The sequence below is a fragment of the Amycolatopsis sp. WAC 01375 genome (assembly GCF_003947325.1).
Taxonomy (GTDB): Bacteria; Actinomycetota; Actinomycetes; order Mycobacteriales; family Pseudonocardiaceae; genus Amycolatopsis.
Genome location: NZ_QHHW01000027.1, coordinates 56,065 through 112,535, shown reverse-complemented (window position 1 = coordinate 112,535; position 56,471 = coordinate 56,065). Strand labels below are relative to the sequence as shown.

Here is a 56,471-nt window from a genome sequence, read left to right as displayed (position 1 = left end):
CACCTGGTCGCGGATGTCGTCGGTGTCCAGGCGCAGCATCGGTTTCTGGTCCGGCACCGCCGCCGCGGCGCGGATCTGTTCCGCGGGCACGGAGCTCGCCCCGACGACGTCGACCTGCCGCACGCCCAGCATCGAGCTGAACCACAGCAGGTACACGAGGGCGGCGACGGTCAGCACCGAAAGCAGCGCGACCCAGCGCCGTCGCATCTCCTTGTGCCTGGCCGGTCGGGTGGTGCGGCGGCGGTCGTACACGGACCGCCTGCCGCGCCGGGCCTTGACGCGTCGAGCGTGTTCGGTGCGCGGACGCCGACCGGGTTCGGCCGGGCGGCGGCGTTCCCCGGTCTGCGTCATGGCTAGCCTGCCCGCCGGTCCAGTTCGGCCAGGATCTCCGGGCCGAGCTGCGTGACGTCGCCGGCGCCCATGGTCACCAGCAGGTCGCCAGGTTCGACCAGATCCGCCGCGAGTTTCGCCGCGACGTCGAACGCGGGCTGGTAGTGCACGGGGACACCGGAGATCTGGTCGGCGATGAGCGCGCCGCTCACGCCGGGCTCCGGCTTCTCACGCGCCCCGAAGACGTCCAGCACGACGACCTCGTCGGCCAGGGACAGCGCGGCCGCGAACTCCTTCGAGAACGTCTTCGTGCGCGAGTACAGGTGTGGCTGGAAGACCACGACGACCCGGCCCGAACCGGCGGCCGTCCGCACCGCGCGCAACTGCGCGTCGACCTCGGTCGGGTGGTGCGCGTAGTCGTCGTACACGCGGACGTCGCCGGAGCGGCCCTTGAACTCGAACCGTCGCCGGACGCCACCGAACGCGGCGAGCCCTTCGGCGAGCCCTTCGACCGGCGCGCCGAGTTCGATCCCGGCCAGCAGCGCGGCGATCGCGTTCAGCGCCATGTGCTCGCCCGGCACCGCGACCCGCAGGACGATTTCCTCGCCCCGCAAGGAGATCCGGACGACGCCGCCGTCGGGGGCGGGCGCGTAGTCCAGCACCTTGGCGTCGTCGGCGCCGGTGACGGAACGCCCGTATCGGCGGACACGGATGCCCTGCGCCGACGCCCGCGCGCCCAGCTCCGAGGCGCCCTCGTCGTCACCGCAGACGATGAGCAGCCCGTCCGGCACGATCCGGCCGAGGAACTCGGTGAACACCGAGACGTAGGCCTCGGCCGTGCCGTGGTGGTCCAGGTGGTCCGGCTCGACGTTGGTCACCACGGCGACCGAAGGCGAGTAGGCCAGGAACGACCCGTCGCTCTCGTCGGCCTCGGCGACGAAGACGCCGCCCTCGCCGTGGTGCGCGTTGGCGCCCGACTCGTTGAGGTCGCCGCCGATGGCGAACGACGGGTCGAGCCGGCACTGCTGCAGCGCGACGGTCAGCATCGACGTCGTCGACGTCTTGCCGTGTGTCCCGGCGATGCAGGCGACCCGGTGGTCCTCCATCAGCCCGGCCAGCGCCTCCGCGCGGTGCAGCACGGTGATCCCGCGTTCCCGCGCGGCCGCCAGTTCCGGGTTGGACTCCTTGATCGCGGTCGACACGATCACCGCGGACGGGCCTTCGGGGAAGGCGTCGAGGTTCTCGGCGCGCTGCCCGACGGCGATCTCGGCGCCCTGGGCACGCAGCGAAAGGAACGCGCGCGACTCCTTGGCGTCGGATCCGGAGACCTGCGCGCCGCGGGCCAGCAGGATTCGCGCGATACCGCTCATCCCGGCGCCGCCGATCCCGATCAGATGGGCACGCCTGAGCGTTTCGGGCAGCTTTTGATCAAACCCAGTGTCAGGCACCTGCGGCCTCCAGCACGATCTTGGCAAGGGTCTCGTCGGCCTCACGGTGGCCGAGGCCGACCGCAGCCGCACTCATCTTCGCGACCCTGTCGGCGTCGGACACCAGCGGGATCACCAGCTCCGCGACCTTGGCGGGGGTGAGGTCGGCGTCGGCGACCAGCAGACCGGCGCCCGCGTCGACCGCGGGCCGGGCGTTGACCGCCTGCTCGCCGTTGCCGTACGGCAGCGGGACGAACACCGCGGGCAGGCCGACGGCCGAGACCTCGGCGACGGTCATCGCGCCGGAGCGGCACAGCACCGCGTCGGCGGCGGCGTAGGCCAGGTCCATCCGTTCCAGGTACGGCACCGGGACGTACGCGGGCTTTCCGGGGAACTCCTGGACGACCAGCGTGTTCTTCGGCCCGTGGGCGTGCAGGACGCCGACACCGGCGTCCGCGAACTCCTTGGCGGCGCCGGAAACGGCGGCGTTGATCGACACCGCGCCCTGCGAACCGCCGAAGACCAGCAGCGTCGGGGCGTCGGGGTCGAGCCCGAAGTGCTCACGGGCTTCGGCGCGCAGCGCGGCCCTGTCGAGCGACGTGATGGAGCGGCGCAGCGGGATGCCGATGACCTCGGCCTTCGCCAGCGGGGTCCCCGGGACGGCGACCGCGACGCGGACGGCGAACCGCGCGCCGACCTTGTTCGCCAGGCCCGGCTTCTCGTTGGCCTCGTGCACCACGATCGGCGTGCGGCCGCGCGCGGCGAGGTACGCCGGAAGCGCGACGTACCCGCCGAAGCCGACGACGACGTCCGCGCCGACCCGGTCGAGGACCTCACGGGTGCGCTTGACCGCGTCGCGGACCTTCAGCGGCATCTTCAGCAGTTCGGGCGTGGGCTTGCGTGGCATCGGCACCGGCGGGATCAGCTCCAGCTGGTAGCCGCGCGCCGGGACGAGCTTGTTCTCCAGCCCGCGCTCGGTTCCCAGCGCGATCACCTTCGCGTCGGGACGCAGGCGCATCACCGCGTCCGCGAGGGCGAGCGCCGGTTCGATATGCCCTGCGGTGCCGCCACCGGCGACCACGACCACCGGCGCCTTGCCGGCGACCTCGGCTGCTGCGTCGGCTCTGACGGGGTTGTTCACCTATGACCTCTCCGATTTGCGGTACCCCGTTTCGCGGTACCGCGGTTCGCCGCCGTTCGCGCGGCCGTCCTCCTGCCGGGTTCCCGCACCGAACGGCGCCGTTCCTGTGCGGGCGAAGGCCTCGCCGTCCTCGGCGCGGGCCTCGCCGCCTTGGCGGCGCCTCCCCTGCCCACGGCGCCCTTGCGTTTGGCGGGCGGTCGGTACGGCTCGGGCGCGGGAAGCCTCAGCAGGCGTCCGAATTTACCTGGCCCCTGCGAGCGCAGTGCGGCCACCGCCTCCGGTTCGTGCCGGGCGGCGTTGGCGAGGATCCCCATGATGAGCATGGTGATCACCAGCGACGTCCCGCCGTAGGAGATCAACGGCAGCGTCACCCCGGTGACCGGCAGCAGGCCGACGACGTAACCGATGTTGATGCCCGCCTGCGCGACCAGGAAGACGGTCAGCGTGCCGGACACGATCCGGATCCACGGGTCGAGGTTGCGGGTGGCGATCCGCAGGCCGACGATGGCGACCCCGGCGAACAGCCCGAGCACCACCACGCAGCCGACGAAGCCGAGTTCCTCGCCGATCAGGGCGAAGATGAAGTCGTTCTGCACATTCGGCAGGTAGCCCCAGTTGGACTGGCCCTGGCCGAGGCCCTTGCCGAGGAACCCGCCATCGGCGAGCGCGAGTTTCGCCTGGTTGGCCTGGAAGCCGTCGGCGCTGGTGTCCGGGTCGCCGGAGACGAACGACATGACCCGCGCCAGCCGGTACGGGGCGATGATCGCCAGCACCAGGATCCCGGCGAGGCCACCCGCGAGGATGACCCCGAACAGTCGTTTCGGCGCGCCCGCGAACCACAGCAGGGCCATCAGCACGACCGCGAGGGTGATCGTGCCGCCGAGGTCGGGCTGCATCATGACCAGCGCGAACATCAGCAGCGCGATCGGCACGACCGGGACGAGCAGATGCCGCCACTGGTTGATGATGTTGTACTTGATCACCAGGATGTGCGCACCCCAGAAGGCCAGCGCGACCTTCGCCGCCTCGACCGGCTGGAAGGCGAAGCCCCCGAGCCGGAACCAGCCCTGCGAGCCGTTGACCTCGGAGCCGAGCGGGGTCAGCACCAGTACGAGCAGCCCGAGGCACACCACGGTCGCCGTCGCCGAAAGCCGCCGGACGCGTTCCAGCGGCACCCGCAGCCCGACCCAGAACACCACCGCGCCGATCCCGACGAACATGAGGTGCTTGCTGAACTGGGCGTACACGCCGGTGCCGGTCTTGGGGTTGTACGAGGCGACCGACGAGGCGGACAGCACCATCACGATGCCGATCACGGTCAGCACGCCGGTGAGCGCCAGCACCAGGTGGAAGGAGGCGAGTGGCCGCGAAAGCCACGCCGTCAGCGCGGTCCGGAAGGCGACGAACGGGCTTTCCTTGCGTTCACGGCGCTTGCGGGGCGCGGACTCGCGCTTTCTCTCCTCAACCGCCGTCACTGGTCTCCCCCGCACCGTCGCGCAGGACACGGACCGCACGCGCGAACGCGTCGCCGCGCGCGCCGTAGCTCGTGAACATGTCCAACGACGCCGCGGCGGGGGCCAGCAGCACCACATCTCCGGGCCGCGCCAGGGCGCGGGCCGCCTTCACCGCCGCAGTCATGGGGTCATCGTCACCCGGAAGGAGGCTGTTGACCGGGACATCCGGCGCGTGTCGCGCAACAGCGGCGGCGATCACGGGTGAATCCACGCCGAACAGCACGACTCCGCGCAACCTGCCGGCGATCGAGCCGACGAGCTCCTCCACGGAAGTGCCCTTGAGCTGGCCACCGGCGATCCAGACGACGGAAAGGTGCGCGCGCAGGGAGCCGCTCGCGGCGTGCGGATTGGTCGCCTTGGAGTCGTTGATGTACCGGACGCCGTCGATCTCGGCGATCTCCTCGGCCCGGTGCGGGGCGGGCCGGTACTCGCGCAGGCCCTTGGCGACGTCCTCACCGCTGACGCCGTACGCGCGGGCCAGCGCGGCGGCGGCGAGCGCGTTGGACACGTTGTGCGGCCCGGCGGGGCGCACGTCGGCCAGTGTGCCGAGCTCGTCGGCGCTGGTCGCCGGGTCGGCGACGAAGGCGCGGTCGACCAGCAGGTCTTCCACGATCCCGAGTTCGCCGGGACGCGGGGTGTCCATCCCGAAGGCGACCCGGCGGGCGTCCGCGGGCGCGTGCTCGTCGGCGAGCCGGACCGACCACTCTTCGTGCAAGTTGTGCACCACGGTCCGGGAGTGGGTGTGGACCCGCCCCTTCGCGGCCGCGTACTCCTCCATCGAGCCATGCCAGTCGAGGTGGTCCTCGGCCAGGTTCAGCACCACCGAGGCGTGCGGGGCCAGCGTGGACGACCAATGCAGCTGGTAGCTCGACAACTCGACGGCGAGCACCTCGTGCCCGGCACGCACCGCGTCGAGCACCGCGAAGCCGACGTTTCCGCAGGCCACGGCGTCGATCCCGGCGGCGCGCAGGATCGATTCCAGCATCCCGACAGTGGTGGTCTTGCCGTTGGTCCCGGTGATCGCGAGCCACACCGGCGGCTTGTCGCGCAGCTGCCCGACGCGCCAGGCCAGCTCGACGTCGCCGATCACCTCGACCCCCGCCTCGGCCGCCGCCACCAGCAACGGCGAAGACGGCTTCCAGCCGGGACTGGTCACGACCAGCTCGACACCTTCGGGCGGCACCGCGAGACCAGGCACCAGTTCGGCGCCGAGACCTTCGAGTTCCGCCAGGCGTCCGGCGTCGCCGTCGGTGACGGTGACCCGCGCGCCCTGGTCCAGCAGGACCGGGACGGCGGATTTGCCGGTGACCCCGGCTCCGGCGACGAGGACGTGACGACCGGCCAGTTCCACCGCTTATCCTCCGAGACCGAGTTGCTCGCTGTAGAACAGCCCGAGACCGAACATGCAGCAGACGGCCGAGAGCAGCCAGAACCGGATGATGACCGTGGTCTCCGCCCAGCCCGCGAGTTCGAAGTGGTGATGGAACGGGGCCATCCGGAACAGCCGCCGCCTGGTCGTGCGGAACACCGCGATCTGCGCGACCACCGAGATCATCTCGACCATGAACAGGCCGCCGATGACGATGGCGAGCAGTTCGGTGCGGGTGGTCATCGACAGACCGGCGACGAGACCGCCGAGGGCCAGCGAACCGGTGTCACCCATGAAGATCTTCGCCGGGGCCGCGTTCCACCAGAGGAACCCGACGCAGGCGCCGGTCGCCGCGGCGGCCACCACGGCCAGGTCCAGCGGGTCACGGACGTCGTAGCAGGCGGCCTGCGGGGTCACCGCGCACGAGAGGCGGGTCTGCCAGAAGGCGATGACGACGTAGGTCGCCAGCACCATCGCCGCGGTGCCGCCGGCGAGGCCGTCGAGGCCGTCGGTGAAGTTCACCGCGTTCGACCAGCCCGAGATGACGATGTAGCAGAAGATCACGAAGAACACCGACGGGAAGGTGATCAGCGCGAGGTCCCGCACGTAGGACAGGCTCTCCGACGCGGGCGTCAGGCCTTCGCCGTTGGGGAATCGCAGCGCCAGTATCGCGAAGACGATCGTGACCACCAGCTGGCCGACCAGTTTCGCGGTCTTGTTCAGCCCGAGGTTGCGCTGCTTGCGGATCTTGATGAAGTCGTCGAGGAACCCGACGAGCCCGAGGCCCACCGCCAGGAAGAGGACAAGCAGCCCCGAGGCGGACGGGCCGCCGGTGCCGTTGCCGCCGCTGAGCGAGCTGATCAGATGCGCCACGAAATACCCGACGACCATCGCGATGATGATCGCGACACCACCCATCGTCGGGGTACCGCGTTTGGATTTGTGTCCCTGCGGCCCTTCCTCCCGGATCTCCTGGCCGAAGCCCTGCCGGGAGAACACCCGGATCAGATAGGGAGTGAGGAGGATGGAGACCAGCAGGCCCGCCGCGGCCGCGATCAGGATGCTGATCACGCGTCACCACCGTTCGAGCGTTCGTGAGAGGGGGAAGTGGGTACTACAGGGGTTTCGACGATCGTTCCGGGGGAGGCGAGCACGGCATCGGCCACCCGCCACAGCGCGGCGGCTTTGGAGGCCTTCACCAGCACCACGTCCCCCGCGCGGAGCTGATCATGCAGCAGGGCGATGGCGGCCTCGACGTCGGGTACCAGTACCGACTCCTCGCCCCAGGAGCCCTCCTGCTGGGCACCCTGATGCGTGGCCGCGGCGGCCTGGCCGATGACCACGAGCTTGTCGATGTTGAGCCGGACGACGAGCCTGCCGATGCCGTCGTGCGCCGCGACCGAGTTCTCGCCGAGGTCGCCCATCACGCCGAGCACGGCCCAGGAACGGCGGTTCGCGCTCATCGACGCGAGCGCCTTGAGGGCGGCCCGCATCGACTCGGGGCTGGCGTTGAACGAGTCGTTGAGCACCGTGACGCCGTCGGCCCGGGTGGTGACCTCCATGCGGCGGTCCGAGCGCCGCTCGAGGCTCGACAGACGGGCCGCGACCTCCTCGACCGTCGAGCCCATTTCCAGCGCCACGGCGGCCGCGCTGAGCGCGTTGCCGACGTGGTGTTCGCCGTAGAGCGGCAGTTTCACCGGCGCTTCGCCGTCCGGGGTGACCAGGCGGAACGACGCGCGCGCTTCCCCGTCGAGGGTGATGTCGACGGCACGGACCTGCGCGGACGCGCTCTCGCCGACGAAAACCACCCGCGCGGTCGTCCGGCTCGCCATCGCCGCGACGTACGGGTCGTCGAGGTTCAGGACCGCGACACCGCCGTCCGCCGCGCTCGGCAGCGCCTCCACGAGCTCGCCCTTGCCCTTGGCGATGCCCTCGCGGGAACCGAACTCGCCGACGTGGGCGGTGCCGACGTTGAGCACGACGCCGATCCGCGGCGGCGCGATGGCCGCCAGTTCGGCGATGTGGCCGGGCCCGCGGGCGGACAGCTCCAGCACTAGCTGCCGGGTCGAGGCGTCGGCCCGCAGCGCCGTCCAGGGGTGGCCCAGCTCGTTGTTGAACGATCCCGGCGGCGCCACCGTCGGGCCGAGCGGCTCCAGCAGCTGGGCGATGATGTCCTTGGTCGAGGTCTTGCCCGACGAGCCGGTGACCCCGACGACGGTCAGGTGGTCGCCGGCAAGCTTCTGGACCACGTGCCGGGCGAGCTTGGCGAGCGCGGCCAGCACCGCGGCGCCCGCTCCGTCCTTGTCCGAGACCAGCGCGAACGCCCGTTCGTGCGTGGCACCGGCGGCGGGCGGCGGCACGATCACGGCCGGGGCGTCGACCTCACGGGCCGCGAGCACCGCGACAGCGCCGGACTCGACTGCCCGCGCGGCGAAGTCATGGCCGTCGACCTTCGCCCCGGGCAGCGCGACGAACAGACCGCCGGGCGTGATCTCGCGGGTGTCGAATTCGACGCTTCCGGTGACCTCGGCGGTCCCGTCGGTCCGATGCAGCCTGCCGCCGACGATGGCGGCGATCTCGGCCAGGCTGAGCACGATCACTCTGTCTCCAGACGTCTGCGGATGGCGGAGGCCAGCTCTTCCCGGTCGGAGAACGGGTGCACGACACCCTGGACCTCCTGGCCGGTCTCGTGGCCCTTGCCCGCGATGAGCACGATGTCACCGGGCTGGGCGAGCGCGACCGCGTGCACGATGGCTTCGCGGCGATCGGCGATCTCGACGATCTCGCCGCCCAAGGCGGGCCCGGCGTTGCGGGCACCGGCCAGCATCGCCGCCCGGATCGCGGCCGGATCCTCCGAACGCGGGTTGTCGTCGGTCACGATCAGCACTTCGCTGCGCCGGACCGCCGCCTCGCCCATCATCGGGCGCTTCGCGGTGTCACGGTCCCCGCCGCAGCCGAGGACGGTGATGATCCGGCCCTCGGTGCGGGCGCGCAGCGCGTCGAGCCCCTGCGCCACCGCGGCGGGCTTGTGCGCGTAGTCGACGACGGCGGTGAACGGCTGGCCGAGGTACACCCGCTCCATCCGGCCCGGCACCTCGACCGAGGCGAGCCCGGCGACGATCGCTTCGAGCGGGACACCGGCGGTGGTGAGGATCGCGGCCGCGAGCACGGCGTTCGCCACGTTGAACGCACCCGGCAGGGGGATCATCGCCGACGCGGCGAGCCCGTCGGGGCCGTGGAGGGTGAAGGTCTGCTCCCCCGCCGGGGTGGGGGTCAGGTCGGTGGCGCGCCACAGCGCGTCCGTTCCCGGTTCGGTGGACACGGTCACCGTGTGCGGGGTGAGGAGTGCGTGGCCCCAGGCGCTGTCGACGACGACCACTTCGGCGGTGGAACGGCCGTCGAACAGCAGCGACTTGGCGGCGAAGTACTCCTCCATGTCCTTGTGGAAGTCCAGATGGTCCTGGGAGAGGTTGGTGAAGGCCCCGACCGCGAAGCGCGTGCCGTTGACCCGGCCCAGCGACAGCGCGTGGCTGGAGACCTCCATCGGGACGTGCGTGACCCCGCGCTCCACCATCACCGCGAGGAGGGCCTGCAGATCCGGCGCCTCGGGGGTGGTGAACCCGCTGGCCAGCCGCTCGCCCGCGATCCGGGTCTCGACCGTGCCGATCAGCCCGGTGGTCAACCCCGCCGCCTTGAGCCCGGCGTCGACCAGGTACGACGTCGTGGTCTTGCCCGACGTCCCGGTGATCCCGAGGACGGAAAGCTCCAGCGACGGCTCGCCGTAGATCCAGGCGGCGATCTCGCCGAGGGCGGCACGCGGGTCCGGATGCACCAGGATCGGCACGCCGGCGTCGCGGAGCACCGGGCGCTCGGCACCTGCCTCGTCGGTGAGCACGGCGGCCGCGCCGGCGGCGATGGCCTGGTCGCTGAAGTCCGCGCCGTGGGCACGGGCGCCGGGAAGCGCGGCGAACAGGTCACCGGGGAGGACGTGCTGCGCGCGCAGCGTGCTGCCCGTGACCGTCAGCTCGGCCGCGGACGGATAGTCGTCGTCACCGCCCACCACGAGCCGGGCGCCCGCCCTGGCGAGCAGCGTGCCCAGCGGCATCGGCTCGATCCTTGCCGGACGAGGGGGTGCGGCGACGGCCTTGACCGGGCTGTCCGGGACCTGGGCAGCCGTCGCGCCGGACCCGCTTTCGACGGCGGGACCGCTGCGGGGATCTGAAGTAGGCACCGACACAGCAAAGGAGGTTACCGGCGCGGCATTCGGGTGACTGAAGCGGTGCGGTGTGTGCACGCGACGATCACGCCCGTGGTAATGGGTTTCGTGAGCTCTCCTTGGCACGCAAGGGCTTCCGACTGTCGTTTGAGGACAGCCGCGGTGAGCGGGTTCGGGTGCGGGTGGTCGTGAGTGGCGATTCGGGTTAGAACCCGAATCGCCACTCACGACCAACCCGACCCACGCCCTCCGCAGGGGAACACGCCCACCGTCAGGAGAGCACCAGCGGAACCTGGGGCGACGGGCCGTCCGAAAGCGGGATCTGGAACCGCTGCGCCAGGTACGCGGCCACCGAGTGGAACAGCGGCGCGGCCGAGAGTCCTTGCTGCAGGGTGGCGTCCGGGGCGTCGAGCCGGATGCCGACCACGAACCGCGGGTTGTCGGCGGGCAGGATCCCGGCGAAGGTGATGTTGTACAAGTGGTTGCTGTACGTCTTCGTCTGCGGGTCGACCTGCTGGCCGGTGCCCGTCTTGCCCGAGATCTGATAGCCCTCCAGCGCCGCCTTCGGCCCGGTGCCGCTCTGCTGCCCGCGGCCCTTCTGCGTGACGGCGCGCATCATCTCGCGCACGGTCTTCGCCGCCTGGGGGCTGATGACCTGGACGGTCTTCGGCGCCGGTTCGGGAACGAGTGTCCCGTCCGGGTTGACCTTCGCCTTGACCACCCGGGGTTCCACGCGGAGCCCGTCGTTCGCGATGGCCTGGTACATCCCGGCCATCTGCACGACCGTCATCGAAAGCCCCTGCCCGATCGGCAGGTTCCCGAAGGTCGTGGCCGACCACTGGTTGCGCGGCGGGACGACGCCCGGGCTCTCGCCGGGGAGGCCGAGGCCCGTGCGCTGGCCGAGGCCGAACTTCTTGAGCAGGTCCGCGTACCGGTCCTCGCCGAGCTTCTGCGCCAGCAACAGGGTTCCGACGTTCGACGACTTCGCGAAGATGCCGGTGGTGGTGAACTGCTGCGTGCCGTGATGCCAGGCGTCCTTGACGATCTTGTCCGCGACCTGCAGTGAACCCGGCACCGCCTGCGCCGACTCCGGCGTGGTGATGCCCGCGTCGATCGCGCCCGCGGCGGTGACGATCTTGTTCACCGAACCGGGTTCGAACGGGGTGGTCACCGCGCGGTTGTTCAGGTTCTCCGTCTCACTGCGCGAAGCCGGATCGTTGAGGTTGACGGTCTTGTCGTTGGCCAGCGCGTAGACCTCGCCGGTCTTCGAGTCCATGATGACCGCCTGGCCGCCCTTGGCCTTCGACTTGGCGACGTACTCGCTCAGCTGCCGCTGCAGTTCGTACTGCAGGTCGGTGTCGATCGTGAGCTGCAGGTCCGAACCGGGGACGGCGTTCTGGATGTCCCGTTCGGTGCCGGGGATGACAAGGTTGTCGTTGCCGTTCCGGGTGTTGACGATCTTGCGGCCCGGCGTTCCGGCGAGGTCGTTGTCGCGCGAGGCCTCGAGACCGTAGCCACCGTGCAGGTTGTGCTTGGAGACGTCCTGATCGTCGGTGCGCCAGTTCGCGTAGCCGACGATGTTCGCGCCCACCGAGTCACCGGGGTACTCCCGCTTCGAGCGCTTCTCGACGCTGATCCACGCGTATTCCTTGACGATCGCTTCGGCGACCGACGGTTCGATGTCGTGGACCAGGTACGTGAACCCGTCGGGCTTGTGGAACTTGTCCAGCAGTTCCTGCTCGGTGATCACCCCGGGCAGTTTGGCCGCGATGAGCTTCGCCGCGCCCGCCACCTCGGTCTCGAAGTTCTTGCCCTTGGTCGGGTTCTTCGCGGCGAAGTCGTTCATCGTCTTGTGGAGCCAGTTCAGGCTCACCGCGAGCGTCCGCACCTCGACACTGAACGCGATCTTCGTCCCGTTGCGGTCCAGGATGGACCCGCGCTGCGCGGGACTTTCGATCACCGACGTCCGCTGCCGTTCCGCCGCCTCGGACAGCGCGCCCGCCTCGAACCACTGCACCTGCACCAGTTTGAGGCCGGCGAGCACCATCACGACGATCAACAGGATCCGGACGCCGGTGAACCGGCTCGGATTCCCGCCGTTTCCCCGCCGTGCGGTGGCACGGCGGGTCCCGGCGGCGTAGGTCCGCCGCGCGCTGCCCGCCGACCGCGCCCTTGCCTGCGCCGGACGGCCGGGCGACATCACTGACCTCCCTGCGCCGGGGCCGCCGCGTTCTCCTGCGGTACCGCGGGCTGGTCGCCTTCGTACGGAGTGCCCTGCTGCGTGCCCTCGGCGGGCGGAGGCGCCGTCGAGTCGGCCGACGTGGGGGGCGCCTCGCCTTCGGCCTTCTTCGGCTCACCGACCACAGTGGACTGTCCGTCCGGGCCGACCACGATATGCGCGGGGTCGCCGCCGGGCACCATGCCCAGTTCCCTGGCCTTGGGCGCCAGCGATGCGGGCGACTCGGCCTTCGCGACCTCGCGCTGCAACCGTTCCTTCGCCTCGGCGAGCCCGGCGTTGGTCGTGCGGAGCTGTTCGAGCCGGTACGAATCGGCGATGGCCTGCGTGGTCAGCCACAGCGTGCACGCCACGCCGACGGCCAGCATGCCCATCATCATCAACACGAACGACGCGCGCGAACGCGGCCAGCGCAGCTTGAGCTTCTTCGGCTCTTCCTTGCCCGCGCCGCTTTCGGCGTCGGGACGGTTGCGTTGCTGGTCTCGCTGCAGCAGGTCGGCGCGCTGGGCGCGGCGGGCGTAGGCGCGTTCGGCGGCCGACGTGCGACCGCGCGAGGCGCGAGTGGAGGTCGTGGTCTCGGTGGCGTCCGTTGTCTCGTCGACCGTGCTGGTCGCGCGGGCACGCCGTCCGGGCGCCGGTGTCCGGCGGCCGCGGGACTTCGCGGGAGCGGTCATCGTGCTCGGTCTCCGATCCGTTCGGCGGCTCGCAGCCGCACGGAGGCGGCCCGTGTGTTCTGTTCGGTCTCCGCCTCGCCGGCCTTCTCGGCCCCTCTGGTGAGCAGTTTCAGTTCCGGGCCGTGGCCCGGCAGTTCCACCGGAAGCCCTTCCGGCGTCCGGGATTTCGCCAGTTCCGCGAAGGCCTGCTTGACCAGCCTGTCCTCGAGGGACTGATAGGACTCCACGACGATCCGGCCGCCGACGGCGAGGCAGGACAGCGCGCGCGGCATCGCCCGCCGCAGCACCTCCAGTTCGCCGTTGACCTCGATCCGCAACGCCTGGAACGTGCGCTTCGCCGGATGCCCGCCGGTGCGCCTGCTCGCCGCGGGGACCGCGTCGTACAGCAGTTCCACCAGCCGCCCGCTGCGCGTGAAGGGTTCCTTCTCTCGTTCCGCCACAACGGCTTTGACGATCCGCTTGGCGAATCGTTCCTCGCCGTAGTCGCGCAGGATCCGGATCAGCTCGCCGGGGGCGTAGGTGTTGAGCACGTCGGCCGCGGTGATCCCCGTGGTCGGGTCCATCCGCATGTCGAGCGGGGAATCCTTGGAGTAGGCGAAACCACGCTCGGCGCGGTCCAGCTGCATCGAGGAGACGCCGAGGTCGAACAGGATCCCGTCCACTCTGGACAGTCCGAGACCGTGCAGCGCGGACGGCATCTCGTCGTAGACGGCGTGCACGAAGTCGACGCGATCACCGTGCGGCGCAAGGCGTTCCGCGGAGAGTTCCAGCGCGTTGGGGTCACGGTCGAGTGCGACGAGGCGCAGTGCGGGGAACGCGGTGAGCAGCGCGTCGGAGTGACCGCCGAGACCGACGGTCGCGTCGACCAGCACGGCCTCGCGGTCGGAGAAGACCGGCGCGAACAGCTCCACGATACGGTCGAGAAGCACCGGAACGTGCTCGTGTTCGTCTGCCATGTCTTCCCCCCTTTCCTGTAGTGCCGGGGAAGATGCCGGATGCCGTCAGGTCCCTGTCCGCCCGCCTGCTGACCTGGTACCGGGGAAGGTGTACCAGGGCCACTGAGCGGACAGAGGCCTCACGGCATCCGTGTGGACGGTTCCCAGCGTGTCCGAGGTATGAACCCGCGCCCCCCGACGGCGTGGGTGCTTCCTCGGTCACGTCTAGAAGACGCCCGGCAGAACTTCCTCTCGAGCCTTCGCGTAGCTGTCCTCGTGTTCGTCCAGGTAGCCCTGCCACGCTTGGGCGTCCCAGATCTCCAGCCTGGTGATCGCCCCGATCACCACGCACTCCTTGTTCAGCCCGGCATAGCGTCGGAGCTCGGACGCGATCGCGATACGTCCTTGCCCGTCCGGGCGTTGTTCGTCCGTCCCGGCGAAGAGATAACGCTGGTAGGCCCGGACCGCCTCGTTCGTGAACGGGGCGTCGGCGACCTTCCTCGCCATCTGCTCGAACTCGGCCCGGGGAAAGACGAAGAGACAGTGATCCTGTCCCTTGGTGACCATCAGCCCACCGGCGAGCGCGTCGCGGAACTTCGCGGGCAGCGTGAGCCGCCCTTTGTCGTCCAGTTTCGGGGTGTGGGTGCCGAGGAACACCGGCTCCACCTCCCTACCGATCCAGGCTGCGAACAACCAAGCTCGGCCACGGGGCTCCCTTCTGCCCCACTGCGCACCACCGTACCCCACTTTTCACCACAGTCAACGCGTCAAAAGCCGCGACCACTCCGTCGTGTCAGGCGTTTTCGCTGGTCAGCCAGGTGGGGCCAGGTGGGGGCTTGGTGGGGGACGGTGGCCAAGATCCCCCTGGGCGGGTATCGAAGCAACCTCATTCATGCCTGATGCGTCCGGATATCGGCCGCCGGAACCCTGCTGTGGGGCGGAATGGGGGTGAAAGTGGGGAATCCGGTGGAGCGTGGTGGGGACACTGTGGAGGGTGACGACGTCGGTTCATCCGATGACATGTCGACAAAGGACCCTCGGCGACGACTTGTCCGCCGGGTCCGCGGTGCGCCCAATGTGGCATCGGGGACGTTCAGTGACTCCAATGTCACATTGGGGGCACCTCACACTCGCGAGTCCCGTGGCGACCGGGCTCCAGGTCTAGCGGTCCGGGTCCAGCAGCGAAGCGAGACGCGCGGCCAGCCGCGGACCGTCCACAGGGGACACAGTGACCCATGCCTGCCCGCCCCGGCCTTCGGTCTGCGCCGCGCAGTACGCGCCGACGTCGGTGTCGAACCAGGTCAGTCCGCCGGCCCGGTGTGCGCGGCCGTCGCGGTCCCGGGTCCGCACGGTGAACTGGCCCGCGCTGTAGACCGGCCGGGCCTGGATCGCGAGCACCTCGCGCAGCTGACTGTCCGAAGCCGACGAGCGTCCGCCGTCGCCGAACACCGGATCCTCCAGGTCACCGCCGAAGCGCGCGGCGGGCAGACTGATCCCGTAGCCGGGGCCGGGCCGCAGCTCTGGCAGGACGTCGACGATCGCGGCGAACACCTCGCCGTCGCCGATCCCGGAAAGCGCGATGGTCTGTTCCGGCTGGGTGGCCAGTACGCCGTGCCGTCCGCGCGCGGCCGCGACCGCGCGGAAGGGCGCTTCGGCCGTCATGTCGGCCAGCGCCTCGCATTCGACGTAGACCTCGGCGCGGGCGAGCAGGTCCAGCCGCGCTTCCAGGGCGGTGTCGAGCCGGTCCCCGTCAAAAAGGCCTCGTTCGGTGAGGTTTTCGTAGACCGCCTCGCGGATCTCGGCGCGTTCCGCTTCCGTGGCGCCGACGCTGCGGACGGACAGCGGCCAGGGCGGGGCCGCGTGTCCCAGGTCGGACCAGAGGACGTCGAACGCCGACGCGGAAACGCGGATCAAGACCGCCCCAGCTCGGGCGGCTTCCCGAAGGAGACCTGCGGAGTCAGCGAACGCAGTGAGGCATCGCGGGTGTTCATGACGTCGACGGCCTTGCGCCGGGCCTCTTCGGCTTCCGCGTGCTTGGCCTCCATCTCGTCGGCGAGCGCGGCGAGGAGCGCGAGGTTCCCGCGGGCGGCGGCGCCGCGGATCATCGCGCCCGGGTCGTAGTCCACCGGCGGCGGCATGTCGGCGCGGGCCCGCGCGGCCGCCTCGGCCTGTCCGGCGACGGCCTTCCCGAGCGCGGACGAGAGGTCCGCGGACCAGGCCAGCCAGCCGGACGCCTTGGCCAGTACGCCGCGGAGCGCGTCGCCCGCTTCCCCTCGCCAGTTCTCTTCGCTGCTGCCGACCAGTCCGGCGAGTTCCGACGTCGCGTCGTTCATGCGCAGGGCGAGCGCGTCCCAGGCGGCGCCGATGCCGCCCGCCGCCTCGGGGTCGTTGCCCGCTTCGACTTCGGCGGCCAGCGCCTCGTGGCTGTAGGCCTCGTACCGCGTGGCCGCGACCGGGACCTCACGTCCCGGCGTCTCTCCTTCAGGCACGGCAGTTCTCCTAAGGCTGCTAAGGCAGTTTGGGTTCGGCCAATCCCGCCACCTGCACCGCGCGCTCGCAGGCGAGCGGGGTGTCGGTGAAGTTCGTGTTGCTCACGTCGATCTGGACGCTCGCCTTCTCCCCCATGCCGAGCAGGACCGCGCAGGTCCCGTCGGCGGCCTTCTTGTCGGCGACCTTGAGCGCGTCCCGGCCGCCGACCTTGGTCTTGGTGGCGGTCTTGCGCGCGACTTCGAGGTCCGTCAGGCCGTTGCGCTCGTCCACGGTGATGGTGACGCCGAAGGTCGCGGGCACCGTCCAGTCGCAGGCGCGGGCGCCGTTGATCTCCTTCGCGACGCCGAGCACGTTGATCCCGGCCGTCGACCGGTCCTGCGGGCCGAGCAGCGCGCACGGGTCGACCCCGCGATCCGGCGCGGGCGCCGAAGACGACGGAGCCGGGCCCGGGCCGTCCGCGGCGGCCGGAATCTTCGCCTGGCCTGCCGCCCCTTGCCCGCAGGCGGACACGGTCATGACGGCGAGCGCGCCGCAGAGGGCGAGAAGAGGGAGGCGGGAGCTCATGGGTTCAGCCGCCGACACAGTCCACGTCCGCCGCCGCTTGTTCATCCTGCCGGGTGTACCGGGCCAGAGCCTTCTCGATCCGGTTCTTGAGCGCCTCGAGTTCCTTGCCGAACGCCGTCAGCGCCTCGACCGCGGAGCCTTCGGCGCCGATCCCGTACTGCGCCATGAACTTTCCGACCTCGTCCGCGTATCCCCCGCCGAGGGGAACCGTGCGGCCGAGGACCTTCGCCTCGCGGACCATCTGGCCGACCACGTCTTGCAGGGCGGAGATCTTCGCGTGGGCGTCGGCTGCCAGCTCCGGCGCGACCGCGAATCCGCTCAGGTCGAACCTGGGTTTGGCGGTGCTCACCTCGCTCATATGCGATTACGCCTCTCCGTAGTCGAGCGACCTCGCACCGGAGCATACGACAAAACCCGGCGTCAGCGGGAGCACCCGAAAACGCGCTCAGCTCACCCGATCGAGGTAAAGTCTCCGGTTGCACAGAGTCATCGACTGGGGTTGGCGGGGTTCCCCCCAAGAGTTCGCCCGAGTTTGACACACTTCGTGGGAGGCTGACCGCTGCCCGGGGCATCGCCCGGGCGTTGAAAAGCTGGCCTTCAGCAGACCCAGCGGACATCCAGCCACGCGGCATCAGGAGGTCGAGTGACGTCGAGAATCCAGTCTGCGACGCCCGGCGAACAGCAGGGCGAGCAGGCAACCGGGCAAGCGCCGTACCCCACGGCCGCCGGCTCGGTCAGCGGCCGGCAGAACGGCCGTGCGAGCAGCAGAGCTTCGCTCGACGAACTGCACGAGACCGCGCGGCGGATCGCCGCCAACGTGGAGCGGGTACTGGTCGGCAAACCCGACGTCATCCGCATCGCGCTCGTGACCCTGCTCGCCGAAGGCCACCTCCTCGTCGAGGACGTCCCCGGGGTCGGCAAGACCTCGCTGGCGAAGGCGCTGGCCCGCTCGATCGACTGCACCGTCAGCCGGATCCAGTTCACCCCCGACCTGTTGCCCAGCGACGTCACCGGGGTGTCCATCTACAACCGGCAGAGCGGCGGGTTCGAGTTCCGGCCCGGTCCGGTGTTCGCGAACATCGTGGTCGGCGACGAGATCAACCGCGCCTCGCCGAAGACGCAGTCGGCGCTGCTCGAATGCATGGAAGAGCACCAGGTCACCGTCGACACCTCGACGTACCACCTCGAAGAGCCGTTCATGGTGATCGCCACCCAGAACCCCATCGAGATGGAGGGCACCTACGCGCTGCCCGAGGCCCAGCGGGACCGGTTCACCGCGCGGGTGTCCATCGGCTACCCCGACCAGCAGGCCGAGCTGGCCATGGTCGACGAGCACGCCGGGCACAACCCGCTTGCCGATCTCGAGCCCGTGTCCGACCGTGAGTCGGTGCAGCGGCTGATCGAGACGGTGCGGGCGGTGCACATGTCGCCGGAGATCCGCAAGTACGCCGTCGAGCTGGTGTCCGCGACCCGTCAGGTGCCGGAGATCCGCCTCGGCGCCTCGCCGCGGGCGACCCTGCAGCTGGTCCGCGCCTCCCGCGCGCAGGCCGCGCTGTCCGGCCGCGAGTTCGTCGTCCCGGACGATCTGCACACGGTCGCGGTCCCGGTGCTGGCGCATCGCATGGTGCTCACCACGGAGGCGCACGCGGCTCGCCGGTCGGCCACCGACGTGGTCCGCGCGATCCTGCACCGCGTTCCCGTCCCGCAGGGCTCGTCGGGCACGAACCACCGCTGAGTAGAAGGAATACGGGGCCATGCTGCGTGCTCTGTCCGGCCTGACCACACGCGGCCGCTGCCTCCTCGCCGCCGGCGTCGCCGCGGCGGCTTGTTCGTTCGTGCTCAACGAACGGGATCTGCTGCGGGTCGCGGTGTTCGTCATCGCCCTGCCGCTGCTGGTCGCCTTCTTCATCTCGGCGACCCGGCTGCGGCTGGGCGCGGCCCGCTCGCTGCGCCCGGAGCGGGTCTCGGTCGGCTCGCCGGGCGAGGTCCAGCTCGAACTCTGGCGCGACGGCAGGCTCCCGGCCGGCGAGGTGCTGCTCGAAGACGGTGTGCCGTACGCGCTGGGTTCGCGGCCGCGGTTCGTCGTCGAACGGCTCCCCCACGATCGCCGCGTCGCGCTGCGGTATCCGCTTCAGCCGGTGCTGCGGGGTATCCAGCAGGTCGGCCCGCTGCGGGCGACGATCACCGACCCGTTCGGACTGTGCGAGTTCGAACGTGAGCTGATCGGGCATTCCCGGCTGGTCGTCGTGCCGAAGGTGGTCGGCCTGTGGGGGCTGCCCAGCGGTGCCGGGATCGGGGCCGGCGACGACGGCAGCATCCGCCTGCACGCCGGACAGGGCGAGGCGGACGTGATCGTCCGGCAGTACCGCCAGGGCGACGACCTGCGGAAGGTCCACTGGCGCTCCACCGCCCGCCGCGACGAGATCATGGTGCGCGTCGAGGAACGGCCCTGGCGTGGCGGCACGACGGTGCTGCTGGATCACCGCGCGGCCGCGCACCACGGCACCGGTCCCGCCGCGAGCCTCGAATGGGCCGTCTCGTTCGCCGCTTCCGTGGGCCTGCACCTGCGCCGCTCCGGTCACCGCGTCCGGCTGATCACCGAACACGGCCAGACCCTGGCCGACACCCCCGGCGAGGGTGGCGAGCACTACGACAACGTCGTGCTCGACGTCCTCGCCGCGCTCCAGCCCGCGCACCAGCGCGACATCACCCTCGGCCACGACCCGGCCGAAGGACAGGAACTCATCGCCGTGCTCGGCACCGTCAGCAACGAATCCGTGCACGAGCTGTCCCGGTACCGCCCGCGCGGGATCCGGAGCCTCGCCGTGCTGCTCGACACCCCCGGCTGGTCCTCCGGCGTCAACCGCCCGGAGAACCGCGCCGCCGCCACCGAGGAGTCGGTCGCGCTGCTGCGCGCCGCGGGCTGGGGCGTCGTCGTCGCCGGCCCCGGATCGTCGATGCAGCAGGTGTGGGCCGAGCTGTGCCAGACGGCCACCCGCCGGGGCACCCTGATCGGAGGCGGCCTGTGACCGCGACCGCGCCACCCCGCCCGCACACCCCCCGCCCGCGTCCCGAAGCGCCGCCGCCGCTCTGGACGAGCAGTGTGCTCGCCCCGGTCGCCGCCGGACTCGCCACGCTGTTCGCCTCGACCTCGCTCACCGGCGTCGTCTCCGGCTGGGCGTGGTTCGGCTACCTGCTGGTCGCCGTCGTGCTGATCGCCTCCACCGGGCTCGCCCTGCGGTCGCTGCGCGCGCCGACCATCGTCGTCGGCCTGGCGCAGCTGCTGGTACTGCTGTTCCTGATCACCGGGGCGTTCACCACCAGCGGGATCCTGAAGATCATCCCCGGGCCGGACGCACTCGAAGAACTGCGCGGCGTACTCGCCGCGGCGGCCGAACAGATCCGCGTCGGACTGCCCCCGATCGAGGGCACGCCGCCGATCCTCTGCCTGGTCACCATCGCGATCGGCCTGGTCGCCGTCCTGGTCGACACGCTGGCCGTGGCCGCCGCCGCGCCCGCCGCGACCGGCTTGGTCCTGCTGTGCGTGTACGCCGTCCCGGCGGCGCTGGCCGAGGACATGTTGCCGTGGTGGACGTTCCTGCTGGGCGCGGCCGCGTTCGCCGGGCTGCTCGCCGTCGACGGCAACCACCGGCACCGCCGCTGGCGCAACCGCGAGGCACCGGGGCTGGGCAATTCGGCGAGCACGTTGTCCGCGCCTGTCGGCGTGGTCGCCGCGGCGATCGCGATGGGCCTGGTGATCGGCACGGCCGTCACCGGGATCGGCACGGTCGGCAAACTCCCAGGCGCCGAGGGAACCGGCCGCGGCGGCGCGGGCGGCTTCGGTGTCGAGCCGTTCACCCAGCTGCGCGGCCTGCTCGACCAGGGCGAGAACGTGGAACTGTTCAAGGTCTACGGGATGGGCGCGGACAAACGCCTGCTCCGCGCCTTCACCCTCGACACGTACACCCCGAACAAGGGCTGGGGGCTGGCGCAGAACGGCCGCGCCCAGCAGGGGGTGCAGGCCAACAAAGGCCTCCCGCCCGCTCCCGGCGACGACGGCGCCGGCCCCGCGCGGGACATCCGGATCGAGCCGACGAACTGGGTCGACAACTGGCTGCCGATCTACGGCGCGCCGCGGTCGATCAACGGACTGGCCGACAACTGGCTGTACGACCCGGTCGGTGGTGCCGTGTTCACCACGACCAAGCAGAACGCGCCCGCCTACACCGAGACGGCGTCGATCAAGGAGCCGTCGAAGGACCAGCTCCGGCTCGACGACCCCCGCCTCGCCGAGGTACCGCAGCAGTTCGTCCAGGTCGACCGAGTCGATCCCCGGGTCGTCGCCAAGGCCAAGCAGCTGACGGAGAACGAGTCCAACAACTTCGACAAGGCGCAGGCGATCTGGTCGTTCTTCACCGCGCAGAACGGCTTCGTCTACGACACCAAGACCGCCGACGCCACCGACTCCGACGCGCTCGCCGACTTCATCCTCAACGGCAAACGCGGATTCTGCGAGCAGTACGCGTCCGCGATGGCCGTGATGCTGCGGTCGGTCGGCATCCCGTCGCGAGTCGCCATCGGCTTCACCTCCGGGACCCCGAAGGGCGACTACCTCTCGATCAGCTCCGAGGACGCGCACGCGTGGGTCGAGGTCTACTTCCAGACGAAGGGCTGGGTCAGCTTCGACCCGACCCCGCTGCTCGACGGCCGCGCGGTCGTCCCGCCGTATCTGCAGACCGACACCAGCAGCTCCGCGACCAACGACACCCAGGAAGTGCCGAGCGCGCCCGCGTCGAGCGCCCCCGCCACCGGCACGCCCCGCGACCCGGGCGCGGACCTCGGCGCGGACGGCGATGGTGATCAGCAGGAGGAAGAGCCGCTGTGGCCCGCGATCCTCGCCGGGATCCTCGGTGGCTTGGCGGCCGCGCTGACGGTGGTCGCGATCGTGCGGTCCCGGTTGAGATACCGGGCGCTGATGCGGCCTGGGGCCTCCTCGGCCGCGGACCGCGAGGACAACGGGTTCCTGGACAACCAGAACGTGACGAACTGGCTGCCGCTGATCGCGATCGGCCTGTGGGTCGCGGCGTTCGCCTTCCTGGCGGCCTGGGTGTCGTGGTGGTTCGCGCTGGCGCTGGTGGTCGTCCTCGGCGTGTTCGGGACGCCCACGACGATCCGGGAGATCAAGCGGCGGCTGCGGCTGCAGAAGATCGCGTCCCACTCTCCCGCCGCGGCCGACGCGGCGTGGCGGGAACTGATGGACGAATGCGCGGACCGCGGCCTGCCGCTGTCCGACGGCGACACGGTGCGGGTGGCGGGCCGGAAGGTCGTCGAGAAGCACCGCCTGGACGAGGACGGCCGCACCGGCCTGCGGACCGTCATCGGCGTCGTGGAGAAGTCCTGGTACTCGGACCTGCCGGCGGACGACCAGGAGCTGGGCCCGGCCTTCGACGAGGTGCGCAAGAGCCTGAAACGGAACGCGCCCATGTCGTGGAAGGGCCGCCTGTTCCCGCGGTCGCTGCGGCGAGGGAAGAAGTAGGCCGCTCCTCGTACAGGGCGGCCCCCTTCTTGCGCTGGGCACAGGGCTGAAGGTCAGAGTCGACGATGTTCAGGTACCCGTGATGGGTGAGCCGGTATCGCGAGTCCGTGAAGGACTCCAGTCTGGCGCTCACGGGAGTTTTCACGGCTCTGGGGATGCCATCAGACTTCGGCGCCGGGCCATCGGAAGCACTGAAGGAGCCGCCCGCTCCCCCTCACGCCGGGCTGGGGTTCCGGTGGTCGTGAGTGGCGATTCGGGTTCTAACCCGAATCGCCACTCACGACGTACTTCAACGCGAACATGCCGACGAGGCACCGCCTCGTCGGCATGTTCGCGTGTGTGAGAGCTACTGCTCCTCGAAGCGCTGGCGGAAGCGCTCTTCCATGCGCTGGGTGAAGGAGCTCCGGCGCGGGGACGACTTGCCGCCGCCACCTCCGCCGGCCCCTGGGCCACCGCTGTCCTTACCGCCTTCCGTTTCGGCTCCTTGCCGAATCGATGTGACGGCCATCATGACTCCGAAGAACATCACGAGGAACCCGAGCACGCTGATCACTGGGATTTCGGCGACCCGGATGTTGACCACCACGCCGAGCACCAACAGTGCGACGCCCACTACGAACAGGGCGATGCCCTGCAAACGCCGTCGGCGGGCGGGGCGGCGCAACCGGGTGCCTCGCACCGTGGATGCGAACTTGGGGTCCTCGGCATAGAGCTCGCGCTCGATTTGATCGAGCAGCCGCTGCTCATGCTCGGAGAGTGGCATCTTTCCTCCTCCGGCACAGCTGTCGCGGGCGCCGGGCCGCGCAACGTCATGGACCCAACAGACAACCCCAGGCGGGGTGTCTCTGTCCAGGATACGAGCCCCGCGCTCGTCCGACTACCCGATCCCGTATCCAGAAGGGATCAAATTGGCCGAAACCACCCGACGCGGCTCTCTCGAAGACGGCCGAGCGGCCGATGTCACTGGTCACGGGGGGTCAGCAGTGACGCCGGCCGCACCGCGCCGTCACCGAACTTGGACCTCGCGACGTCGGCGGCGAGTTCCGCATCCCGCCAACGGGGTTCCGGTGAGTCGAAAAGCAGCTGTTCTCCATCACTCTCCGTGTCCAATCCCTCGACTCTTACGCCGATCAGGCGGACTGCGCCCGTCGGCGCGTGCTCGGCGAGGAGCTCGACGGCGGTGCGGTGGATGTCGCGGGCCACGTCCACCGGTACGGCGGTTGTCCTGGCGCGGGTGATGGTCTTGAAATCCGCGAACCGGACCTTGATCGACACCGTCCGCCCGCGCACCCCGCGGCGGCGCAGGGTGGCGGCCACGCGTTCCGACAACCGAAGCAGTTCCAGCCCGAGCGCGGAGCGGTCGTGGAGGTCGACGTCGAAGGTCACTTCGGCGCCGATCGACTTGTCCGGCGTCTCCGGGACGACCTCGCGCTCGTCGTGGCCGCGCGCGAGCGCGAACAGGTGCTCCCCCAACGCCCGTCCGAGCGATCGCCTCAGCCTGGGCAGCGGGGCGGCGGCGACGTCGGCGATGGTGTCGAGGCCCTGCTGGCGCAGGTGCTCCTCGGTGCGCTTGCCGACGCCCCACAGTGCCGACACCGGCAGCGGGTGCAGGAACGCGAGCGTCTCGGCCGCGGGAACGACGACCATGCCGTCCGGTTTCGCCATCCCGGACGCCAGTTTGGCGACGAACTTGACCTTCGCGACGCCGACCGAGCAGCTGATCCCGAAGTCCGCGGCGACCCGCTCCCGGATCCAGGCGCCAAGCCGGGCGGGTGAGGAATCCAGCCGTTTGAGCGCCCCGCTGACGTCCAGGAAGGCCTCGTCCAGGCTCAGCGGCTCCACCAGCGGCGTCAGCTCGCGGAAGATCCCCATGACCCCCTTCGACACCTCGCCGTACAGCCCCGGTGTCGGGGTGATGCAGATCAGCTGCGGGCAGAGCCGTTTGGCGGTCGAGAACGGCATGGCCGACCGCACGCCGAACTCGCGCGCCGCGTAGCTCGCGGCCGCCACGACCGACCTCGGGCCGCCGCCGGAGACGACCACGGGCTTCCCCACCAGCTCCGGTCGCGTGCGCAGCTCACAGGACACGAAGAAGGCGTCCATGTCGACGTGCAGCAGACCGCAGCCGGTGTCGTCGGGCCAAGTGGTGGCCCCGGTCGTCACCCGGTAGCGGGCCATCCCGCCGGGCAGTTCAGCGTTTCTTCCCACAGGCAGAAGCTAGCCCGGACCACCGACAGTCTCGTGAGTGGTTAGGACGGTTCTATTGAGAGGTAAGGCAAACGTGGCGTGTCGCGCGCCGATGTTCCACGACCGGAGGCCTGGCCTCACAGCCGTCCCAGCGTCACCAGGGATCACACCCGACCTGCCGTACCACTCAATAACCGTCCTGGCCACTCACGAGGGTCAGGGGCGGTGGGCCAGGAAGTGCAGCCTGCTGGAGATGTCCCGCAGCGGCGGAACCGACGCCGCCGCCAGCTCGAACTCCGCCAGCTCCTCTTCCCGCACCCCGCCGGGCACGAAGTCCGCCACGACGCCGTCGCCCTGGAGCGAAGTCACCTCGAGCCCCACGTCGATCAGCTGCGCGCGGAGGGCCTCGGCGTCGAAGCGCCGCAGCACGGTCTCCCGGCCGCCGCCGAGCACGCCGCTCTCCGCCGCGAGCAGTTCCCGTGCCTCGCCGAGCCGTCCGGCCAGCGCACGCTGCAGGATCGCGGCGTGGCGGTTCGCCACCAGCACCGAGACCGCGCCGCCGGGTTTGACCGCCGCGGCCAGCGCGGCGAGCACCAGCGCCGGGTCGTCGACGACTTCGAGCAGCCCGTGCGCGAGGACGAGGTCGGCCGAGCCGTCCGCGACGTGGGCTCCGAGCGCGTCGGAGTCGTCGGCGATCACCGTGATGCTGCCGGAGACGCCCTCCTCCTCGGCGCGGCGGCGCAGGGTCGCCAGCGCGTTGGGGTTCGGCTCGACGACGGTCACCAGGCAGCCCGCCGAGGCGAGCGGCACCGCCCAGCCGCCGCTGCCGCCGCCTACGTCGACGACGTGCGGCTGTTGCGCGCCTCGCGCCCGTGCGGCCCGGAGTTCTGCTTCGAGAACCCGGCGAACCGCCCCCGATCCCCGCGTGGCCACGGTGTCCGTCTTCATAAACGCACAGGGTAATGCCCGCCTTCCGGGCGCCGCCGGGTGTAGTCCGATGCGGTGTTCGACACCTTGCCAAGGAGCCACCCCGCCGACTGCCCGTAGGCTGTATCGAGTGCACACGGTCGCTGTTCTCAGCCTGAAGGGTGGCGTCGGTAAAACGACGGTCGCCCTCGGTGTCGCGTCCGCCGCGCTGCGTAGGGGCGCCCGGACCCTTGTGGCCGACCTCGACCCGCAAGGCAACGCCACCACCTCGCTGGACCCGCCCCTCACCGATCGCACGCTGGCCGACGTCCTGGAGACGCCGGTGCGCTCGGTGCTCGAACGAGCGATCGCGCCCAGCGTGTGGAGCGACCGGATCGACGTCCTCGTCGGCGCCGAAGAGCTCGAAATGCTCAACGAACCCGACGCCGACAACCGTCGCCTGGAGAATCTCTCCCGCGCGCTCGACGAACTGCACACGAACCCGCTGCGCGAGGAACCCTACGAACTGGTGATCCTCGACTGCCCGCCGTCGCTGGGCAGACTGACCCGCTCCGCGCTGGTGGCCGCGGACAGCGCCCTGATCGTCACCGAGCCGACGATGTACGCCGTCTCCGGCGCCCGCCGCGCGCTCGAGGCGATCGAGAAGATCCGCGAGGAGCAGAACCCGGGGCTGCGGCCGATCGGTGTCGTGGTCAACAAGCTCCGCGTGCGTTCCTACGAGCACCAGTTCCGCGTGGCCGAACTGCGGGAGAACTTCGGCCCGCTGGTGATGCCGACGGCCATCCCGGACAGGCTCGCGGTGCAGCAGGCCCAAGGCGCGTGCAGCCCGATCCACGAATGGCACTCCCCCGGCGCGCAGGAGATCGCGCTCACCTTCAACATGGTGCTGGCGAAGGTCCTGCGCTCGAGCCGGGCCGGACGGCATCGCGTCCGCGGCGACGAGGATCCGGAGACCACCGAAAAGCCCGCCAAGCTGAGCGACACCGGCACGGGCTGACGGCCGATGCCCGAAGGCGACACAGTCTTCCTCGCCGGCAAGGTCCTCGACAAGGCACTGGCCGGGAAGACCTTGCTGCGAGGCGAGTTCAGGGTCCCTCAGCTGGCCACGACGGATCTCGCCGGCCGTGACGTGCTCGGCGTCGGCACGGTCGGCAAACATCTGCTGACGCGGTTCTCCGACGGGATCACGTTGCACAGCCACCTGCGGATGGACGGCAAGTGGGACGTCTACCGGGCGGGCGCGCGCTGGCGCAACCCGGCGCATCAGGCGAGGGTCATCCTCGCCACCGAGGATCTGCAGGCGATCGGTTTCCGCGTGCACGACCTCGAACTCGTGCCCACGGACGAGGAAGACCGGCTGGTCGGCCACCTCGGCCCGGATCTGCTCGATCCACAATGGACGGACGAACTTGTCGAGCAGGCGGCGACCGCACTGGCCGCGGACCCGGATCGCGAACTGGGCGATGCCTTGCTGGATCAGCGGATCATGGCGGGGATCGGCAACATGTACAAGGTCGAGATGTGCTTCCTGCTCGGCGTCACACCATGGACGCAGGTGTCCGAAGTGGACCCGGCGAAGGCCGTCGCGCTCGGGCGCAAGCTGCTGAAGACCAACGCGTGGCGCACCTCGCAGACCACCACCGGCGATCTGCGCCGCGGCCGTGAACACTGGGTCTACGAACGGACCAAACAAGGCTGCTTCCGCTGCGGCGGACCGCTCCGGGTCGCGTCCCAGGGTGCCGGGCACCAGGCGAGGCCGACCTGGTTCTGCCCGCGATGCCAGTCCGGACCCGCTCCGAGCCGCTAAGCTGGCCTGGTGACGCTCTTCAAGCTCCCGCTCTACGGGGCCGACACCGAACGCGGCGACCTCGCTCCCTGAGCCGTCCGCTTCCTCCGCACGTCACCTTCACTTCTTTCCCCAGGGAGCTCTGTCATGCCCGGAATCCTCACGGGCGAGGCGCTGCGCGCGTTCGTGCACGCCCTGCCGAAGGTCGAACTCCACGTCCATCTCGTCGGTTCGGCGAGCCTGCCCACGGTGCTGGAACTGGCAAGGCGCCGCCCGTCCGCGGGGGTGCCGACCGACCCCGCGGCGCTCGCCGAGTTCTTCACCTTCCGCGATTTCCCGCATTTCCTCCGCAACTACCTGGCGGTGACGTCGCTGGTGCGCGACGCCCGCGACATCCACACGCTCGTCACCGGGCTGGCGGCCGATCTGGCCGCGCAGAACGCCCGCTACGCCGAAGTGACCGTGACGCCGTACAACCACGTGCTCGACGGGATGTCGACGGACGATCTCCTCACCGGTCTGGCCACCGGACGGGCGGCGGCACGGGCGGACCACGGGGTGGAACTGGCCTGGTGCTTCGACATTCCCGGTGAGAAGGGGATCGTCGCCGGCCGTGAGACGGTCGTGTTCGCGCTCCGCGAACGCCCCGAAGGCCTGGTGTCCTTCGGTCTCGGGGGACCCGAGGTCGGCGTCGGCCGCGCGCAGTTCGCCCCGTTCTTCACCACGGCCAGGGAGGCGGGGCTGCACAGCGTCCCGCACGCGGGCGAGACCACCGGGCCCGCCACCGTCTGGTCCGCGGTGCACGATCTGGGCGCCGAGCGGATCGGGCACGGCGTCGGCGCGCACACCGATCCGGCGCTACTGGAATACCTTGCCGTGCAACGGATCCCGCTGGAGGTCTGCCCCACGTCGAATGTCCGGACGGGACAGTTCGCCTCGGTCGCGGCGCATCCCGTGCGGCGGCTGCTCGACCACGGCGTGGTGGTCACGCTCAACACCGACGATCCGCCGATGTTCGGCGCCACCCTCGACGGCGAGTACGTCGCGGTCGCCGAAACGCTGGGCCTGAACGCGACCGAAATCGCCCGGTTCGCGAAGAACGCCGTGGAGGCGTCTTTTCTGCCTTCGGCGGACAAGGCCGTCCTTGTGACGGAGATCGAAGAAAACTTGTTGCAGGACCCCGAAGTCCTCGCATAGCGTGGCGGTACACGAGAGAGGAGGTGGTCCAAAGTTGTATTCCAACAGGACTCGTGAGGTGACTGTCCGCTAGCGGACTGCACGCGTAGGACTTTTGAGCAGCGATACAACGCAAGTTGGAGCCACCTTCGGCTCGTCGTCTCTGCTTCGCGTGATGCCTGATAGCGAATACCAGGCAGTCACCGGGCCCCCGAGGTTCCCGAGCACCGGTCCGGCTCGGGCCCGGCCGCCGATTCCGGCGTCCGGGAGCCACCTCGGGGGTACCCCTATTTCCGGGTGTGCCGCCTGCCGTCCCGAAGGACCGTCCGCCGCAATTCCGTCCCCAGGAACCTCGTCGACTGGATAGCCTGACGCCATGCTGAGGCCCGATTTCCCGATCATCACCCAGCGCCTGACCCTCCGCGCCTTCACCCCGGCGGATCTCGACGAACTCAACTCCTTCCAGTCCCGCGCCGACGTCGCCCGCTACCTCTACTGGGGCCCGCGCAGCCGGGCCGAATCCGCCGCCGCGCTCGCCAAACGGGTGCACAGCAGCAGCCTGTCGAAGGAAGGCCAGTTCCTCGCGGTGGCCGCGGAACTGACCGAGACCGGGCAGCTGATCGGCGACCTGAACCTCGAATACCTCAGCCGCGAGAAGCGCCAGGGCGAGATCGGCTTCGTCTTCCACCCCGACCACCACGGCAAGGGGCTCGCCGCCGAAGCCGCCGTCGAAGTACTCCGGCTCGGCTTCGAAGATCTCGGGCTCCACCGGATCATCGGCCGCTGCGACGGCCGCAACACCGCCTCGACCGCGCTGATGGAACGCCTCGGCATGCAGAAGGAGGCACACCTGCGGCACAACGAACTGGTCAAGGGTGAATGGTGTGACGAACTCGTCTTCGCGATGCTCGAAGACGAGTGGAAGGCGAGCCGCTAGCGGCGACCAGGCATGATGGGGCCGTGCTCTTCGACAAGATCGTCCGCCCCGCTCTCTACCGGGTCTCCGGCAGCGACCCCGAAACCGTGCACGAACGCACCATCGGCACGCTCGCCAGGCTGAGCCGGGTCTCCCCCGCGCTCGGCGCGCTCGGCCGCGTCTACCGGACGGACGATCCGGTCACCTTCCTCGGTCTCCGCTTCCCGAACCGGGTCGGCCTCGCCGCCGGGATGGACAAGAACGGCCGCGCGCTGCACGCGTGGCCCGCGCTCGGCTTCGGTTTCGTCGAGGTCGGCACGGTCACCCGGTATCCGCAGCCGGGCAACGACAAACCGAGGCTGTTCACCCTCGCCGAGACCGACGCGGTGATCAACCGGATGGGCTTCAACAACGAGGGCGCCGAAGCGCTCGCCGCCCGTCTGGCCGCGGGCGGGAAGCCGCCGGTGCCGCTCGGCGTCAGCATCGGAAAGTCCAAGGTGACCCCGCTCGACGAGGCCGTCGAGGACTACCGGTTTTCGCTGCGGGCGCTGTACCCGTACGCCGACTACTTCGCGATCAACGTCAGTTCCCCGAACACGCCGGGACTGCGGGCGTTGCAGGACAAATCCGCGCTGGCCGAACTGCTTTCCGAACTCCGGAAGACCTCGGCAGAGCTCGCCGGCGACGCGAAGCCGACGCCGGTGCTGGTGAAGGTCGCCCCCGACCTCACCGACGAAGCGCTCGCGGAACTGCTGGAGGTCTGCCTCGAACACGGTGTCGCCGGGCTGATCGCGACCAACACGACCTTGTCCCGTGAAGGGATCGCTCCGCCCGAGGCCGCCGTCGGTGAGCAGGCGGGCGGTCTGTCCGGCCGCCCGCTCACCGCGCGCTCGGTCGAGGTGGTGCGGTTCGTGCACGACGAAACCGGCGGCAAGCTGCCGATCATCGGCGTCGGCGGGATCTTCGACGCCGGTGCCGCCGCACGGATGCTCGACGCCGGCGCCGGTCTCGTCCAGCTCTACACCGGTTTCGCCCTGCACGGTCCCGGTCTGGTCAAGCGGGTCGCCCGAGGTCTCGCGGCCCGGCCGTACTGACGAACCTCAGGTAGGCACGCCAGCACTGGTACTTCGTCAGCTCCATCGCGTTCCCCGTGGCGGCCTGGTCGCACAGGACGGCCATCGGCGTCTCCCCGTTCTCCAGCCGGATCCGGCCGAGGACGAACGGGGCGGGCAGCGTGGCCGCGAAGGCACCGAGAGCGGCGGGCGAGAGCCGCCAGCGTTCACCCGAAAGCATCGTGTGCTCGCCCATGGCGTCCACCGGCACCACCCCAGGCTGCGGCGGATCGGACGGCAGCAACACCATCCGGTAGCCCTCGCCGGTCTGGACCAGCCCGGTGAACCGCGCCCCCGCGGCGACCAACCGCCCGTTCAACGGCTGCCCGCGCAGATGCGCGCCGAACACCACGAGATCCGCACCCGGTGTGGGATAAGGGAAGTCGGCCTGTTCGTCGGTGAGCACGGCGGCGAGGTCGATGGCGACCTGGTCGTCGAACGGCCGTACCACCACCGAAACCCCGTACGGCCCGAGATCCGAGGGAGACGCCGGCACCGTGACGGCGGCGAGGTCGAGCAGGTTGACGAAAGCCGTGAAGCGCTCCAGGCGTTTCGTGACACCTTCCGGATCGGACAGCGCCTCGGCGACCTCGGGATGGTCGGCGACGGTCGGGAGGACCAAGGCGTCGTACTCGGACAGCATCCGGAGCGCGATCATCCCGGCCTCGGCGACGCGCTGCCTGTCCGCGGTGAAGCCGTCGTCGTGGATCAGCTCGCCCACCGACAGCAGTGCCGAGACCTCCACCGGCTCCACCAGCGCCCCGGACGCCCGCAGCGCCGAAACCGCGCCGAGGAAGGCCGACCGTGATTGAAGCGAAAGACCGGTGAGGGCGTCGGAGCCGGGAATCGCCACGCGCGGCCGATCCCCCGCGGACAACCGGACGTCCGGCGGCCAATCCCTGGCGAGCGGGTCGATCCCGTCGGGGCCGGTCATCAGCCCCAGCGCGCGCTGGCCCAGCGTGAGACTGCGCGAGAACAGGGAGATCCCGGCGCACGGCGCGGCGCCCGTCTTGGGCACGAGGCCCAAGGTCGGCTTCAGCCCGACGATCCCGTTGAGCGACGCGGGCACGCGGCCCGCTCCCGCCGTATCCGTGCCGACCGCCAGATCGACCAGCCCGAGCGCGACGGCGACGGCCGCGCCACTGCTCGCGCTTCCGGACACGCGGGCGGTGTTCAGTGCGGCGCTCACGCCGCCGTACGGGCTGTGGGTGTGCTCGAGGTCGCTGCCGAACCGATCGCAGTTGGTCTTGCCGATCACCACCGCCCCGGCCGTGGTCAGCCGGGACACCGAGGTGGCGCCGACACAGCAGACGTCCTCCCCCGCTGTCGGCAGACCGGCGACGTCGAGCACATCGGCGACCGCTATCAGGGTTCCGGCGAGCGGCAGGTCCACACCCGCGCGAACGCGCTCATCGACCGCTTTGGCGTCGACGAGGGTGTCTTCCACGGGGCGGAGGGTGATCCATACGTCGGGCCGGTCGACCTCGGCGATCCGGTCGTAGGCCGCTATGACGCGTTGGTAGGAATTGGGAGGCGAGGCTGGGGTCGGTTCTGGTTCCGGGGGGAGCGTCGTCACTGGGCGTCCTTTCCTCGGTGGGGACGAGAAAGACCACTGCGCGAGATCCACTGTGTCCGGTCCGCCACCCTGGGACGCCCGCTCACGCGGGCTGGGTTCAGGCCCGAGCTGGGAAGAGCACTGCGTGCATGTAAGAAACGTTAAGCATCGCGGGTTGCCGCCACCAGCGGTTTCGGGTTACGCGAGCATTTCGGTATCACACAGTGAGCGAGTCGTTACGCAATGGAGTATTAGCGACGACGAATGGGACGATGGTCCAGGAAAGCGCCTGCTCAGGACGGCTCTCCTAGGCGAGAGTACGCCGGCGCCCGCGCCTAGAGGCCCACCTTGAAGTCCGTGAAGGCCTCCTTAAGGGACCCTGGGTCCCTCAAGGAGGCCTTCACGGACTTGAGCAGGCAAGGGGCCACGGGGCGCAGGCCGTACTGTCAGGAGAGCTCGCGCAGCGCCATGGCCAGTCCGGCGAGCTTGTCGGTCGCGTCGGACAGCTGCTCCTTGGACGACGTCATGCCGTCCGAGCTCGCGGCGACGGTGTGCCCGGCGGCCGCGACGAGACCGCCGTAACCGTCGAGACCGTCGTCGAGCTGTTCGCGCAGTTGCTTGATGGCGGCGTCGAGGGCGCCCCGTTCGCGCTCGGGCGCGGCGTCCCGTCCGCGCTCGATGGCCTGGATCCGGCCCGCCAGCCCGCGCAGGGCCTGCGCGGCCTCCGCGGCGGTGGTCCGGGCGTCCGCGACGGCGATCTCCGACACCGGCATGGTGCCGAGCGACGTCGGCTGCGAAAGCTGGCGAAGCAGCTCCGTCAGCGAAGCCTCGCTCTCGGCGAGGCGCTCCATCGGCTCACGCGCCACGGACCGAGCCGGAGGCAGCGGAGGCGGAGCGGCGGGCGCGGCGGGCAGCACGGTGCGCTTGAGTTCCCGCAGCCGCAGTCCCGAGCGGACGCCGAAGGTGCCGAAGACGATGGTGAACGCGCCGCCCGCGATGGCCTGGAGGATGTCGGCCTCGCCCGACTTCAGCAGGCCGGTGCCCGCGACGACGGCGAATAGTCCACAAAGGATGGTGAGGAGGATCCAGAACGTCATCGCGCGGGAGGTCCGGCGCTTGCGTCGCTCCAGTTTGGCGGCCGGCTCGTTCCAGCGGGCCCATTTGGCCTTCGCGTCGGCCACGACCGGGATCTGGCCCGCGGCCATCGACGTCAGCTGCTGCGAGATCTTCGGCATGGCGGGCATCGGCGGCATCTGCGGGCGCGGCTTGGGCGGCGCCGGCCGAGCGGGCCGCGAAGACCCCTGCTCGGAGGGCGGGATGTAGCGCTGCAGCTTCTCCTGCGCGCGCTGGGCGTAGTCGGGCAGCTTTTCGATGTGTTTCTCAAGCTTGGCGGTGAACTCCCCGAAGTCCTTGCGCCTGCCCTGGCCCATTGCCCTCGCCCCTGTCGTCAGTATGAGACCGGTCCCGCACCCCGCGGGGTGCGGGACCGGCTCTAGGTGGTGTGTCAGGCGGGGTTCTTGCCCTGTTCGGCCTGAACCCGAGCCTGGATCTCACGCTGGATGTCCGCGGAGCCCGACGCCTTCGGCGCCGCGGCGGCGGTCTTGCCGTCCGTCACCTGAGCGACGGAGTCGCCCTTCATGGACGCACGGATCTGCTCCAGGCGGGAGTGCCCCGCGAGCTGCGTGGTGGAGGCCTGGACCTCCATCATCCGGCCCTGGACGGAGTTCTGTGCGAGTTCGGCCGAGCCGAGCGCGGTGGTGTAGCGCTTCTCGATCTTGTCGCGAACGTCTTCCAGTGACGGGGTGTTGCCCGGCGCCGCCAGCTCGCTCATCTGGTTCAGCGAAGCGGAGACCTGCTCCTGCATCTTCGCCTGCTCCAGCTGCGAGAGCAGCTTGGTGCGCTCGGCCAGTTTCTGCTGCAACATGGTCGCGTTGCGCTCGACGGCCTTCTTCGCCTGCGCCGCAGCCTGGAGCGACTGGTCGTGCAGGGTCTTCAGGTCCTCGATGCTCTGCTCGGCGGTGACGAGCTGCGCGGCGAAACTCTCCGCGGCGTTCTCGAACTCGGTCGCCTTCTGCTCGTCGCCCTTGGCGCGCGCCTCGTCGGCGAGCACCAATGCCTGGCGGGTCGAGGCCTGGAGCTTCTCGACGTCGCCGAGCTGGCGGTTCAGCTTCATCTCCAGCTGGCGCTGGTTACCGATCACCGAGGCGGCCTGCTGGGTCAGCGACTGGTGATTGCGCTGCGCCTCCTCGATGGCCTGCTGGATCTGTACCTTCGGGTCGGCGTGCTCGTCGATCTTCGACGAGAACGCCGCCATCATGTACTTCCAGAACTTCACGAACGGGTTGGCCATCTCCTCCGCCTGCCTTCTCGCATCCCACGGGCTGTTACCTCGAGGTGGGGCGTCCCCTCTGTGATGTTGCAACGTCCCGACCCCGGCGTTGAGTTCCATCGTGTCAGGTCGGCGTCCCGCGTTCCAGGCGACCCCGACGGAATTCAGGGATCCCCCTGACTGTGATGTCCGCGACCTTTCGGGTTCACCGTCCGGTGACCGTGGGTGAAAACGGCCGGAGTCAGCGGCGCAAAGCGGTCTCCTGTTCCATGCGTGACAACTTTTCGGGGTTCCGTACCGCGTAGAGCCCGGTGATGAGGCCGTCGTCGACGCGCAGCGCGAGGACGGTGTCGACCTCGTCTCCGAGCCGGAGGATCAGCGCGGGATGCCCGTTGACCTGCGCCGTCCGCATCGTCGCCGCGTCGTCGCGGACCGGGCGGCTCGCGGCAAGCAGCGGCGCGACCATGGCCGCGCCCACGACGGGTTCGAGCACCGCCTGCACCACGCCGCCCCCGTCGCCGAGGAAGACGACGTCCGGTGAGAGGACGTCGAGCAGTCCTTGCAGGTCACCTGTCCGGACCGCGCGGTGGAACGCGTCGAGCACGTCGCGGGTCTCACCGGGGGACGCGGCACCTCGCGGTCGCCGCGCGGCGACGTGCGCCCGGGCCCGGTGGGCGATCTGGTGGACCGCGGCCGGGGTCTTGCCGACGGCTTCGGCGATCTCGCCGTAGGCCACGTCGAACACCTCACGCAGCACGAACACCGCGCGTTCGGTCGGCGTGAGGGTCTCCAGCACCAGCAACATCGCCATCGAGACGCTGTCGGCCAGTTCGACGTCTTCGGCCACGTCGGGGGTGGTGAGCAGCGGTTCGGGCAGCCAAGGGCCGACGTAGGACTCCTTGCGGCGGCCGAGCGTGCGCAGCCTGCCGAGCGCCTGCCGGGTGGTGATGCGGACCAGATAGGCCCGCGGGTTCTCCACGGTGCCGAGATCGACGCCCGACCAGCGCAGCCAGGTCTCCTGGAGGACGTCTTCGGCGTCGGCGGCCGAGCCGAGCATCTCGTAGGCGACGGTGAACAGCAGGTTCCGGTGGGCGACGAACGCCTCCGTCGCGGTGTCGGACATGGATGGCTCCTGTTCTCGGCGACGGTGTCTCCACCAGACGCCGCGCCCCCTCGATTTCTGACACGTCGATTGCGTGGCGCACGTCACGTTCCGATGCTGTCAGGGCCGGCGGGCTCCCGGCATCTGGTGGTCGTCCGGTTCAGCCAACGACCACCGATGAGGACGAGATCATGGATTCCCGTTTCGATCTGAACAGCAACGAGCTCGGCGCGAAGATCGGCAAGCGCTTCGCAGGAGTCAGTGTGGCCATCAAGGGGTCGACGCTGCCCAAGGTCACCCAGGAGCTGGTGTCGCTGCGGGCCAGCCAGCTCAACGGCTGCGGATTCTGCGTCGACGCCCACGCCAAGGACCTGGCGGCCGCCGGCGAACCCGCGGTCCGCGTCAACCTGGTCGCCGCCTGGCGCGAATCCACGGTGTTCACCGAGGCCGAGCAGGCCGCGCTGGCGCTCGCGGAGGAAGGCAGCCGGATCGTCGACGCGCACCAGGGCGTCTCCGACGAGACCTGGGCCCAGGTGCGGAAGCACTACGACGACGATCAGACCGCCGCGCTGGTCTACCTGGTCGCGATGATCAACGCCGCCAACCGGCTGCTCGTCATCACGCACACCAAGGGCGGCTCGTACCAGGCCGGCACGTTCGACGGCGTCGCGAACTGACGGGAAAGGCCCCAGGCGGACTGCCTGGGGCCTTTCCCGTTCACAACCTTGCTAGGCGGCGACCATCTTCGGTGCGGAGATGGTCGTCCGCAGGGCGGGGCTCATCCGCGGCGGGGGCGAGATCCGCAGATCGGCCAGGTCGTTGCCGATCAGCTCGGACACCAGGCGGCCGCCTTCGAGCTCGCCCGCTTCGGTCTTCTCCCGCTCCGGAACGCGTCGCTTTCCGGCCTCGACCTTCTCGTCCACCGGAGCGACCTCGACGTTGTCCATCGCCGAGACGTCCGCCGCGACCTTGTGCAGGAGTTCGCCCAGCGGAAGTTCCAGGGCCTCGCAAATGGACGCCAGCAGCTCGCTGGACGCCTCCTTCTGCCCACGCTCGACCTCGGACAGGTATCCGAGGCTCACCCTGGCGGCGCGGGAGATGTCCCGCAGCGTTCGACGCTGGTTCGTGCGGGCGTGTCGGAGCCGGTCGCCGATCGCCTCGCGCAACAGCACGGTCATCACGCGCCTCCCTTCCAGGACTGACTACCCCCTACGTTACCCAGAGCGGTGCCCCGGGCGCAGGTGTTGACACGGCAATACGCCAAGGGCGAACGCGGCGATCATGCGAGATGTTCCCCCAGCAGGGCGAACGCGCCCTCGATCGCACCGGCCCTGACCGAGGCTCGATCACCGCTCAAGTCCAGCGTACGGACGGTGAGCACGTCCGGGCCCGCGAGCCCGACATGGACGGTGCCGGGTGCCACACCGTCCTGTCCGTCCGGACCCGCGACGCCGGTGAGGCCGAGGCCCCAGGTGGCGCCGCACCGGTCTTTCGCGCCGACGGCCAGTTGCACCGCGACCTCGGGATGCACGGCGCCATGCGCGGCGAGGAGGCCTTCGTCGACGCCGGCCAGCGTCGCCTTGAGATCGGTCGCGTAGACGATCAGGCCGCCGCGGACGGCGGCGCTCGATCCGGGGATCTCGGTCAGCGTCGCGCACACCAGACCGGCCGTCAGCGACTCCGCCGTCGCCACCGTCTCCCCGCGCTCGATCAGGTGAGTGATCAAGGTCTCAGGTTTCATGCGCCCGCGGCACGCCGTCCCGCCGCGCGCAGCCGCACCGCGCGCACGACGTAGTCGAGCCCGGTCACGACGGTCAGCACGAGCGCGAGGCCCATCAGCACCCAGCGCACCGGCTCTGCCGACGCGGGCAGGGGCAGCAGGTACGCGGTGATGGCCGCGACCTGCGCGAGCGTTTTGGCCTTGCCGCCGCGGCTGGCCGGGATGACACCGTGCCGGATCACCCAGAACCGCAGCAGCGTCACCCCGATCTCGCGGATCGCGATGACGATGGTGACCCACCAGCCCAGTTCGCCGAGCACGCTCAGCCCGATCAGCGCGGCGCCGATCAGCGCCTTGTCCGCGATCGGGTCGGCGATCTTGCCGAAGTCGGTGATCAGCCCGTACTTGCGCGCCACCCAGCCGTCGACCTGGTCGGTGAACGACGCGATCGCGAACAGCGCGGTGGCGATCGCGCGCCAGAAGGTGTCCACCCCGTCGCCGGTGAACAGCGCCAGCACGAACAGCGGCACCAGCACCAGCCGCGACATCGTGAGCAGGTTCGCCAGATTCAGGGTCGGGACCGGGGTGGCCTCGGGAACCCGGGCGTGTTCACCGCCCGTCCCCTCACCGGCCCCGGCGTCGCTCGGGGCGGCATTCACCGGTCGGCCTCGGGCGGTGCGGGCCGCACGATCAGGTCGACACCTTCGGAGTCGACGACCTCGCAGCGCACGAAGTCACCCACCGCCAGCGCGGGCAGGTCGTCCGTCTCGATCAGGACGCATTCGCCGTCGACCTCGGGGGCCTGGTGCGCGGCGCGGCCGATGGGGTCCTCGCCGTCCTCGGCCTGCTCGATGAGGACGTCGACGAAGTCACCGATCCGGTCTTCGGCCCGCTGCGAGGTCAGTTCCTCGACCAGCGCGGAGATCCGCGCGACCCGCTCGGTCACCACGGACTCGTCGAGTTTGCCGTCGAAGGTCTCGGCCTCGGTGCCGTCCTCGTCCGAGTACCCGAAGACGCCCACCGCGTCCAGCCGCGCGCCGTTCAGGAAGCGCTCCAGCTCGGCGAGGTCCTCCTCGGTCTCGCCGGGGAACCCGACGATGACGTTGGTGCGAATGCCGGCGTTGGGCGAGTACTCACGGATCTGGTCGCACAGCGCGAGGAAGGAGTCCGTGGAGCCGAAGCGGCGCATGCGGCGCAGCACGGTCTCGCTGGAGTGCTGGAAGGAGAGGTCGAAGTAGTCGGCGACGCCCGGCGTGGTCGCGATGGCCTTGACCAGGCCGGGGCGCGTCTCGGCGGGCTGCAGGTACGAGACGCGGACGCGTTCGATCCCGGGCACCGCGGCCAGACGCGGGACCAGCAGTTCCAGCGCGCGGGCGCCGTCACGGCCGAAGTCCTTGCCGTAGGAGGTCGAGTTCTCCGAGACGAGGAAGACCTCCTTGACGCCGTTCTCCGCGAGCCACATCGCCTCGGCGACGATCTCGTCCGGCTGCCGCGACACGAAGGAGCCGCGGAACGACGGGATCGCGCAGAACGAGCAGCGCCGGTCGCAGCCGGACGCGATCTTCAGCGCGGCCACCGGGGAGGTGTCGAGCCGGGTCCGCAGCACTCGCGGGCCCCAGCCGTGCTGCGCGTGCCCCGGCACCTCGACCGACTCGGCGGCGTCCGGGCGCTGGACCGGGCTGATCGGCAGCAGCTTGCGGCGGTCGGAGGGGGTGTGGGACTCGATCTTGCGACCGGCCACGACGTCGTCGAGGCGTTCGGAGAGGTCTGCGTAGTGGTCGAAGCCCAGGACCGCGTCGGCCTCCGGCAGGTTCTCGGCCAGCTCGTTGCCGTAACGCTCGGCCATGCAGCCGACGGCGACGACCTTCTTGCCGGTGTCGGACGCGGCGAGCAGCGTGTCGACCGAGTCCTTCTTGGCGGACTCGACGAAGCCGCAGGTGTTGACGACCACGACGTCGGAGTCCTCGGGCTCGGCGGCGAGCTCCCAGCCGCCCGCCGCCAGCCGTCCGGCGAGTTCCTCGGAATCGACCTCGTTGCGGGCGCAACCGAGGGTCAGCAAGGACACGCGGCGGGTGGCGACAGGATCAGTGGTGGGAGAAGGCACGTGCCTTAGGGTAGCTGGCCTGTTCGCGGGGTCGGCGATCGCTCGCTCGGGCGAGCCCTCGACCGGGGGATGCCTCGCGGATGGCTTAATGGTGGACGTGCCCTCAGACCCTCTCCTTCGCCGCCATCCGACCGTCCGCCGGGCGCGGATCGCGGACGTCCGCAAGATCAAGGCGCTGGTCGACTCCGACGCGGGGACGGTGCTGCTGGAGAAGGAACTCGTCACCCTCTACGAGAGCGTCCAGGAGTTCTGGGTGGTCGAGGACGGTGACGACGTGCTCGGCTGCGGCGCGCTCCACGTGCTGTGGGAGGACATCGCCGAGCTGCGCACCATCGCCGTCGACAAGGCCTCCCGTGGTCGCGGCATCGGGCACGCGCTGGTGGAGCAGCTGATCGGCTTCGCCCGCGAGATCGGGCTGAAGCGGCTGTTCGTGCTGACCTTCGAGACCCACTTCTTCGCAGGCCACGGCTTCGTCGAGATCGACGGCACTCCGGTGACCCAGGAGGTCTACGAGGAGATGCGGCGTTCGGCCGACCCGGGCGTCGCGGAGTTCCTCGACCTGCCGTACGTGAAGCCCAACACCTTGGGCAACAGCCGGATGCTGCTGGAGTTGTAGCTTCAGGGCGCTTTCAGCCCTTCTTGGCGTGCCGGGCCACCCGGACGCGGTTGCCGCACAGCGACGGCGTGCACCAGACACGCCTCCTGTTGGCCGCCACGAACAGCATCGAACAGTCATATGCGCCGCATCGCCGCAGCTGGGCGGCTCGCGGACCGGACACGAGGTCGATCGCGGCCACCGCGACGGCGGCGAGCGCGATCTCGCCGCCGTCCTCGCCGTGCCAGGACGTCTTCGCTCCCTCGGCGGTCAGCCGCGGGCTGGTGGGAACGGCGGCCGCGGCCGCGTTGACCCGCTCGACCGCCCATGCCTCGGGCGCCCGCGCGGCCACGGTCGCCTCCAGCACCTCACGCACCGCTGACCGCAGCCGCCTCGTCTGCGCGGCCGACGGCGGCCGGGCGCCTTCGGGCAGCAGGGGCGCTTGCCTCGACCAGAACCTCTCGTGGCCGTCGTCGAGCAGATCGACCGACGGCGAGACGGCCAGCATCACGGTGTCGGCGAGGTTCACCGCGAGATCGTCACCGGGGAGCGTGTCGAGATCGAGCATGCCTTGACACTATCAGGTACTAATGGTTCAAGACAGTTCTAACCATTAGGGAGTGTTCATGACGACCATCCGGCACCGCTCGGTCAAACTCGGCGACGTCGAGGTCTTCTATCGCGAGGCCGGTGCCCCCGACGCACCCGTTTTGCTGCTGCTGCACGGCTTCCCGACGTCGTCGCACCAGTTCGTGCGGCTGATGCGCCGTCTCGCCGGCCGGTGGCGGCTCATCGCGCCGGACCTGCCCGGATTCGGGCAGACGGTCACGCCCGAGGGCTTCACGTTCACCTTCGACCGGCTCGCCGAGGTGGTCGGCGACTTCGTGGACGCGCTGGAACTGCGCGGATACGCGCTCTACGTCTTCGACTTCGGTGCCCCGGTAGGGCTGCGGCTGGCCGTCTCGCGGCCGTCCGAGGTCACGGCGCTGATCACGCAGAACGGCAACGCCTACGTCGAAGGGCTCGGCCCGGCGATGCCGGACTTCGCTTCCCTGACGGACGAGACCGAGGCGCGGCGCGGGTTCGCGGAGATCCTCCAGCCGGAACCCATCAAGTGGCAGTACACCGAGGGCGCCCGCGCTCCGGAGACGATCGATCCTTCGAACCACCTGCTGGACCAGTACTTCCTCGACCGTCCCGGCCGCGTGGAGGCGATGCAGGACCTGCTTTGGGACTACCGGAACAACCCGCCCGTGTACCCGAAGTTCCAGGCGTGGCTACGGGAAGCGCAGCCGCCCGTACTCGCCGTCTGGGGCCGCAACGACCTGTTCTTCGTCCCTGCGGGAGCCGAAGCGTTCCGGAATGATGTTCCTTCGACGGAGGTTCACTTCTTCGACACCGGGCACTTCGCGCTGGAGGAGGACGTCGAACCGATCAGCGAGCTGGTCGACCGCTTCCTGGCGGCGCACCACTGAAAGGCGGGACATGGACACCTCGGTCACCGACCATCTGCTCAGCACGACGCGAGCGGTCCGCCGCAAGCTCGACCTGGACCGGCCGGTGGAACCCGAGGTGCTCGAAGAGTGCCTGCGGCTCGCGTTGCAGGCACCCACGCCGGGGAACCAGCAGGCGTGGCGATGGCTCGTCGTACGGGATCAGGAAGTGAAGGACCGGCTGTCCGCACTGTTCCGGCGGGTCGGGAAGGCGTACCTGGAGGCGAACGCCGCGGCGCTGGGCGAGGCGATCACGGAACCTTCCGTGGCGCGGGCGTTCGCCTCGGGACAGCACCTGATCGACGTGATCGACCGGGTGCCGGTGTTCGTCATCCCGTGCCTGACCGGCAGGCCGGCCGGTGACAACGCGACCGACGCCGCGTTCTACGGCGGGATCTTCCCGGCGGTGTGGAACTTCCAGCTGGCGCTGCGCTCACGCGGCCTCGGCTCGACGCTCACGACGTATCACCTGACGCACGAAGCGGAGGCAGCCGAAATCCTCGGCATCCCGGCCGACGTCACGCAGGTCGGTCTGCTGCCGGTCGCCTACACGACGGTGCCGGACTTCAAACCCGCGTCGCGCGTGCCGCTGTCCGAAGTGGCGTACCTCGACGGCTGGGGGAACCCGCTCTGAGCGAGGCCGTGCCCGCTCGGTCGGTCAAGCCTTGGACACCCGCAGGGTGACCTGGTCGCCCCCCGAACTCACGGCGACCAGGTCCACCCGGCAGGCGGCGAACTCGACGGACTGCCGGCCACCCCGCCCGGTGGAGGCGACTTCCGCCGTCGTCCGCTCACCGCGTCCCGGTTCGGCCAAGGCCAGCTCGATCACGGCCTCCCCTTCCCAGACGCAGACCATGCCCGCGGCGCAGCGGGAATCGGACACCAGACGAGCGAACCGGATGCTGACGTCCTTCGACGCGACCTCGGTCGTGTCACCGGCGTTGAGGACGACGGTCTCCCCCAGCTCAACGGCACCCTTGGCAGGCTGGGGCCGCTGGACCGGCGCGGGCTGGACCATCGTGGGCTGGGTCGCGGCGGGTTGTTCGCGCGCGGCGGAGCTGCCCGCTCCGCAGGCGAGGCCGACCAGGGCGCAGAGGACGACGAGCAGCTTCTTGGGGTCCACGTGTTCTGGACGTAGCGGAGGCTCCGGTCCGTTGCATCGGTTTCAAAAGCCTCGTGAGTTGGAGCCAAGGGGTGCTTAGGTACCTACGTGGTTCCAACTGCGGTTGGTGCCAGCTCAGTCGTCGGAGACGTCGCCGCCTCCTCCGTCCCCGCCACCGCGGATCATGAACAGGACCGACTCCAGCTCCTCCGGCTTGATCAGCACGTCCCGCGCCTTCGAGCCCTCCGAAGGGCCGACGACGCCGCGGCTTTCCAGCAGGTCCATCAGCCGTCCGGCCTTGGCGAAGCCGACGCGCAGCTTCCGTTGCAGCATCGACGTCGAGCCGAACTGCGAGGTGACGATCAGCTCGGCGGCCTGCAGCAGGACGTCGAGGTCGTCGCCGATATCGGAGTCGATTTCCTTCTTCTCGCCGGCCTTCGCGGCGGTGACGCCGTCCTGGTAGTCCGGCTGCGCCTGCTCCTTGGCGAAGTTCACCACCGCGGAGATCTCTTCGTCGCCGACGAAGGCGCCCTGGATGCGGACCGGTTTCCCGGCGCCCATCGGCAGGTACAGCGCGTCACCCATACCGATGAGCTTCTCCGCGCCCGGCTGGTCGAGGATGACCCGCGAGTCGGTGAGCGAGGAGGTCGCGAACGCCAGCCGCGACGGCACGTTGGTCTTGATCAGGCCGGTCACGACGTCGACCGACGGGCGCTGGGTCGCCAGCACCAGGTGGATACCGGCGGCACGCGCCTTCTGGGTGATCCGGACGATCGCGTCCTCGACGTCGCGCGGAGCGGTCATCATCAGGTCGGCGAGCTCGTCGACGATCGCCATGATGTACGGGTACGGCTGGTAGACGCGCTCACTGCCGGGCGGCGCGGTGATCTCGCCCGAGCGCACCTTCTTGTTGTAGTCGTCGATGTGCCGGACCTTGTTGACCTGCATGTCCTGATACCGCTGCTCCATCTCCTCCACCAGCCAGGCCAGCGCCGCGGCGGCCTTCTTCGGCTGGGTGATGATGGGCGTGATCAGGTGCGGGATGCCCTCGTACGGGGTCAGCTCGACCATCTTCGGGTCGATCAGGATCATCCGGCATTCGTCCGGCGTCGCCCGCGCGAGCAGCGACACCAGCATCGAGTTCACGAAGCTCGACTTACCGGAACCGGTGGACCCCGCCACCAGCAGGTGCGGCATCTTCGTCAGGTTCGCGGTGACGAAATGGCCCTCGATGTCCTTGCCGAGCCCGATGACCATCGGGTGGTTGTCCTTGACCGTCGACGGCGCGCGCAGCACGTCACCGAGACGCACCATCTCGCGGTCGGAGTTCGGCACCTCGATGCCGACCGCGGATTTGCCGGGGATCGGCGCCAGCAGCCGGACGTTGTCGGTCGCCACCGCGTAGGCGATGTTCTTGGTCAGCGCGGTGATCTTCTCGACCTTCACGCCAGGGCCGAGTTCGACCTCGTACCGGGTGACCGTCGGGCCCCGCGTGAAGCCGGTGACCTGCGCGTCGACGTTGAACTGCTCCAGCACGCCGGTGATCGCCTCGATCATGGCGTCGTTGGCCTTGCTGCGGGACTTCGGCGCGTCGCCGAGCTTCAGCAGATCCGGCGGCGGGAGCTTGTAGTCGCCTTCGACGGTCCTCGTGACCGCCAGCGGCGCCTCGGCCTTCTTCGGCTTCTTCTCTTCGACGGGCTTGGGGGTGGGCTTCGGCGGTCGCAGTGGCGTCGGCGCTTCGGCCAGCGCGGCCTCGATGTCGAGCTGCTCGCCCTCGTGGTCGGCCGTTGCCTGGCGGCGGCGCGACGGCTTCCGCAAGCGGACCGACTTCGGGTCGGCTTCGGTGACGGCGTCGCGTTCGTCGTGGATAGCCTTGCGCTCGGCCTCAGCCTCTTCGATCTCTTCGGGGTCGAGACCCCAGTTCCGCAGCCGGTGCGGAATCTCCCGGACCGGGGTCCCGGTGAACACGAGCGTGCCGAACAGCAGCGCCAGCACCAGCAGCGGCACGGCGACCCAGGTGGTGACGCCCATGGTCAGCAGGCCACCGGAGAATGCGCCGATCACCCCGCCGGCGTACATCCGGCCGTCGTTGGTCTCGGGCAGCGCGGTGAAGATGTGCAGCAGGCCGAGTACCGACAGGATGACCAGCAGCGTGCCGATCACCATCCGCGGCCGGGCCTCCGGCATCGGTTCCGACCGCATCAGCGCGACGGCGACGACGGTGAGCACCAGCGGGAGCGTCACGGCTCCGGCGCCCAGCAGCGAGCGCGTGCCGACCTCCACCCAGCCACCGATCGGGCCCGCGGCCCGCCACCAGACGCCGAACGCGATCACCAGCGCCAGCGCGATCAGGCCCAGCGCGAGGCCGTCCCGACGGTGTTCCGGTTCGAGTTCACGGCCGCGGCCGACCGTCCGCGCCAGGGTGCCGAGACCCTTCGCGAGCAGGTTCCAGGTGCCGCGCACGCCCTTGGCGAACGTGCCGGACGACTTCTTCCGCGGTGCCGGACGCCGTGGAGCGGGCTTCCTCGCAGCCGTTGACCTGGGCTTCGCCGGGGTACGCGGCTTTCGCGCCGGCCCCTTGCTGCCGCCGCTTCGCGCCGTACTCCGTTTCCTGGTCGTCGACCCGCTAGCCATGTCTCCACGGTAGCCGCCTCGCCCCTCCAGCCCCGGCTGCCACTCGGAGCACATCGGAGAACATTCGTCTCAGGTCACAGCTTGAGCGGCCATCCGGGTGAAAAGCGGTTCATGACATGCTCTGCCCCATGTTCGCGCTGCATCAGGATGAAAATTCGGCTCGCCGCGCCCCGGCCATCTGGCGCACGATGCTGAACATCGACCGGGGGCTGGTCAACTTCGTCGGCAAACTCACCGTGACCGGCGGTGTTCCGGCCGAACTGCGCCGCAGGCCCTTGCTCATGACGGCCAACCACATCGGCGTGTTCGACGCGTTCGTGCTGATGGCCGCCTGCAAACGGATCGGCATCAACCCGCGGTTCATGCTGGCGGGCGGCATCCTCGACGCGCCGGTCATCGGCCCCGCGCTGCGGGTCAGCGGCCACCTGCGGGTCGACCGCAAACAGGCTTCGACGGCCATCGGCCAGTTCGCCGAAGCCACCGAAGCGCTGCGCACCACCCGCGACCCGTTGATCGTCTATCCCGAGGGCCGGATCAGTCACGATCCCGGCCTGTGGCCGGAGCGCGGCAAGACCGGCGCGGCGCGGCTCGCGCTGGCCGCCGGGGTGCCGGTGATCCCGATCAGCCAGTGGGGCGCGCACGAAGCCGTGTACTGGGGGACGGAGACCGTCAACGGTCCCGCCGACCTGGTGCCACTCGCCAAGTCCGGGCTGAGCGCGCCCATGCGGCGGCCGCGGTTCAAGGTGCATTTCGGCGAGCCGGTGGACCTGTCGGAGGTCGAGCCGGAACGGCCGGGTGCCGGGGTCCGCGCGCACGCGAAGATCATGCAGGCGATCACCGACGGCCTGGTCCCGCTGCGCCGCGACGAACTCGACAAGCCGCGCTTCCACGACCCGACGCGGCCGACCGACACCGTCAGTCCCTGGAAGAAGTACTGAGTTCCGGATCCTGAGACGGGTGCCCGCGTTCGCCTAGGGTCGGCGGACGTGAGCACCCGCATCCTCGTCGTCTACTACAGCGCGACCGGAAACACCGCGAAACTCGCCACGGCGCTGGCCGACGGTGCCCGCGAGGCCGAAGCCGACGTCCGCGTCCGCACGGTTCCCGAAACCGCCCCGCCCGGTGCGGTGGCGAGCAATCCGCGCTGGCAGGCGTGGGTGGACGCGGGGCCGCACCACGAGACGGCGACCCTGGAAGACCTGGAATGGGCCGACGGTTTCGCGGCCGGGAGCCCGACCCGGTTCGGCGGCCCCGCCGCCCAGCTGAAGTCCTTTTTGGACAGCACCGGCGGCCTGTGGGCCAAGGGAAAGCTGGTGAACAAGGTCGCGACGTCGTTCACCACCGCGTCCACCGCGCACGGCGGGCTCGAATCGACCGTGCTGGCGACCAACAACATCTTCTACCACTGGGGCGCCATCGTCCTGCCGCTCGGCTACACCGATCCGCGACTGCTCGAATCGGGCAATCCGTACGGCGGGTCGTTCGTCTCGCGCAAGTCCGCCGAACCCGACGACCTCGCCCTGGACGCCCTCCGTCTCCAGGGGCGGCGCCTCGCCACCGTTTCGGGTTACATCGCCGACGGTCTTTTCAAGGACGGGTGAAGGGAACCGCGCGCCCGTCCGCCGCGTCGTAGTGTGGTCACACAGCGTCACGCTACGGGGAGGAAGCGGGATGACCGGCGGCTACGAGGTGGTCCTGGAATCGATCGGCGCGGCATCAAACGCGGCGAAACGCGCTTCGGATGACGTCGGGAAGGTGAACCTCGCGGCCACGCTCACCGATGTCGCGACGGGTTTGCCGGGTGGCGTATCCGGTGAAGCGGCCCGGCTGCTCGCGGACTCCTGGGGCCGCGCGGTGCCCGGCTGGGCCGAGAACACCGCCGACTACTCCGCACGACTCGACGCGGCGGCCGTCCGCTACCGCTCCAACGAGCTGGCGGCGTCACGGGAACTTCGCGTCTGATGCTCACCTGGGGTGACGTGCGCCGGTGGGATCCGGCCTCGATCGGCCGCGTGGCCGACGCGCTCAACGACGGCTGCACCCGCATGATCGCCGCGAGCGACGACGTCGGAGCAATGGCTCGCTTCACGGGCTGGACCGGCGAGGCGGCCACCTCCGCGTCGATCCGGAGCGAATCGCTGACCTCGACCCTGGAGCGGCTCGTCGCCGAGGCGTCCGCGGTCCGGCGGGGTGCCCACGAGGTGCAGATCGCGCTGGACCGGATCGTCGCGTTCGTGCGGGAGACCGACGAACTGGCGCACCGGAACGGCCTGGTCATCGGTCTCGGCGGCGAGATCTCCGTCGGCGTCGCGCGGGCCGACCAGTCTCGCGTGATGGCGGAACTGGCCGACCGGATCGAACAGGGCCTGCGCCGCGCGGCGGACGTCGACGCCGATTTCGCCGCGATCCTGGGCCGCGCCCTTCGTGGCGAGATCACCGAACAGGGTGGCGGCACCCTCGCCCAAGCGGCGGACGCCGGGGCCGCGCAAAGCGGCCTGTCGATCATCGGGCCGCCGGAGAACGGCTCCCCCGGCGACAACAAGGCCTGGTGGGCGAGCCTGTCGGATACGGCGAAGGTCGCGCTGCTGCAAGGAAATCCGGGACTCGTCGGCAATCTCGACGGTATCCCGGCGGCCGACCGCGACGCCGCCAACCGTGCTGTCCTCGCCCGCGAGATCGCACGGCTCCAAGGCGATCCCAAACTCAAGGGCCTGGAAGCCATCGAACGGCGGCTGGCCCAGTCGGAGCCGCAGGCGTTCCTGCTGGGGCTGGACACCAGCGGCGACGGGAAGGCGATCGTTTCCGCGGGGAATCCCGACACCGCGGCGAATGTGGCGACCTACGTGCCGGGGACCGGTTCGGAACTGGCGAAGATCGGCGGCGATCTCAACCGGTCCGACAAGATGTGGGCCGCGGCGACCACCTCGGGTTCGCCGTCGACCGCGGTGATCACCTGGCTCGGCTACGACGCGCCGAACGAGATCACCGACGCCGCGAGCGCCAAATACGCCGACGGCGGCAAGGCGGCCCTCGCCGGATTCCAGGACGGGCTACGGGAAACACACCAAGGACCGCCTTCGCACAACACGGTGCTGGGCCACAGCTACGGCACCACCGTCGTCGGGCACGCGGCGGTCGACGGCGGCCTCGCCGCGGACGAACTCGTCTTCGTGGCGAGCCCCGGCGTCGGCGCGCACGACGTCAGCGAACTACACCTCGACGGGGTGAACCAGGACGAGATCGGCGAGCACGTGCACGCGACCGTGGCCGAACACGACATGATCAACCTGGCCAACGTCGAGATCGCCGGCTACGACCCGATCCTCGGCCAGGACCCGACCGACACGGACTTCGGCGGGCAGGTGTTCACGTCGGCGCCGGGCACGGACGGGTGGGGCGGGTACAGCACGGAGGCGCACAGCGAATACTGGGAAGACAACAACCCGTCGTTGAACAATCTCGGCCAGATCATCGCCGGGAAGCCGACGACGTGAACCGGGCCTTCACAGTCATCCTCGCCTCGCTGATGTTCACGGCGGCTTGTTCCCCTGGAGGTGGGGACCACATGGAATCGACGATCACCGAACAGCAGGCTCGCGACAAGGTCGAGCAGTACATCCAAGGCGCGCTGTCTGCGTTGCCCGCCTCTGCCGAACTGAAGCCGTTCACGCGGAATCGTTCGGAGTGCACAGATCCGACCGACAAGGGCCCACTGGGCCGGTTCGAGATCTCCGCGACTTACGAGATCGTCGGCCTGGACTCCGCGCGGTTTCCCGAACACTTCACGGCGATCACCCAGTGGTGGGAAGCGCACGCCTTCAAGATTCTGACCGACTCCCGGCCAACAGATCAGTATGTCTTCGCACGTAACACCGGCGATGCCTTCGACATGTCGATCAAGGCGAACGACCTCGGCAAGTTCTACGTCGGGGCGACCTCCCCCTGCGTCTGGCCGAACGGCACGCCCGAACCCCAAGCCGTCGAAGCCACCGAACCCGAGCAGCCGGTCGCCGCTCCCGCGGAACCGGAGCCGGTCCGCAAACCGCGCCGCGCTCCCGTCGACGACGAGGACTTCGCCCAGACCAACTGGACCGACGGCGGCGCCTCTTTCTGACCTCCGCTCGCCCTGAAGTACATGGAGGCCCCCTTCCTTGCGCTAGGCGCAAGGAAGGGGGCCTTCATGTACTCGGCGCGGTGTGGCGGTCGCGTTCCCTCGGCTGAGCCGAGCGAAGGGGGACAGCACGCGCGGCCACTGTGACCGCACGCACGGGGCGATCATCGAGTCCGTGAAGGCCTCCTTGCGGGACTCTGGGTCCCTCAAGGAGGCCTTCACGGACAGCCGTCTCACGGCCGGGCCCAGCCGCTGGGAAAACGGGTCGCCTCGCCGTCACCCGGCCTCTACCCTCCGGCCGTGACCGCCGAACTCGCCGCCGCCCCCGCCCAGCATGTCGCGCATCGCGGCCGGGGCATCACGCTCATCCTGCTCGCCGCGGTCTTCTTCGGGACGTCGGGCGTGCTGGGCAAACCGGCGATGCAGGCGGGGTTGTCGCCGGAGCAGGTCGCGGCGATCCGCATCGGGCTGTCGGCGATCGTGCTGCTCGGACTGGTCGCCGTCTTCCGGCCGAAGCTCCTCAAAGTGACGAAGCGCGAGTGGCCGCTGCTGCTGGCGTACGGCTCGCTGGGCGTGGCGGGCGTTCAGCTCATGTACTTCCTCGCGGCAGGCCGGATCCCGGTCGGGATCGCGATTTTGCTCGAGTTCACCTCACCGGTGCTGATCGCGCTGTGGGTGCGGTTCGTGCGGCGGGTGCGGTTGCCGAGGGCGATGTGGGCGGGGATCGCGCTGGCGATGACGGGGCTCGTGCTGGTCGCGCAGGTCTGGGAGGGGCTGAGCCTGGACGTCGTCGGGTTGCTCGCCGGGCTGGGCGCGGCCGTCTGTTCGGCGGGTTACTTCCTGCTCGGGGAGCGGGGCGTCGCGGACCGCGATCCGCTCGGCATGGTCACCTGGGGGATGACGATCGGCGCGGTCCTGGTGTGCGCGGTCGCGCCGCCGTGGACGATTCCGTGGGGCGTGCTCGACGCCCCGGCGTCGTTCGGGCCGTGGGAGCCGCCGGTGTGGTCGCTGCTGATCGCGTTGGTGCTGATCGCGACCGTCCTCGCCTACGCGACGGGCATGGCGGCGCTGCGTCATCTCCCGGCGTCGGTGGCGAGCGTCGTAGGGCTGGTGGAGCCGCTGATCGCCGCCACCGCGGCCTGGCTGCTGCTGGGCGAGGCGCTCAGCTGGATCCAAGCCGCGGGCGCGGTCGTGCTGCTGACCGGCGCGTACATCGTCCAGCTGAATTCGAACGTGGTCCAGACGGACTCAACCCTGCTGGAGGCCTCGTAGGTCGCTGATCTCCTGCTGCTGCGAACGCGAAGTCGTCGCGGCGAGGTCGCGGGCGTCGGGGTTGCGGCCGTGCTGGGTTTCGGCTTCGGCGATGCGGACGCCCGCCTCGCGCTGGCGGATCAGGCGGGCGGCGAACTGACGGTCGAAGTCCTTTCCGGACAGTCCCGCCAGTTCCGCCATGTCGCCGGGGCCGATGTACCCGTCGCGCTGGATGTGTTCGAGGTTCGGGTCGTCGGGCGCGGGCTGGCCCCACGCCTCGATGAGCCCGGAAAGCCGCGCGATCTCCGGCTCGTGCGTGTCGATGACGCGCTTGGCGAGCGCCTTCAGCTGGTCGTTCCCCGCGCGGGTTTCCGCCAGTGAAGCCAGGTCCACGCCCTGCTGGTGGTGCGCGAGCGCCTGCCGCGCGAACGCGACATCGGCGTCGTTGAACGGAACGGCGGCCTGTTGCGCCATCGGTGAAGACCCGGGAGGCGCCGTCTGCGACTGAGGTGCCTCGTCCGAGCAGCCCGCGAGCGCGACGGCGGCCATGGCGACGGCGGGCAGGAACCGGAGGACGGCGTGCGACATCGAAGAGCTCCTCGGAACGCGCGGTGGAGGTGCCTAGGTTGGCAGAGTCCGCATCGGCCTGTTCACCGGGGGTTGCGCAAACACTTTTCCTCTCGTGCTCATGGTGCGACAATCCCGCGATCCACCGCCACTCCGACAGGAGGTAACCGCGAATGGGCGCAGAAACCACGACCGAGCGGCCGGGATTGCGCCCGGACCTACGGCAACGCCACGTCCGGATGATCGCGCTCGGCGGCATCATCGGCGCGAGCCTGTTCATCGGCAGCGGCGCGGTCATCCACACCGTCGGCCCGGCGGCCGTCCTCTCCTACGCCATCGGCGGCCTGATCGTCGTGCTGGTGATGCGGATGCTGGGCGAGATGGCGACCGCCGCGCCGTCCCAGGGTTCCTTCATGGAATACGCGCGGACTTCGCTCGGCGGCTGGGCGGGTTTCACCGTCGGCTGGCTGTACTGGTACTTCTGGGTCGGCGTGGTCGCGTTCGAGGCCGTCGCCGGGGCGAAGATCCTGCAAACCTGGATTCCCGTTGTGCCGCAATGGATCTTCTCGCTCGTCCTGATGCTCCTGCTGACCGCGACCAATCTCGCCTCGGCCAGGTCGTTCGGGGAGACGGAGTTCTGGCTCGCGTCGGTCAAGATCGCCACGATCGTGGTGTTCCTCGTGGTGGGCGCCCTGTTCGTGCTCGGCCTCTGGCCCGGCGGTTCGTTCTCGGTCGGCAACATCGCGCAGGACGGCTTCTTCGCCAACGGCGGGTTCTCGGTGGTCCACGGCGTGGTGATCGTGATCTTCTCCTATTTCGGCGCGGAGATCGTCACCATCGCCGCCGCCGAATCGCGGGAGCCCGAAACGGCCGTGCGCAAGGCGACCTCGTCGATCGTCTGGCGGGTCATCGTGTTCTACGTCGGCTCCGTGACACTGCTGGTGATGATCACCGGTTGGCGGGACATCCCGACCACGACGAGCCCGTTCGCCGCCGCGTTCGGCCGGTTCGGCATCCCCGCCGCCGAGACCGTGGTCAGCGCGGTGGTGCTGACGGCCGTCCTGTCGGTGCTGAATTCGGGGCTGTACACCGCTTCCCGCATGTTGTTCGCGTTGCACGGCAACGGCTGGGCGCCGAAGTGGATCGCGGACACGAACCGGCGCGGCGTGCCGTGGAAGGCGATCCTGGTGTCCACTTCGGTCGGGTACGTGGCCGTGGTGATGAATTTCGTGTCACCGGACAAGATCTTCTACTTCATCATCAACTCCGCGGGCGCGGTCGCGCTGTTCGTCTACGCGATCATCGCGGGCTCGCAGCTCCGGATGCGGCGCCGTCTGGAGGCCGAGGCGCCGGAACGGCTGAAGCTGCGCATGTGGGGTTACCCGTGGCTGAGCTGGCTCACGCTGGCCGGGACGCTGTCCGTGGTCGCGTCGATGTTGTTCGTGGACGCGGACACGCGGGCCCAGCTGTACCTGAGCCTGATCAGCCTGGCGGTGATCCTCGGTGTCTACTTCATCCAGCGCCGGCGATCCGGCCGAGAGCACCGTAAAACACCTCTCCGATCTTCGCGGGATCACGGCTGAGGAAGGCCTGGCCGCCGACCGGGACGACGAGCTGCCCGAGTTCGGTCTCGTCGGCGTCCGGGCCGATCCCGAGGGCGATCAACGGTATCGGGCGCTCCCGGTCGTGCAGTTTTCCCAGCTCGGCCAGCAGGTTATCGCGGCCGATGCCGCCGGGGTCGGTATTGCGGCCGTCGGTCATCACGATGACCAGGTTCAGTTTCCCCGGCTCCCATTCCTCGCGTGCCAGCCGATAGATGTCGAGGACGCTGTCGTACAGGCCGGTCTGCCCGTCCGGCACGGCGCGGACGGCGCGCAGCCGGTCCACGGCGGCCAGCTGCTGTCCGACCGGCGCCATCGGCAGGATCTCCCGGTAGTCGCGTTCACCGTCCATTTTGGTCGCGAAGGTCAGGAAACGGATCTGTGACGCGGGTTTGAACAGCCGCAGGGCGTTCTCCGCCGCCTCCAGCGTGATCCGCAGCCGGGATTTGCCGGTTCCAGGGACCGGCGCGCTCATCGAACCGGAGACGTCGATCAACACCTGGACCCGGGCGGCCGCGTTCACTCCGGCCCACTGGCGGAGCGCTTCGTCGACATCTGCGGCCGCCGGGATCTCGGCGCTGCGCTGTCCCTGTGCCTCGACACGCTGATCGGTTTCCGCCAACCGCAACGCTTGCCCGCCAGGGGCACGCAGGTCGGACCGTGTGCCGGTCGCGGCACCGTGGAGCAGGGCGCGTTTCAGTTCCGCGACGGCTTTGCCCTGCTGCTGGGTCGCGCCCGCGATCTCGACGAACGGGTAGTCGAGCGCTGGGGCCGCGGCGGAGTACGCGGCCACCAGCGCGGTCTCGCCTTCGGAAAGCGCGGAGTTGTGCCGCAGCACCGCGTTCTCCGCCGCGGGGAACGCCGTCGGCGAAGCGCCGGCGGAGAACTTCCGGAGCAAGGCCACGTACGCGGCGGCCGGATCCGAGGCGTCCTTCGTGACATTGCGCAGTGCCAGGAGCGCCGAAACACCGACAGGGTCGCGCACGGGATCCGGCATCCCGGCGACCATTCCGGCGTGGCCGAGTACTTCCGGCCAGGTCAGCGGCTTGCGGGGCCAGCCGAGCTCTTTCGCGACCGGTTCGGCGACCGCGAGCACCACCGGCGAACTGGCCACCGACGGCCCGGAGAGGGGGACACCGTCGGCCCTCCTCAGGAACAGCGTCGAGGACGGGATCCAGGCCTGCGGCCGCGGCGCCGTCCCGGCCGGCTCGGCCGCCACCTGGAGGGAATCCCTGGCCTGGACGTCGAACGCGACGCAGGCGAGACCGAGGTCGCGGGCGGTCCGGGTGACGGCGGGGGCGATGTCGGGCGACGCGGCGACGACGACCCGCTCGGGCTCGCAACCCGGATCGGAACGCGCCAGGGCCACGGTCACCCAGGTGGCCGCGCCGAGCACGGCCATCAGCGCGAGCGCCAGTAGCGGGAGCAGTATCCGTCTTCGGGTCCGGGCGGTGGCGTGGCGTCCCATCGACTCTCCCGGCATGGGGCTCGAGGAGCGTCCGAGGGTACGCCGACCCCACCCTTAGGGGAAGGCTGCGACTTTCGGCGTAGGAGAAACCGTACCGAGGCGGGAGGTAGCCGGACACGGGTCGCGGAACACTTGCCCGGTAAGGAAAACACTCGAAATCGGGGGGATCCGTGACGAACCGGCCCACGCGCGCGGAACAGCGCAAAGCACGCAACGCCCTGTTCGGTCAGGCGATCACGATCGCCTTCGCTCTGCTGATGACGGCGGCCGTGAAGCGGTCTTCATCGGGATGAGCCACGCGTCGGTGAAGTCGGTGTCTCCGGTGAAGCACGCCCTGTCGAAATCTACGGAGGGCGAGCAGACCGCGCCGACGACGGGCAATCCGATCATCATGCGGCGATCATGCGAGAGAAGGCCCCTTCACTCGACTGAGTAAAGGGGCCTTCTCACGTGCTCACGGCTAAACGGGGATGACCGTCGGCACGATCATCGGACGGCGCCGGTAGGTGTCGGCGACCCAGCGGCCGACGACGCGGCGCACGGCCTGCGCGATGCGGTGGGTGTCGGTGATGCCCTCGGCCTCGGTCCTGGCGAGTTCCATCTCCACCATCGGGAGCACGGCGTCGAGCGCCTTCGGGTCGTCGGAGAAACCGCGCCCGGACACCGTCGGACGGGTCACCGCGCGGCCGGTGCTGGTGTCGACGGCGACGGTGATGGCGATGAAGCCGCCCTCGCCGAGCACGAGCCTGTCGGACAGCGTCGACTCGCCGACGTCGCCGACCGAGAGGCCGTCGACGTACACGTGCCCGACCTCGACGCGGCCGGTCCGCGTGGCCTTGCCGTCGACGAGGTCGACCACGACGCCGTCCTCGGCGATGACCACGTTCTCCGGCGCGACACCCGTGCGCACGGCCAGTTCACCGTTGGCGCGCAGGTGCTTCCACTCGCCGTGCACCGGCATGACGTTGCTGGGGCGCACCGCGTTGTACAGGTACAGCAGCTCGCCCGCCGACGCGTGCCCGGACACGTGCACCTTGGCGTTGCCCTGGTGCACGACGTTCGCGCCGAGCCGGGTGAGGCCGTTGACGACGCCGAAGACCGCGGTCTCGTTGCCCGGGATCATCGAGCTGGCCAGCACGACGGTGTCGCCGGCGCGGATCGAGATCTGCCGGTGCTCGCCGCGCGCCATCCGCGACAGCGCCGACAGCGGCTCGCCCTGCGAACCGGTCGACACGAACAGCACCTTGCTCTCGGGCAGGTCGCTGGCCTGGTCGAGGTTGACCAGCAGGCCGTCCGGCACGTTCAGCAGGCCGAGGTCGGCGGCGATCCCCATGTTCCGGACCATCGACCGGCCCACGAAGGCGACCCGGCGGCCGTGCCGGGTGGCGGCGTCGAGCACCTGCTGGACGCGGTGCACGTGGCTCGCGAAGCAGGCGACGATGACGCGCTGGTCGACCCTGCGGACGACGTCGTCGAGCACCGGGCCGATGTCGCGTTCCGGCATGACGAACCCGGGCACCTCGGCGTTGGTCGAGTCGACGCAGAACAGGTCCACGCCCTCGTCGCCGAGCCGGGAGAACCCGGCGAGGTCGGTCAGCCTGCCGTCGAGCGGGAGCTGGTCGAGCTTGATGTCACCGGTGTGCAGCACGACCCCCGCCGGCGTGCGGATGGCCACCGCGAGCGCGTCCGGGATCGAGTGGTTGACCGCGAAGAACTCGAGGTCGAACGCGCCGACCTTGCGGCGCTCGCCCTCGCGGACCTCGATCAGGTTCGGCCGCTGACGGTGCTCCTTGGCCTTGGCCGCGAGCAGCGCGTTCGTGAACCGGGAGCCGTAGATCTTCAGATCCGGGAAGAGCCGCAGCAGGAACGGGACGGCACCGATGTGGTCCTCGTGCCCGTGGGTGAGGACGAGGCCGTCGATGTCCTCGAGGCGGTCTTCGATCGCGCGGAAGTCGGGCAGGATCAGGTCGACGCCGGGCTGGTCGTCTTCGGGGAAGAGCACCCCGCAGTCGACGATCAGCAGACGGCCGCCGAACTCGAAGACGGTCATGTTGCGGCCGACTTCGCCGATCCCGCCGAGCGCCACGACGCGCAAGGCGCCTTCGGGCAGCGCCGGCGGCGGGGTGGTCGGTCCGGGTCCGGTTGACAATGAACTCACCGAGGCATGGTCCCTACGCTGGTATGTGAGGTCGGCGCCGTGTAGGCCGCCGCTGAATCTGCTTGTGCCACCCGAGCACCATGCCAGTCACTGGCGGCGCTTTCGCCGAGCGGCACGCCTCCCTGGGCGAGATCGGCGGAAATCG

54 protein-coding genes (2 of these 54 only partly in view) are annotated in these 56,471 nt (G+C 70.0%); 20 read left to right on the top strand and 34 right to left on the bottom strand.

The window, feature by feature from the left end; genetic code table 11:
- From DL991_RS17180 to DL991_RS17105, 16 genes are all read right to left on the bottom strand, one after another.
- Nucleotides 1-351 carry the 5' portion of a cell division protein FtsQ/DivIB gene (locus DL991_RS17180; RefSeq protein ID WP_125785324.1) on the bottom strand. The gene continues 459 nt to the left of window position 1, outside the view, so 351 of the gene's 810 nt are visible here — the first part of the coding sequence; the start codon lies at nt 349-351; its stop codon lies beyond the left edge, outside the window.
- A gap of 2 nt (nt 352-353) precedes the next feature.
- On the bottom strand, nt 354-1,778 hold the full coding sequence (gene murC / locus DL991_RS17175; RefSeq protein ID WP_125785323.1) for a UDP-N-acetylmuramate--L-alanine ligase: 1,425 nt from the start codon (nt 1,776-1,778) through the stop codon (nt 354-356).
- Nucleotides 1,771-2,898: an undecaprenyldiphospho-muramoylpentapeptide beta-N-acetylglucosaminyltransferase gene (gene murG, locus DL991_RS17170; protein ID WP_125785322.1), complete on the bottom strand. Its 1,128-nt coding sequence runs from the start codon at nt 2,896-2,898 to the stop codon at nt 1,771-1,773. The genes murC and murG overlap by 8 nt, the downstream gene beginning before the upstream one ends.
- Nucleotides 2,895-4,373 (bottom strand): putative lipid II flippase FtsW, encoded by a 1,479-nt coding sequence (gene ftsW, locus DL991_RS17165; RefSeq protein WP_125785321.1) that lies wholly within the window; start codon nt 4,371-4,373, stop codon nt 2,895-2,897. Before ftsW ends, murG begins: the two co-directional genes overlap by 4 nt.
- Entirely contained in the window at nt 4,360-5,763 is a 1,404-nt protein-coding gene (gene murD, locus DL991_RS17160) for a UDP-N-acetylmuramoyl-L-alanine--D-glutamate ligase (protein WP_125785320.1), read from the bottom strand. Before murD ends, ftsW begins: the two co-directional genes overlap by 14 nt.
- Nucleotides 5,764-5,766: 3 nt before the next feature.
- Nucleotides 5,767-6,852 (bottom strand): phospho-N-acetylmuramoyl-pentapeptide-transferase, encoded by a 1,086-nt coding sequence (gene mraY / locus DL991_RS17155; protein WP_125785319.1) that lies wholly within the window; start codon nt 6,850-6,852, stop codon nt 5,767-5,769.
- Nucleotides 6,849-8,381, bottom strand: coding sequence for a UDP-N-acetylmuramoyl-tripeptide--D-alanyl-D-alanine ligase (murF, locus tag DL991_RS17150; protein WP_125785318.1), 1,533 nt, complete (start codon nt 8,379-8,381; stop codon nt 6,849-6,851). The genes mraY and murF overlap by 4 nt, the downstream gene beginning before the upstream one ends.
- Nucleotides 8,378-9,886, bottom strand: a complete 1,509-nt coding sequence (locus DL991_RS17145) for a UDP-N-acetylmuramoyl-L-alanyl-D-glutamate--2,6-diaminopimelate ligase (protein ID WP_125785512.1) — start codon at nt 9,884-9,886, stop codon at nt 8,378-8,380. Before DL991_RS17145 ends, murF begins: the two co-directional genes overlap by 4 nt.
- 382 nt (nt 9,887-10,268) lie before the next feature.
- The gene (locus DL991_RS17140) at nt 10,269-12,197 is read right to left on the bottom strand and encodes a penicillin-binding protein 2 (protein ID WP_125785317.1); all 1,929 of its coding nucleotides are present in this window, start codon (nt 12,195-12,197) and stop codon (nt 10,269-10,271) included.
- Complete coding sequence (locus DL991_RS17135; RefSeq protein WP_125785316.1) at nt 12,197-12,907, bottom strand: hypothetical protein; 711 nt, start codon at nt 12,905-12,907, stop codon at nt 12,197-12,199. The genes DL991_RS17140 and DL991_RS17135 overlap by 1 nt, the downstream gene beginning before the upstream one ends.
- Nucleotides 12,904-13,863: a 16S rRNA (cytosine(1402)-N(4))-methyltransferase RsmH gene (gene rsmH / locus DL991_RS17130; RefSeq protein ID WP_125785315.1), complete on the bottom strand. Its 960-nt coding sequence runs from the start codon at nt 13,861-13,863 to the stop codon at nt 12,904-12,906. The genes DL991_RS17135 and rsmH overlap by 4 nt, the downstream gene beginning before the upstream one ends.
- 204 nt (nt 13,864-14,067) lie before the next feature.
- Nucleotides 14,068-14,499, bottom strand: a complete 432-nt coding sequence (gene mraZ, locus DL991_RS17125; protein WP_005156436.1) for a division/cell wall cluster transcriptional repressor MraZ — start codon at nt 14,497-14,499, stop codon at nt 14,068-14,070.
- 504 nt (nt 14,500-15,003) lie between these two features.
- Nucleotides 15,004-15,756 carry an ESX secretion-associated protein EspG gene (locus tag DL991_RS17120; protein ID WP_125785314.1) on the bottom strand — a complete coding sequence of 251 codons (753 nt, stop codon included), beginning with the start codon at nt 15,754-15,756 and terminating at the stop codon, nt 15,004-15,006.
- Complete coding sequence (locus DL991_RS17115; protein ID WP_125785313.1) at nt 15,753-16,331, bottom strand: PPE domain-containing protein; 579 nt, start codon at nt 16,329-16,331, stop codon at nt 15,753-15,755. Before DL991_RS17115 ends, DL991_RS17120 begins: the two co-directional genes overlap by 4 nt.
- A gap of 19 nt (nt 16,332-16,350) precedes the next feature.
- The gene (locus DL991_RS17110) at nt 16,351-16,896 is read right to left on the bottom strand and encodes a DUF3558 domain-containing protein (RefSeq protein WP_199746544.1); all 546 of its coding nucleotides are present in this window, start codon (nt 16,894-16,896) and stop codon (nt 16,351-16,353) included.
- A 4-nt stretch (nt 16,897-16,900) separates the two neighbouring features.
- On the bottom strand, nt 16,901-17,254 hold the full coding sequence (locus DL991_RS17105; protein ID WP_125785312.1) for a hypothetical protein: 354 nt from the start codon (nt 17,252-17,254) through the stop codon (nt 16,901-16,903).
- A gap of 285 nt (nt 17,255-17,539) precedes the next feature.
- Between DL991_RS17105 and DL991_RS17100 the strand changes: the two genes are divergently transcribed.
- Genes DL991_RS17100 through DL991_RS17090 form a run of 3 tightly spaced genes read left to right on the top strand, consistent with a single transcriptional unit; the run spans nt 17,540 to nt 22,432 of the window.
- On the top strand, nt 17,540-18,631 hold the full coding sequence (locus tag DL991_RS17100) for a MoxR family ATPase (RefSeq protein WP_199746543.1): 1,092 nt from the start codon (nt 17,540-17,542) through the stop codon (nt 18,629-18,631).
- A gap of 19 nt (nt 18,632-18,650) precedes the next feature.
- Entirely contained in the window at nt 18,651-19,925 is a 1,275-nt protein-coding gene (locus DL991_RS17095) for a DUF58 domain-containing protein (RefSeq protein ID WP_125785311.1), read from the top strand.
- Nucleotides 19,922-22,432: a DUF3488 and transglutaminase-like domain-containing protein gene (locus DL991_RS17090; protein WP_125785310.1), complete on the top strand. Its 2,511-nt coding sequence runs from the start codon at nt 19,922-19,924 to the stop codon at nt 22,430-22,432. Before DL991_RS17095 ends, DL991_RS17090 begins: the two co-directional genes overlap by 4 nt.
- 346 nt (nt 22,433-22,778) lie before the next feature.
- Here the strand turns inward: DL991_RS17090 and DL991_RS17085 are convergent, their stop codons facing one another.
- The 3 genes from DL991_RS17085 to DL991_RS17075 form a co-directional block, all read right to left on the bottom strand.
- A complete protein-coding gene (locus tag DL991_RS17085; protein ID WP_125785309.1) occupies nt 22,779-23,195 on the bottom strand; it encodes a DUF3040 domain-containing protein in 417 nt (138 codons plus the stop codon).
- Between the two features lie 197 nt (nt 23,196-23,392).
- Nucleotides 23,393-24,610 carry a DNA polymerase IV gene (dinB, locus tag DL991_RS17080; RefSeq protein ID WP_125785509.1) on the bottom strand — a complete coding sequence of 406 codons (1,218 nt, stop codon included), beginning with the start codon at nt 24,608-24,610 and terminating at the stop codon, nt 23,393-23,395.
- A 225-nt stretch (nt 24,611-24,835) separates the two neighbouring features.
- Nucleotides 24,836-25,567: a methyltransferase domain-containing protein gene (locus DL991_RS17075; RefSeq protein ID WP_125785308.1), complete on the bottom strand. Its 732-nt coding sequence runs from the start codon at nt 25,565-25,567 to the stop codon at nt 24,836-24,838.
- A gap of 109 nt (nt 25,568-25,676) precedes the next feature.
- On the opposite strand from DL991_RS17075, the gene DL991_RS17070 reads away from it, so the two are divergent.
- The 5 genes from DL991_RS17070 to DL991_RS17050 all read left to right on the top strand — a co-directional run bounded on the left by DL991_RS17070 (nt 25,677) and on the right by DL991_RS17050 (nt 30,518).
- Nucleotides 25,677-26,543, top strand: coding sequence for a ParA family protein (locus DL991_RS17070; RefSeq protein ID WP_125785307.1), 867 nt, complete (start codon nt 25,677-25,679; stop codon nt 26,541-26,543).
- Nucleotides 26,544-26,549: 6 nt separating this feature from the next.
- Nucleotides 26,550-27,353 (top strand): DNA-formamidopyrimidine glycosylase family protein, encoded by an 804-nt coding sequence (locus DL991_RS17065; protein ID WP_125785306.1) that lies wholly within the window; start codon nt 26,550-26,552, stop codon nt 27,351-27,353.
- A gap of 126 nt (nt 27,354-27,479) precedes the next feature.
- Entirely contained in the window at nt 27,480-28,529 is a 1,050-nt protein-coding gene (gene add, locus DL991_RS17060) for an adenosine deaminase (protein WP_125785305.1), read from the top strand.
- Between the two features lie 355 nt (nt 28,530-28,884).
- On the top strand, nt 28,885-29,445 hold the full coding sequence (locus tag DL991_RS17055) for a GNAT family N-acetyltransferase (RefSeq protein WP_125785304.1): 561 nt from the start codon (nt 28,885-28,887) through the stop codon (nt 29,443-29,445).
- 23 nt (nt 29,446-29,468) lie between these two features.
- Nucleotides 29,469-30,518 (top strand): quinone-dependent dihydroorotate dehydrogenase, encoded by a 1,050-nt coding sequence (locus DL991_RS17050; protein ID WP_125785303.1) that lies wholly within the window; start codon nt 29,469-29,471, stop codon nt 30,516-30,518.
- Here the strand turns inward: DL991_RS17050 and DL991_RS17045 are convergent.
- From DL991_RS17045 to DL991_RS17030, 4 genes are all read right to left on the bottom strand, one after another.
- A complete protein-coding gene (locus tag DL991_RS17045) occupies nt 30,478-32,112 on the bottom strand; it encodes an amidase family protein (protein WP_125785302.1) in 1,635 nt (544 codons plus the stop codon). The genes DL991_RS17050 and DL991_RS17045 overlap by 41 nt on opposite strands.
- Nucleotides 32,113-32,537: 425 nt before the next feature.
- A complete protein-coding gene (locus DL991_RS17040; protein WP_125785301.1) occupies nt 32,538-33,521 on the bottom strand; it encodes a hypothetical protein in 984 nt (327 codons plus the stop codon).
- 74 nt (nt 33,522-33,595) lie between these two features.
- A complete protein-coding gene (locus tag DL991_RS17035; protein WP_125785300.1) occupies nt 33,596-34,441 on the bottom strand; it encodes a PspA/IM30 family protein in 846 nt (281 codons plus the stop codon).
- A 220-nt stretch (nt 34,442-34,661) separates the two neighbouring features.
- The gene (locus DL991_RS17030) at nt 34,662-35,543 is read right to left on the bottom strand and encodes an RNA polymerase sigma-70 factor (RefSeq protein WP_125785299.1); all 882 of its coding nucleotides are present in this window, start codon (nt 35,541-35,543) and stop codon (nt 34,662-34,664) included.
- Between the two features lie 170 nt (nt 35,544-35,713).
- Between DL991_RS17030 and DL991_RS17025 the strand changes: the two genes are divergently transcribed.
- Nucleotides 35,714-36,199: a carboxymuconolactone decarboxylase family protein gene (locus DL991_RS17025; protein WP_125785298.1), complete on the top strand. Its 486-nt coding sequence runs from the start codon at nt 35,714-35,716 to the stop codon at nt 36,197-36,199.
- A 51-nt stretch (nt 36,200-36,250) separates the two neighbouring features.
- Here the strand turns inward: DL991_RS17025 and DL991_RS17020 are convergent, their stop codons facing one another.
- From DL991_RS17020 to rimO, 4 genes are all read right to left on the bottom strand, one after another.
- Nucleotides 36,251-36,700 carry a helix-turn-helix domain-containing protein gene (locus DL991_RS17020; protein ID WP_199746542.1) on the bottom strand — a complete coding sequence of 150 codons (450 nt, stop codon included), beginning with the start codon at nt 36,698-36,700 and terminating at the stop codon, nt 36,251-36,253.
- A gap of 101 nt (nt 36,701-36,801) precedes the next feature.
- Nucleotides 36,802-37,263, bottom strand: coding sequence for a CinA family protein (locus DL991_RS17015; RefSeq protein WP_125785296.1), 462 nt, complete (start codon nt 37,261-37,263; stop codon nt 36,802-36,804).
- Nucleotides 37,260-37,901, bottom strand: coding sequence for a CDP-diacylglycerol--glycerol-3-phosphate 3-phosphatidyltransferase (gene pgsA, locus DL991_RS17010; RefSeq protein WP_125785295.1), 642 nt, complete (start codon nt 37,899-37,901; stop codon nt 37,260-37,262). The genes DL991_RS17015 and pgsA overlap by 4 nt, the downstream gene beginning before the upstream one ends.
- Nucleotides 37,898-39,346, bottom strand: a complete 1,449-nt coding sequence (rimO, locus tag DL991_RS17005) for a 30S ribosomal protein S12 methylthiotransferase RimO (protein WP_125785294.1) — start codon at nt 39,344-39,346, stop codon at nt 37,898-37,900. Before rimO ends, pgsA begins: the two co-directional genes overlap by 4 nt.
- Before the next feature lie 88 nt (nt 39,347-39,434).
- Between rimO and DL991_RS17000 the strand changes: the two genes are divergently transcribed.
- A complete protein-coding gene (locus tag DL991_RS17000; protein WP_199753985.1) occupies nt 39,435-39,962 on the top strand; it encodes an amino-acid N-acetyltransferase in 528 nt (175 codons plus the stop codon).
- Between the two features lie 13 nt (nt 39,963-39,975).
- Here the strand turns inward: DL991_RS17000 and DL991_RS16995 are convergent, their stop codons facing one another.
- Nucleotides 39,976-40,509, bottom strand: a complete 534-nt coding sequence (locus tag DL991_RS16995; RefSeq protein WP_125785292.1) for an ABATE domain-containing protein — start codon at nt 40,507-40,509, stop codon at nt 39,976-39,978.
- A gap of 58 nt (nt 40,510-40,567) precedes the next feature.
- Between DL991_RS16995 and DL991_RS16990 the strand changes: the two genes are divergently transcribed.
- Both DL991_RS16990 and DL991_RS16985 read left to right on the top strand, forming a co-directional pair.
- Nucleotides 40,568-41,416 (top strand): alpha/beta fold hydrolase, encoded by an 849-nt coding sequence (locus tag DL991_RS16990; RefSeq protein WP_125785291.1) that lies wholly within the window; start codon nt 40,568-40,570, stop codon nt 41,414-41,416.
- 10 nt (nt 41,417-41,426) lie between these two features.
- Nucleotides 41,427-42,068: a nitroreductase family protein gene (locus DL991_RS16985; protein WP_125785290.1), complete on the top strand. Its 642-nt coding sequence runs from the start codon at nt 41,427-41,429 to the stop codon at nt 42,066-42,068.
- A 24-nt stretch (nt 42,069-42,092) separates the two neighbouring features.
- Here DL991_RS16985 and DL991_RS16980 read toward each other — a convergent pair whose 3' ends face one another.
- Nucleotides 42,093-42,557, bottom strand: a complete 465-nt coding sequence (locus DL991_RS16980; RefSeq protein ID WP_125785289.1) for a hypothetical protein — start codon at nt 42,555-42,557, stop codon at nt 42,093-42,095.
- A 114-nt stretch (nt 42,558-42,671) separates the two neighbouring features.
- On the bottom strand, nt 42,672-44,999 hold the full coding sequence (locus DL991_RS16975) for a DNA translocase FtsK (RefSeq protein WP_233598880.1): 2,328 nt from the start codon (nt 44,997-44,999) through the stop codon (nt 42,672-42,674).
- Nucleotides 45,000-45,298: 299 nt separating this feature from the next.
- Here DL991_RS16975 and DL991_RS16970 point away from each other — a divergent pair, with 299 nt between their 5' ends.
- The 6 genes from DL991_RS16970 to DL991_RS16945 all read left to right on the top strand — a co-directional run bounded on the left by DL991_RS16970 (nt 45,299) and on the right by DL991_RS16945 (nt 50,553).
- Nucleotides 45,299-46,108, top strand: coding sequence for a 1-acyl-sn-glycerol-3-phosphate acyltransferase (locus tag DL991_RS16970; protein WP_199753983.1), 810 nt, complete (start codon nt 45,299-45,301; stop codon nt 46,106-46,108).
- Between the two features lie 48 nt (nt 46,109-46,156).
- On the top strand, nt 46,157-46,771 hold the full coding sequence (gene wrbA, locus DL991_RS16965; RefSeq protein WP_125785286.1) for an NAD(P)H:quinone oxidoreductase: 615 nt from the start codon (nt 46,157-46,159) through the stop codon (nt 46,769-46,771).
- 70 nt (nt 46,772-46,841) lie between these two features.
- Nucleotides 46,842-47,132 (top strand): hypothetical protein, encoded by a 291-nt coding sequence (locus DL991_RS16960; RefSeq protein WP_125785285.1) that lies wholly within the window; start codon nt 46,842-46,844, stop codon nt 47,130-47,132.
- The gene (locus DL991_RS16955; RefSeq protein WP_125785284.1) at nt 47,132-48,664 is read left to right on the top strand and encodes an alpha/beta hydrolase; all 1,533 of its coding nucleotides are present in this window, start codon (nt 47,132-47,134) and stop codon (nt 48,662-48,664) included. The genes DL991_RS16960 and DL991_RS16955 overlap by 1 nt, the downstream gene beginning before the upstream one ends.
- A 71-nt stretch (nt 48,665-48,735) precedes the next feature.
- Nucleotides 48,736-49,284 (top strand): SPOR domain-containing protein, encoded by a 549-nt coding sequence (locus DL991_RS42950; RefSeq protein WP_199753981.1) that lies wholly within the window; start codon nt 48,736-48,738, stop codon nt 49,282-49,284.
- Nucleotides 49,285-49,581: 297 nt separating this feature from the next.
- Nucleotides 49,582-50,553 (top strand): DMT family transporter, encoded by a 972-nt coding sequence (locus DL991_RS16945; RefSeq protein ID WP_125785283.1) that lies wholly within the window; start codon nt 49,582-49,584, stop codon nt 50,551-50,553.
- Here DL991_RS16945 and DL991_RS16940 read toward each other — a convergent pair.
- Nucleotides 50,530-51,120 (bottom strand): DUF305 domain-containing protein, encoded by a 591-nt coding sequence (locus DL991_RS16940; RefSeq protein WP_125785282.1) that lies wholly within the window; start codon nt 51,118-51,120, stop codon nt 50,530-50,532. The two genes, DL991_RS16945 and DL991_RS16940, sit on opposite strands and share 24 nt — an antisense overlap.
- 152 nt (nt 51,121-51,272) lie before the next feature.
- Here DL991_RS16940 and DL991_RS16935 point away from each other — a divergent pair, with 152 nt between their 5' ends.
- Nucleotides 51,273-52,682, top strand: coding sequence for an amino acid permease (locus tag DL991_RS16935; protein WP_125785281.1), 1,410 nt, complete (start codon nt 51,273-51,275; stop codon nt 52,680-52,682).
- Here DL991_RS16935 and DL991_RS16930 read toward each other — a convergent pair.
- Nucleotides 52,612-54,168 (bottom strand): VWA domain-containing protein, encoded by a 1,557-nt coding sequence (locus DL991_RS16930; protein WP_125785280.1) that lies wholly within the window; start codon nt 54,166-54,168, stop codon nt 52,612-52,614. The genes DL991_RS16935 and DL991_RS16930 overlap by 71 nt on opposite strands.
- Nucleotides 54,169-54,338: 170 nt before the next feature.
- Between DL991_RS16930 and DL991_RS43760 the strand changes: the two genes are divergently transcribed.
- Nucleotides 54,339-54,461, top strand: coding sequence for a hypothetical protein (locus DL991_RS43760; RefSeq protein WP_255433278.1), 123 nt, complete (start codon nt 54,339-54,341; stop codon nt 54,459-54,461).
- A gap of 167 nt (nt 54,462-54,628) precedes the next feature.
- On the opposite strand, the gene DL991_RS16925 is transcribed toward DL991_RS43760, so the two are convergent.
- On the bottom strand, nt 54,629-56,317 hold the full coding sequence (locus tag DL991_RS16925; RefSeq protein WP_370306685.1) for a ribonuclease J: 1,689 nt from the start codon (nt 56,315-56,317) through the stop codon (nt 54,629-54,631).
- Between the two features lie 5 nt (nt 56,318-56,322).
- A protein-coding gene (gene dapA, locus DL991_RS16920; protein ID WP_125785279.1) for a 4-hydroxy-tetrahydrodipicolinate synthase crosses the window boundary here: on the bottom strand, nt 56,323-56,471 show its end. It continues 865 nt past the right edge of the window; the window shows 149 of its 1,014 coding nt (coding positions 866-1,014); its start codon lies beyond the right edge, outside the window; it ends in the stop codon at nt 56,323-56,325.

What these genes read in the sequence shown, in the direction of transcription:
- DL991_RS17145 (WP_125785512.1), bottom strand. Translation starts at nt 9,886, where the DNA reads ATGCCGCTGGGCACGCTGCTCGCCAGGGCGGGCGCCCGGCTCGTGGTG.
- DL991_RS17140 (WP_125785317.1), bottom strand. Translation starts at nt 12,197, where the DNA reads ATGTCGCCCGGCCGTCCGGCGCAGGCAAGGGCGCGGTCGGCGGGCAGC.
- DL991_RS17135 (WP_125785316.1), bottom strand. Translation starts at nt 12,907, where the DNA reads ATGACCGCTCCCGCGAAGTCCCGCGGCCGCCGGACACCGGCGCCCGGA.
- rsmH (WP_125785315.1), bottom strand. Translation starts at nt 13,863, where the DNA reads ATGGCAGACGAACACGAGCACGTTCCGGTGCTTCTCGACCGTATCGTG.
- DL991_RS17110 (WP_199746544.1), bottom strand. Translation starts at nt 16,896, where the DNA reads ATGAGCTCCCGCCTCCCTCTTCTCGCCCTCTGCGGCGCGCTCGCCGTC.
- DL991_RS17105 (WP_125785312.1), bottom strand. Translation starts at nt 17,254, where the DNA reads ATGAGCGAGGTGAGCACCGCCAAACCCAGGTTCGACCTGAGCGGATTC.
- DL991_RS17095 (WP_125785311.1), top strand. Translation starts at nt 18,651, where the DNA reads ATGCTGCGTGCTCTGTCCGGCCTGACCACACGCGGCCGCTGCCTCCTC.
- DL991_RS17085 (WP_125785309.1), bottom strand. Translation starts at nt 23,195, where the DNA reads ATGCCACTCTCCGAGCATGAGCAGCGGCTGCTCGATCAAATCGAGCGC.
- dinB (WP_125785509.1), bottom strand. Translation starts at nt 24,610, where the DNA reads ATGGCCCGCTACCGGGTGACGACCGGGGCCACCACTTGGCCCGACGAC.
- DL991_RS17075 (WP_125785308.1), bottom strand. Translation starts at nt 25,567, where the DNA reads ATGAAGACGGACACCGTGGCCACGCGGGGATCGGGGGCGGTTCGCCGG.
- DL991_RS17065 (WP_125785306.1), top strand. Translation starts at nt 26,550, where the DNA reads ATGCCCGAAGGCGACACAGTCTTCCTCGCCGGCAAGGTCCTCGACAAG.
- add (WP_125785305.1), top strand. Translation starts at nt 27,480, where the DNA reads ATGCCCGGAATCCTCACGGGCGAGGCGCTGCGCGCGTTCGTGCACGCC.
- DL991_RS17055 (WP_125785304.1), top strand. Translation starts at nt 28,885, where the DNA reads ATGCTGAGGCCCGATTTCCCGATCATCACCCAGCGCCTGACCCTCCGC.
- DL991_RS17040 (WP_125785301.1), bottom strand. Translation starts at nt 33,521, where the DNA reads ATGGGCCAGGGCAGGCGCAAGGACTTCGGGGAGTTCACCGCCAAGCTT.
- DL991_RS17035 (WP_125785300.1), bottom strand. Translation starts at nt 34,441, where the DNA reads ATGGCCAACCCGTTCGTGAAGTTCTGGAAGTACATGATGGCGGCGTTC.
- DL991_RS17030 (WP_125785299.1), bottom strand. Translation starts at nt 35,543, where the DNA reads ATGTCCGACACCGCGACGGAGGCGTTCGTCGCCCACCGGAACCTGCTG.
- DL991_RS17025 (WP_125785298.1), top strand. Translation starts at nt 35,714, where the DNA reads ATGGATTCCCGTTTCGATCTGAACAGCAACGAGCTCGGCGCGAAGATC.
- DL991_RS17020 (WP_199746542.1), bottom strand. Translation starts at nt 36,700, where the DNA reads ATGACCGTGCTGTTGCGCGAGGCGATCGGCGACCGGCTCCGACACGCC.
- DL991_RS17015 (WP_125785296.1), bottom strand. Translation starts at nt 37,263, where the DNA reads ATGAAACCTGAGACCTTGATCACTCACCTGATCGAGCGCGGGGAGACG.
- DL991_RS17000 (WP_199753985.1), top strand. Translation starts at nt 39,435, where the DNA reads ATGGTGGACGTGCCCTCAGACCCTCTCCTTCGCCGCCATCCGACCGTC.
- DL991_RS16995 (WP_125785292.1), bottom strand. Translation starts at nt 40,509, where the DNA reads ATGCTCGATCTCGACACGCTCCCCGGTGACGATCTCGCGGTGAACCTC.
- DL991_RS16990 (WP_125785291.1), top strand. Translation starts at nt 40,568, where the DNA reads ATGACGACCATCCGGCACCGCTCGGTCAAACTCGGCGACGTCGAGGTC.
- DL991_RS16985 (WP_125785290.1), top strand. Translation starts at nt 41,427, where the DNA reads ATGGACACCTCGGTCACCGACCATCTGCTCAGCACGACGCGAGCGGTC.
- DL991_RS16970 (WP_199753983.1), top strand. Translation starts at nt 45,299, where the DNA reads ATGTTCGCGCTGCATCAGGATGAAAATTCGGCTCGCCGCGCCCCGGCC.
- DL991_RS16960 (WP_125785285.1), top strand. Translation starts at nt 46,842, where the DNA reads ATGACCGGCGGCTACGAGGTGGTCCTGGAATCGATCGGCGCGGCATCA.
- DL991_RS16955 (WP_125785284.1), top strand. Translation starts at nt 47,132, where the DNA reads ATGCTCACCTGGGGTGACGTGCGCCGGTGGGATCCGGCCTCGATCGGC.
- DL991_RS42950 (WP_199753981.1), top strand. Translation starts at nt 48,736, where the DNA reads ATGGAATCGACGATCACCGAACAGCAGGCTCGCGACAAGGTCGAGCAG.
- DL991_RS16940 (WP_125785282.1), bottom strand. Translation starts at nt 51,120, where the DNA reads ATGTCGCACGCCGTCCTCCGGTTCCTGCCCGCCGTCGCCATGGCCGCC.
- DL991_RS16935 (WP_125785281.1), top strand. Translation starts at nt 51,273, where the DNA reads ATGGGCGCAGAAACCACGACCGAGCGGCCGGGATTGCGCCCGGACCTA.
- DL991_RS16930 (WP_125785280.1), bottom strand. Translation starts at nt 54,168, where the DNA reads ATGGGACGCCACGCCACCGCCCGGACCCGAAGACGGATACTGCTCCCG.